Origin of the sequence: Mycobacterium kyorinense (assembly GCF_001672775.1) — a bacterium.
Lineage (GTDB): Bacteria > Actinomycetota > Actinomycetes > Mycobacteriales > Mycobacteriaceae > Mycobacterium > Mycobacterium kyorinense_A.
The window spans coordinates 1-56,082 of the sequence record NZ_LZKJ01000116.1; the positions used below are offsets into that span (position 1 = coordinate 1).

Consider the following 56,082-nt stretch of genomic DNA (forward strand, 5'->3'; position numbering starts at 1 on the left):
CACCAACTCACAGTGGGCTAACCTACCGCTTGTCACAGGAGTCACGGCGCGAGCCGGTGCTGGCGATGTGCCCGCCTTGCAGCGACAAACGGCGCCCGGGGCAGGTGAGCACGCAACCGATGGTTCACTTGCGACTCGGTAAGCTTCGTCCGCCACTTTGAGTCAGCGCGGAAGCGGCTGATCAGCATGCCCGACTGCGAGCGACAGCCGCCCGGTTGGGGCGGTTCGATCCGCTCAAACGCTGCACACGGGCCGGACAATCGATCCGCTGTCGCTGATAGCCGGGCACGGCCAAATCAACCCATTTGCGTGACACACGTGGCGGGTTAAAACAGCAGTGGCATAAGTGAACAAGTCATCAGCCGCGCACCGTGCAGCAGGCCGGTTTGTCGCTACGAGGCGGGCACATCGCCAGCACCGGCTCGCGCCGTGACTCCTGTGACAAGCGGTAGGTTAGCCCACTGTGAGTTGGTGGATCACCCAGGTCGAGCGGACGCTGACCGAAGAGGTGGCGGCGACGCCGGAGCAAGTCCGCGACTTCTATGTGGATCTGAACAACATCAGGACAGTGCACCCGCTGGTCGTTGCGGTACGCACCACACTGCATCGTGAAACCAATGACGGCTACGAGCAGATCTACCGGATAACCGACCGAATCCCGCTGGGGCGGTTGAATCTACGAGTCAGCTACTGGGCACGACTTCAAGTTCCCCGCCACGGCGACGTGATCACCCAAGCGCGGCAATTCCCGCAGGTTCGCCTGGACGGCCGGGTGTCCTTCGAGTCGACGGCTATCGGCACCCGCATCATCGAACGCCTCCACATCGCGGTTCCCCGTCCGCTGGCCGCCATCACCACGCGTGAAGCAGTCACGGCGCACATCGCGATGTTGGCGGGCATCCGCGACCACTTTCAGTCAATAGCCTGAAACGCCAACCGCAACTCGCGCTTCAGCACCTTGCCGTAACTGTTCTTCGGCAACTGTTCGACAATCACATAGCGTTTCGGACGTTTGAAGCGTGCGATGCGCTGCAACAGGTGCGCGTCGAGTTCGTCGGTACCCGCCGAGCCGACGACGAATGCGACCACAATCTCGCCCCACTCCGGGTCCGGCGCGCCGACGACGCAGGCCTCCGACACGGCCGGGTGCTCCAGAAGCGCCTCTTCCACCTCACGCGGATAGACGTTGCTGCCGCCACTGACCACGACATCCTTCGAGCGGTCACGCAGCGTCAGACAGCCCCGCTCATCGAAGGAACCCAAGTCACCGGTATGTAGCCAGCCGTTCTGCAGTGTGTCGCGAGTGGCCGCCGCGTCGTTCCAGTAGCCGACCATGACAACGTCGCCGCGGCAGACGATTTCACCGATCTCGCCGGTATCCGCCGGTGTGCCGTCGTCGCGCAGCACCGCGACATCCATGCCCGATCGCGGATAGCCGACCGAACCCAATACCGCATCGTCGGCGTTGGCGTAGTCAGCGCGGCGCAGGCCCGTGATGGTCATCGGGGACTCACCCTGGCCGTAGATCTGCGTGAAGATCGGCCCGAACGACGCCATCGCCTTCTTGATGCCGTCCACGTACATCGGGCCTCCGCCATAGATGACCGTCCGCAGCTGACTCGGACGTGGGCGGCCCGTGCCAGTCAACCGCTGCACCATGGTGGGCGCGAGAAACGCGCTGCAACCCGGATGGCGGTCACAGAGATCCAGGAACTCGTCGGGGTCGAAGCCGCCGCTTGCCGGCACTACTTGGCGGGCTCCGCGCAGAACGTAAGCCGGAATGTAAAGCCCAGAGCCATGTGACATCGGCGCTGCATGCACCAAACTGCAATCCTGGTCGGGGTTGTCGATGTCGGCCAGGTGGGCCAGGGTCATCGCGGTCAGGCTGCGATGAGTGAGCATCGCGCCCTTCGCCCGGCCGGTGGTGCCGCTGGTATAGAACAGCCAGGCCAACGTCGACGGGTCCGTGCACGGCGGTGCCACTGGCGGCGCCGCCAATCGATCTGAGTAACCTTGGGAGCCAATCGTTTCGATTCCAACATCCCTGCTCGGCGCCAGTTGGGCTGCGATAGTCGCCGACGCAAAGACCTGGCAGGCACCGCCGTCGTCGAGAATCTGCGCCATCTCTCTGGGGTGAAGCTTGTAGTTGATCGGGACGGCGACGCACTCGGCCGCCCAGATCGCGAATAGCAGTTCGACGATCTCCGGACGGTTCTCGCTGGCAATCGCAATCCTGGTGCCGGACGGGCAGTGTTCCCGCAGCGAACCCGCCAGCCGCAACGCGTGTTGGCGCAGTTCTCGCCAGCTGCAGACGCATTGTTCGCCGTGGTAGACCGCTCCGCGATCCGAAAAGCGCAGCGCGGCTTGGTCCAGCAGCGCGAACAGGTTCACCGAGCCGTCCACTGCGAGGTTAGTGCGACGTCCGACAGGTACTTGGTGGACGACCAGCCGCCGTCGACCACGATCGTCTGGCCGTTGATGAAACTGCCGCCGGGGGAGCACAGGAATGCGACAGCATTGGCGACGTCATCGACGGTGCCCAGCCGCTGATGCGGCGTCATCTCGAGGTTCATTCGGCGGAATCGCTCGTCCTGCAGTCGCTGTTCGGTCATCGGCGTCTGGATCACTCCGGGCGCCACGGCGTTGCACCGAATTCCCTGGGCCCCGTACTGGCAGGCGATGTGGGTGGTCAGCGCGGTGAGCCCACCTTTCGCTGCCGAGTACGGGCCGCCGCGAAGTCCGCCGACGACCGCGAACGTCGAGGTGATGTTGATGATGGCCGAGCCGGGTTGCATATGCGGCAGGACGTCGCGGGCTAATCGGAACGGTGCACGCAGCATTACGTTCAGGAAGTAGTCCAGTGTCGCGTCGTCGGTTTCGTGCAGCGGCGTGGGGCTGCCGACCCCGGCATTGTTGACCAGAAAGTCAATGTGCCCCCATCGGCCGACGGCGCTATCCACGATGCGGCGCGGTGCGGTGTCGTCGGTGAGGTCGACGGCAACGGTGGCGATCTGGTCCGGATTCCCGACGGCGGCGGCTAATTCCGCGAGCTTGTCGAGGCTTCGTCCCGTCGCCAGCACGGCCATACCCATTTCGGCGAGTTTGGTCGCACAGCCAAACCCGATACCGCCGGTCGCCCCGGTTACGATCGCCACCCGCATGTCACTGCTCCGTATTCATCAGCGCCGCCTTGATCTGATGCTTCAACACCTTGCCCGCGTCGTTTCGGGGTAACTGCGCCCAGATGACCACTTGCTCAGGCGCTTTGAACCTCGCCAGCCCGTGTTCTTGCAGGAAGTCGCGAAGCGCGGCGACGTCGGGTGCGGGCGCATCGGAGGGCACGATGACAGCGCAGGCGCGCTCACCGGTGCGATCGTCGGGTAGTCCCACGACGGCGACCTGGGCGATGCCGGGATGGGCGATCAGGACGTCCTCAATCTCCTTGGGGGCAATGTTTTCACCGTTGCGGATGATGATGTCCTTGGCGCGACCCGTCACCACCAGGTAGTCGTCGTCGACCCAGTGCCCGAGGTCTCCGGTGCGGAAGTAACCGTCGGCATCGAACGCCTCGGTCTCGTCTTCGGCATGCAGATAACCGATCAGCATTTGCGGCCCGCGTGCCCGGATCTCGCCCTCGCGGAGCGTGATCTCGGCGAAGCCGGCGCGGCCGTCGGTAACCGCGGCGTGTTGAGCGTCGAGCGGCGAGCCGACCGTGGCCACGGGGACCTCGGTTGAGCCGTACACCCGGGTGACGACCGCCCGCTCGAAATAGGCTGCGGCGTCTTTGATCAGCGGTGGCGACACCGATGCGCCACCGCAGACGAACAGTCTCAGATCCGGCAGACGCGTACCAGCGCGCTGTGCGGACCCGAGGATCTGCTCCAGAAACGGTGTGGCGCCGGCAATGTGGGTACAGCGCTCGGCCCGCATCAGCTGCACCGCGGCATCGGCGTCCCAGCGATCCATCAGTACCGCTGTGGTGCCCAGTATCAGCGGACATTCGAAGGCATAAATCGAGCCGCCGATGTGCGCGATCGGCGACGGCACCAAAAACGTGTCCCCAGAATGAACCTGCCAGTAGTCGCGGATCTGGCAGATCAACGCGTGCAGCGAGTTATGACTGTGCAGCACGCCTTTCGGACGACCCGCTGTGCCGGAGGTGTAAAGGACCATGCGTACGGCGTCCGGATTCAGGGCCGGCAACTCCGCCGGCGGAGTCTGATGGTCCAGCAACCACTCGAACCGGGTGTGAGCACCGTCGTTAGGCTCACGTACGGCGACCACTTCTGGGGGAGTACCCAATCGGTCGCTCACCCGGTTCAGCATCGACAGATAATCGTGGCGCGCGAACTCACCCGGCACGAAGACCATCCGGCTGCCGCAGTCCTCAAGGATGAAGTGCAACTCACGATCCCGCAGCGACGGCAGGATGGGGTTCACCACCATTCCGGCCATCGTCGCGGCCAGGTAGATGACCGTGGCCTCGTGCCAGTTGGGCAGCATGAACGACACCACGCTGCCGACCGGCATCCGCGCCAGCATGGCCTGCGCCAGCGCCGTCGATTGGATGTGAAGCGTCTGGCAGTCCAACCGAGTTGCACCGTCGATCACCGCAATTCGGTGCGGTGTGCGCTGTGCGGCCTCAGCCAGCGAATCAGCCAGTGTGCCGGAAATCCACCACCCGCGGGCATACGCGTCGGCGGCCCGTGCGTCGTCGCGGCGGATCGTTCGACCAGCGATCAATTCTGTGTTCACCAGACGAATCACCTTAGCCCCGGACACGCCGCATCGTCATCGAGTGACGAAAGCGCGCTGCGGGGTGGGTGTTGATGGTGACCTGGGCGACCTCGCCGTCGGAGGTGGTGTAGGTGCGGTGCACTTCGAGCCCTGGTGTTCCCGCGACGACGCTGAGCTCGTCCGCCAATGCCGGTGCGATGAGCACCGCGGCGATCTCTTGGCGAACCTCGACGATGCTCAAGCCGAAGAGATCTTCGATCAGCGGGAAGATCGGACCGGTATGGCGTTGCAAGAGTCTGCCCACTGCGGCGAACGCCCGGTTGATGTAGTACTCGGTCCGGCACACCGGAGATTCGGCGCCCTCCATCTGACGGAAGCCGTACACCGCCAGCCATTCTTCGCCGCCGACCAGCCCGGTGCGGCTTGCCAACTCGGCGTCGATCACCACCATCTTGGTCGAATCGATGGCGAATTGCGCACCCCTCGCAAACGCCAGCAGGTCGTTGATCGACACCACGTCTTGCATGTAGGAGTCGGAGGACGGCCGAGGGACGACGAGCGTGCCGGCTCGCGGCCGGGAGGCGACGAGGTTGTCGTCCCGCAGTCGTCTCAGGGCTTCGCGGATGGTGTACCGGCTGACCGAAAACCGTTCGCAGAGTTGGTGTTCGGTGGGAAGTTGCGATCCGACCGGATAGACCCCGTCGACGATCTCTTTGCGCAGGGCCCGCGCGACCTGCAGATAACGGTGGTCGGTTGGTTGTGCGTCAGCCATGGTGGCCCACTTGGCGCAGGGCGAGCACGCTGCCGTCGCCGTCGGCCGATAGATAGAGCGTGCCATCGGGTCCGGCGGCGATGCCGGCGAACGGACCCTGCGGGCCGGAGAACGGGGGCATGCCGCGCAGCGGTTTGGGCACCACGCCCGCGGGAGCACCGACCGGCAAGTCAGCGGCGATCGTGCGACGGCTGCGGTCCGCCAGATCGAACGCGATCAGCGCCTTGGCGCCGGCGTCGACGACATATAACTGCCGGTCGCGCACCAGGACGCCCTGAGGGCGCTGCAGGCCGTCCAGCACGGTTTCGGCGCGGGAGCCGTCGAGCCTGACCACTCGCCCGGCACCCGCTTCCGAGACGAGGTAACCGCCGTCGGGTGCGATCGCCACACCTATCGGGTCGTGCAGGCCGGAGCCGAGCATGCCGATCTGACTGTCGCGGATCGACAACACCCGTCCCGTCCCGAGTTCGGCGACGACAACGTCGTCGCCGGGGCCGACCGCCACGCCGTAGAGCTGATCGAATCCGTCGGCCAGCACTGCGGTTTCGCTGTCGGCCGGCCGATACCGCGCGACCTGTCCACCGGAGGTGGTGACCACGAACTCGCCCGGTCCGGTCGCCGTCACACCGCGCAGGAATCCGGGGTAGCCGGGAGTGAACAACATGCCGACGGTCCGCAGGGCGCCGTCACGCCCCAGCACATAGAAATACGTGCCGTCGGCAATGTAGAGCTCACCGTCAGCACCGACGGTCAGATCCAACGGCCAATTCAGCCCACCGGGCAACACGGTCTGCGTCTGGCCGCCGTCGAGGATTTCGGTGATCTCGCCGGTGAAGTTCGAAACGAACAGCCGGTCGCCCACGAACGTCAAATTGTCCAGGCCGGGGTTGAGCGTGGCCAGCACCGTGGAATCGCCGGTGCGCGGATCGATTCGCAGCACCTGGCCGCTGTGCACCTGAGTCGAGACGATCTGGCCCTGGCTGTCGAACTTGACCGCGTCCGGGACACCGAGACCCCCGGCGACGCGCTCGGGCTCCCCGCCGTCGGGGTCGATCCGCCAGATCTCGTTGGCGCCCATCACCGGGAAATACAGCAAGCCGTCCGGGCCCACCTCCATGGCATTGGGCGACGGCACATTCTCCAGCAGCACGCGTGGCGCACCGCCGTTGAGATCGAGTTCCAGCAACCGTCCCCCCTCGCGGCATTCGCCGATGAACAACCGGCCCTGATGGAACGTGATGCCGTTGGCCGAGGGGACGTCGTCGCGCAACACCCGGGCGCGGCCGTCGGCGCTGCGGGCGCTGACCCGCCCATCCATGACCTCGGTGGCGTAGAGATTGCCGCTTGGGTCGAAGGCCACGTCGTCGGGAGCAATGATGTCTCCGCCTTTGGCGCTGACGGTGTCCAGCTGCCCGGTCCCAATGTCGAGGGCGCTGATCTGGCTGCCGGTCACCTGAGCGATGTAGACCCGGCCGTCGGGGCCGGTGCGCAGGCCGTTGGCGCCGAACAGCCGACTCGGCGACGTGAGCCGGTCCAGCGTCCAGCCTTCGGCGAGGCCGGGCGCGGCCCCGACGGGATAGCGGCCGTCGTGCAGGGTCATCGGCGATGTTCTCCCGGTAGTCGGTGGCTGGAAGGCTAGCAACCGTCATTAGTCCATACAAGGGGCCGATTCGCTGAGAGTGGGCGCCGGTCGTGTTCGACCGCGGCGGGATTCGACCATCACCGACTGGGGACAAAACCGCATCCTTGACCCTGCAGCACCACTGATGAATCATGTTCTGCGTAACTTAGAATCGGATTCTCAGCGGTTAGCGGGAGAAGGCATCTTGTCCAGACAATTACGGCTCCACATCTTGCGAACCGGAGCGGGCTGACCATGGCCGTGAAGGTGTACGAGCGGATTCTCGACCTGTTCGAGGCAGAGGGCATCACGACGCTCTTCGGCATCCCGGATCCGAATTTCGTCCACTTGTTTCATGCCGCAGAAGAGCGCGGCTGGGACGTCGTGGCGCCCCATCACGAGGAGTGCGCCGGGTTCATGGCCGACGCGGTGTCGCGGATGACCGGAAAGCCCGGCTTGTGCATCGGCACGCTGGGGCCGGGTCTGGCCAATCTGGCCGGATCAATGATGTGCGCGAAGGTCGAGAATTCGCCGGTCATTTTCCTGGGCGGTCAGCGGGCCCGCATCACCGAGCAGAGGGTGCGACGCGGCCGGATCCAGTTCGTCTCGCAGATCCCACTGCTGGCGCCGTCGGTGAAGTACGCGGCCAGCATCGAATACGCCGACCAGACTGATGAGATTGTCCGCGAGGCGCTGCGCAGCGCGCAGACGGGGACGCCCGGCCCGGCCTACATCGAATACCCGGCGCACGTCATCCTCGAAGAACTTGACGTGCCGGCGGCGGTGCCGCCGCATGCGTACCGCCTGGTCAATCAGGGCGCCAGCGCGCAGATGGTCGACAAGGCGGTGGAGCTGATCAGAAAAGCCGATCAGCCGATTCTGTTGGTCGGCCACGCCGTGCAATGTGCCCGGGCTGGAGAATCGGTGGAGGCGCTCGCCAAACTCGTGAATTGCCCGGTGATTCAGACGTCCGGCGGCACCGCGTTCATCAAGGGCATCGAGGATCGCACGTTCCCTTACGGCTTCTCACCGTCGGCCGTCGAGGCGGTGGTGCAATCCGATCTGTGCATCGCCATCGGCACCGAGCTCGGTGAGCCGGTGCACTACGGCAAGGGCCGGCATTGGGCCGCCAACGACGGCAACCGCAAATGGATCAGCGTCGAACTCGATCCTCAAGCCATCGGCGTGAACCGGCGCATCGACGTCCCGTTGGTCGGCGACTTGCGGGCGATCGTGCCGCAGCTTGTCGAGGCGCTCAAGGATTCACCACGCAGCGCCTCACCCGAGCTCGGCGACTGGGTAGCGCGAGATGCGTCGCGCATCGCAGAGCTTGGGAAAACTGCCCCGTCCGGAACACCGCTGCACACCGCGCGTTTCGTGGTCGAAGCGACGAAAGTCTTTCCCCATGACGGCATCCTGGTCCGTGACGGCGGCGCCACGGTCATCTTCCAGTGGACCTACTCGCAGGCCAAGCCGCACGACGTCATCTGGAACCAGAACTTCGGGCACATCGGGACCGGTCTGCCATATGCCGTCGGGGCGTCGGTTGCCGACGGTAAAAAGCGCCCGGTCATGCTGCTCACCAGCGACTCGTCGTTCATGTTCCATATCTCGGAGCTGGAAACCGCTGCGCGCCTGGGGCTGCCGCTGGTCTGCGTGGTGGGCGTGGACCATCAGTGGGGTCTGGAGGTGGGCGTGTACAAGCGCACGTTCGGTCAGGGATCGCTCGAGACCGGCGTGCACTGGAGCAAGGATGTGCGCTTCGACAAGATCGCCGAGGGTTTCGGCTGTCACGGCGAATACATCGAACGCGGCGAGGACATCGGGCCGGCGATCGAACGCGCTTACGCCAGCGGCAAAGTCGGCGTCATCCACGTGCCGATCGACCCTAAGGTCAATTCCGAGGAGATGCCCAGCTACGACGAATTCCGGACCTGGTACGCCGAAGGAACCCAGTGATGCGTGAATACCTCAAGTTCTACATCGACGGCGGCTGGGTCGAGCCGGCCGACCCGCGGACCGTCGACGTCGAAAACCCGGCAACCGAACAGGTTTGCGGACGGGTAGCGCTTGGCTTAAGCGCTGATGTCGACCGGGCAGTCGCGGCGGCGCGGCGGGCTTTCGCCAGTTGGTCGGTAACCAGCAGAGAGGAACGGCTCGACGTTCTGGTTCGGATTCTCACCGAATACCAGCGGCGCACCGACGATCTCGCCGCGGCGATCACCGAAGAGATGGGCGCGCCCGCCGCGCTCGCCGTCGGCCCTCAGGTCGGGTTGGGACTCGGGCACCTGAACACCGCGATCGACGTGCTGACGTCCTACACCTTCGAAGAGCGGCGCGGTGCGACGCTGATCGTCAAGGAGCCGATCGGGGTTTGTGGCCTGATCACGCCGTGGAACTGGCCGATGAACCAGGTTGCCGTCAAAGTCTTTCCAGCGCTGGCGACCGGTTGCACGACAGTGCTCAAACCCTCGGAGTTGGCGCCGTTCTCGGCCCAGATCTTCGCTGAGATCCTGCATGCCGCAGGCGTTCCCGCCGGCGTGTTCAACCTGGTGCAAGGCGACGGCCCGGGCGTGGGTGTGACACTTGCCAGCCATCCCGACGTCGACATGGTGTCGTTCACCGGCTCCACGCGGGCCGGCATCGAAATCGCCCGCAACGCTGCGCCCACCGTCAAACGCGTCACCCAGGAGCTCGGCGGGAAAGGGCCCAACATCGTTCTCGACGACGCCGCCTTCGCCGACCACGTCAGCGCCGGGGTCACCAGCATGATGGGTAACTCCGGACAAACCTGCAGCGCGCCGTCGCGCATGCTGGTGCCCAACACCAGGATGGCCGAGGCCATCGATATCGCCAGGGAAGCCGCGTCGAAGCTCACCGTTGGTGACCCCGCCGGGGATGCCGCGTTGGGCCCGGTAGTTTCCGGGGCTCAGTACGAGAAGATCCAGGCGCTCATCCAGAAAGGCATCGACGAGGGCGCCACGCTGGTCACCGGCGGCACCGGGCGTCCCGACGGGCTGGAAAAGGGCTATTACGTCAAGCCGACGGTTTTCGCCGAGGTCGGCAACGACATGACGATCGCCCGCGAGGAGATTTTCGGGCCGGTGCTGTCGATTCTGGGTTATGACAGCGTGGACCAGGCCGTCGAGATCGCCAACGACACCGAGTACGGCCTCGCCGGCTACGTGGCCGCCGACGACGTCGAGAAGGCGCGGGCCATCGCGCGCCGACTCAAGTCGGGATGGGTGGTGATCAACGACGGATTCGATTTCCACGCGGGTTTCGGCGGCTACAAACGCAGCGGCAACGGACGCGAATGGGGCCAGTTCGGCTTCGACGAATACCTGGAAACCAAGGCGATTCTCGGCTATGCGCCGGAAACCGCCGGCTGAAAGCACGCCATGGGCAATCTGCTGAATCTCGCCGGAGGCATCGTCGTGGTGTCGGGCGCCGGCGGTGGTGGGATCGGCACCACCGTGACAGCCATGGCCGCCGAGGCGGGCGCCACCGTGGTCGCGGTGAGCCGATCGAAGCAGAACCTCGACCAGCACATCACGCCACTGGCACAGCAAGGTCTTTCGGTCGTGCCGATGGCCGCTGACGCGTCGACCGACGAGGGCATTGCCGCAGTCATCGACCAGGTGGGCACCCTCCCGGGCGAGCTGTATGGGCTTGTCAACGTTGCCGGTGGCGCCGCACCGTCGACGTGGATGCCGTCGACTCGGGTAAGCCGATCCGATTGGCGAGAGTTGTTTGCCGCCAACCTCGAAACCACGTTCTTCATGAGCCAGGCGGTGGCCGCGGAGCTCAAGCAACACGGCAGGCCCGGTTCCATCGTCTCGATCGCCTCGATCAGCGGCATGAACACCGCGCCGTTCCATATTGCCTATGGCACAGCCAAGGCCGCGGTGACAGCGATGACGCGCACCATGGCGGTCGAACTGGCAGCCGACGGCATCCGGGTCAACGCGGTGGCGCCGGGAGTCACCGAGACGGCGGCATCACGCACCTACGTCGACGAGGATCCAGATCGTGATCGCCGCGCGATTGCGATGGGGCGGCGCGGTCGGCCCGAGGAGCAGGCCGGCGCGATCTTGTTTCTGCTGTCCGACCTATCGAGCTACATCACCGGGCAGACACTGCTCGTCGACGGCGGCCTGAGCCTGCGATGGGGCCATCTCGACGCGGATAACACCTCCCTGTTCCTCAAAGACGAAGCGTTCCGCGCAGCGATACAGCGTTGGGACGACGCATGATACAGGTTCGAGAAGTGAGGACGCAGTGACGACCAACGGCGAAGAGCTCTCCGCGCCCGTGACGATCGGCGTGGACGCCTACATCTCGGAACAGTACGCGCGGGCCGAGCGCGACAAGCTGTGGCGGAAAGTGTGGCTGCAAGTCGGCCGGGTCGAGGAGCTGCCCGAGGTGGGTAGTTACCTCACCTACGAGATCCTCGACGATTCGATTCTCGTGGTGCGCACCGGGACAAGCGAGTTCAAAGCCCACCACAACGTCTGCATGCACCGCGGACGTCGGCTGATCGACACCCCGCCGGGCGCGAAGAACGGCTGCGGGCGTGCGCGAAAGTCATTCGTCTGCGGATTCCACGGCTGGACTTACGACTTGGACGGCGCCTGCACCTACATCCGCGAGCAACCCGACTGGCAGAACGCGCTGACCGCTGACAACACCCATCTGGCCGGTGTACGGGTCGACACCTGGGGCGGCTGGCTGTGGATCAACATGGATCCCGAATGCGAGTCGCTGATGGATTACCTGCATCCGGCCGCCAAAATCCTCGACCCGTTCGGGTTGGAGAACATGCGCTACAAGTGGCGCAAATGGCTGCAGTTCGACTGCAACTGGAAGGTCGCGATGGAGGCCTTCAACGAGACCTATCACGTCGCGACAACCCATCCGGAGTTCAACAAGTTCGGCGAATTCAAAGGGTGGGCCAAAGCGCAGGGCAAGCACAGCAACATCGGCTACGACGCTCCCGACGAGCTCGAGGCGACCAAATCCAAAGTTCGACTCGGCACCGGAGCCGACCCTCGCGTGTCGACCGCCGAGATGCAGCTCTACACACTGCAAGAAACCAATGCCACCACCACGCAGACGCTGGTGGATGCCGCGCTGCGGCTGGTCGACGAGCTGCCGGCCGGGACCCCGCCCGATCAGGTCCTCGAGCACTGGTTGTCCTCGGCGCGCCGAGACGACGCCGCCCGCGGTGTGGTGTGGCCGACGATCCCGCCCGACATCCTGGGACAGAGCGGAACCGCATGGCAGATCTTCCCGAACTTCCAGATCGGCCAGGGTCTGACCAGCGCACTGTGCTACAGCGCCCGCCCCGACCCGAGCTATGACCCCAACAAGTGCATCTTCGAAGTCGCGGTGTTCGAACTGTTCCCGAAGGGCCAAGAGCCGCAGACCGAGTGGGTCTACACCCCAGTCGGCGACCCGAATTGGCTCAGTGTGCTACCGCAGGACTTCTCCAACATGGCCGCAGTGCAGCAGGGCATGAAATCCCTTGGCTTCCCGGGCACCAAACCCAACCCGTATCGCGAACGCAGCACGGTCAATCTGCACTACCAGCTGTCGAAGTACATGGGCACCGGCGAACCCCGCGAACTGTGAGAGGAAGAACCCATCCGCATGACGACCAACGCCGCCGACTGCGCATCGACGCAAACCCCGGATGACATCGACATCCCCGCGCTGCGCGAAAAATACCGCCAGGAGCGCGAAAAGCGGCTGCGCGCGGAAGGTTCCAAGCAGTACATCGAGCTCGAAGACGACTTCGCCGGCTACTACGAAACCGACCCCTACACGCCGGTCACGCCCCGCGATCCGATCTGCGAGGACATCGACGTCGCGGTGTTGGGCGGCGGATTCGGCGGTTTGCTGTCGGCCGCCCATCTGAAGAAGGCCGGCGTCGACGACGTTCGCATCATCGAGCTCGGCGGCGACTTCGGCGGCGTCTGGTACTGGAACCGCTACCCGGGCATCCAGTGCGACAACGAATCCTACTGCTACATCCCCATGCTCGAAGAGCTCGACTTCATGCCCTCGAAGAAGTTCGCCGACGGCGCCGAGATCTACGAGCACTGCCGGCGCATCGGAAAGCACTTCGGCCTCTACGATTCCGCGATTTTCTCGACCCAGGTGCGCACGCTGCGCTGGGATGTGGAGCTCAAGCGCTGGCGGATCGGCACCAACCGTGACGACGACATCCGCGCGCGGTTCGTCGTGATGGCGTCCGGCCCGTTTCACCGGCCCAAGCTGCCCGGTATCCCCGGGATCAAGGACTTCACCGGGCATAGCTTCCATTCGTCGCGCTGGGACTACGGGTATACCGGCGGCGACACCACCGGTGGACTGGACAAGCTGGCCGACAAACGCGTCGCCGTCATCGGCACCGGCGCAACCGCGATTCAGATCGTGCCGTTCCTGGGCCGTCATGCCCAACAGCTGTACGTATTTCAGCGCACCCCCTCGTCGGTGGACGTGCGCAACAATGCGCCGACTGATCCCGAATGGGTGAAGTCTTTGCAGCCGGGCTGGCAAAAGGAACGCCAACGCAACTTCCATTCCTGGACATTCGAGGGGATGGCGCTGGGACAGCCCGATCTGGTCTGCGACTTTTGGACCGAGCTCGGTCGCAATACTGCGGCCCGGGTGCTGGCATTGGAAGATCCGGCGTTGATGACTCCGGAGCAGTTCATGGCGATCCGGGAGGAAGAAGACTACAAGGTCATGGAGCGGCTGCGCCGCCGCATCGACAGCATCGTCGAGGACCCGCAGACCGCCGAAGCGCTCAAGCCCTACTACCGGTTCCTGTGCAAGCGCCCGCTTTCCAACGACGAGTACCTGTCGACGTTCAACCGGCCCAATGTGACGCTGGTCGACGTGTCGTCGTCCAAAGGCGTGGAACGGATCACCCAGAACGGGCTGGTAGCCAATGGCGTTGAGTACGAAGTCGATTGCATCATCTACGCCAGCGGCTTCGAGATCACGACCGAGCTCAGCCGGCGCTATTCGATCGATGCGATCGAGGGCCGCGACGGGCTGTCGCTGTTCGACTACTGGGCCGACGGATACAAGACCCTGCACGGGATGACCAGCGCGGGCTTCCCCAACCAGTTCTTCACCGGCTTCACCCAGGTGGGCATCTCCGCCAACATCGCCGCCAATTACGAGCTACAGGGCGAGCACATCGCCTACCTCATCGCCGAAACTCTGGACCGCGGCGCCACGACGGTAGAGCCGAGCCCCGAAGCCCAGGACGACTGGGGCAAGACGATCCGCGAGACCGCCATCGACAATTCGGCGTTCGACGCCCAATGCACGCCCGGCTATTACAACAATGAAGGCGGGGGCGGGGGAGAAGGTATTCGCTCCCACCTCGGCGAGCCCTATGGACCAGGCTTCTACGCCTTCGGTGACCTGTTGGCGCAATGGCGCGGCAAGGGTGATCTGGACGGCCTCGTGCTGGGAACATGAATGGCTGAACTGAGATTCGACGATCGAGTAGCCGTCGTCACCGGCGCCGGCCGCGGATTGGGCCGCGCGTACGCCCTGCTGTTGGCGAGCAGGGGCGCCAAGGTCGTCGTCAACGACACCGGCAGTAGCTTGACCGGCGACGGCGTTGATCCTGGCCCCGCCGATGCGGTGATGAACGAAATCCGGGCGGCCGGCGGCGAAGCCGTGGCCTGCACCGAATCAGTGGCCACCGCCACCGGCGGCCAAGCCATCGTTAACGCGGCGCTGGATCACTATGGCGGTATCGACATTCTGATCCACAACGCGGGCACCGTTCGTCGCGCATCACTAGCCGAGATGACCTACCAGGACTTCGAGGCCGTGCTGGATGTCCACTTACGGGGCGCCTTTCATGTCGTGCGGCCCGCCTTTCCGCTCATGCGCGACGCGCACTACGGGCGCATCGTGTTGACGTCGTCGATCGGCGGGTTGTACGGCAACCACGGCGTGGCCAATTACGCCGTCGCCAAGGCCGGCATCATCGGCCTCTCCAACGTCGTCGCGCTCGAAGGCACTGCCGACAACGTGATCTGCAACGTCATCGTCCCCTCAGCGGTCACCAGAATGGCTGAGGGCCTGGATATTTCGTCCTACCCACCGATGGACCCCGAGTTGGTGGCACCAGTGGTGGGCTGGCTGGCGCACGAAGCGTGCTCGATCAGCGGGGAGATGCTGATCGCCATCGCGGGCCGGGTAGCCAAGGCCGTAATCGGCGAGAGTCCAGGGGTATACCGGCCGTCGTGGTCGATCGAGGACGTCGGCGAGCAGATGGGCGCCATCGGCGAGGCGGCCGCGTCGGTGACCTTTCCGGTCGTTCCGGACGGCCATGTCGATCACATTCGCTACAGCTTCGCGATGACCCGTCAGGCTCAAGGAGCGCATCATGGCTAGCGCCAACAATCGAACCGGTCCGCTGGCCGGGGTGCGAGTGGTCGACCTGACCGCGATGGTGATGGGACCGTATTGCACTCAGATCATGGCCGACATGGGTGCCGACGTGATCAAAGTCGAGCCACCAGAAGGGGATAACACCCGCTACATCTCGGTCGGACCCGAACCGTCGATGAGCGGTGTGTTCGTCAACGTGAACCGCGGAAAGCGCAGCGTCGTGCTCGACCTGCAGTCGCCGCCCGGCAAGTCGGCGCTGCGAGCGCTCACCGAGACCGCCGACGTGTTCGTTCACTCGATGCGGTCCAAAGCGATTGCCCGGCTCGGGTTCAGTTACGACGAGGTGGCCGCGATCAATCCCGGCATCGTCTACACCAACTGCTACGGGTACGGCCGCCGCGGGCCCGACCGGGATCTACCCGCTTATGACGACACCATCCAGGCGGCCTGCGGACTGCCGGCCGTCCAGGAACAGCTGACCGGTGAAGCCAGCTATGTCGGAACCATCATGGCGGACAAGGTCGCCGGACTGACGGCGCTCTACGCGACGATGATGGCGCTGTATCATCGTGAGCGCACCGGGCAAGGCCAAGAGGTCGAGATCGCCATGTTCGAGACGATGGCATCGTTCATGCTCGTCGAGCATGCCAACGGGGCCATGTTCGACCCGCCGCTGGGCCCGGCGGTCTACCCCCGCACGGTGGCGCCCAATCGCCGGCCGTACCGCACCAGCGACGGGTACATCGCGGCGCTGATCTACAACGACAAGCACTGGTCCGCGTTCATCAACGCGGTGCGACCGCCGTGGGCCGACTCCCAATTCGCCACGCTCGAGCGGCGGGCACGTCAGATCGACACCGTCTACGCGTTGGTGGCGGAAACACTTAAGGAGCGGACAACGGCCGAATGGTTGGAGCTGTTCGGCGAACTGGAGATACCGGCGGCGCCACTCAGTGCTCCGGCCGACCTGTTCGACAACCCCCACCTGACTGCGGCCGGGTTTTTCCAGACGGTGGAAACGCCGCATGGGCCGGTGCGGTTTCCCGGTGTGCCCACCTGGTTTTCGCGTACTCCGGGCCAGGTCACCGGCCCCGCCCCCCAACTCGGTGCCGACACCGCCGACGTGCTCGGCGAACTCGGCCTGGCTGCGGACGCGAAATAGCCTCCACCTCAGCGCCGACTGTGCGGTGTCATACGCGACTCGCCGCGATGGGCGTATGAATCCGCACACTCGCGCTGCCCTGAACGGGAGCTTCAGTTCACGCGTGTCACTCCCGTAACGCGCTGCCGCCCACACCTAAACTGACCGTGGTCTAGCAGGGAGGGCAGCGACGTATCGGCGGCAACGACGGCACCGACGAGGCAGGCAGTCGGCGCGCAAAAGGGGCCAGCATGGGACCGGCCGGGGAAAGCCCTGGGCCGGTTCGTTGTGCTGAGCGGCCCCGCTGGGTTGCCCCGATCCGGCGGGCCGCCCGGCTGGCGAGTACGCGGGCCAGCGATCGCGGGCGAGGCGATCAGCGCCGGCCGGGAATTCCCGCGCTGGACGGCCTGCGTGCGATAGCAGTCGCATTGGTGCTCGCCGACCATGGCGGCATTCCCGGATTGACCGGTGGATTCCTGGGCGTCGATATCTTTTTCGTGCTCAGCGGCTTTTTGATCACCTCGCTGCTGCTCGATGAACTCGGCCGGACCGGGCGGATCAGCCTGGGCGACTTTTGGATTCGGCGGGCGCGACGGCTGCTGCCCGCACTGGTGTTGATGGTGCTGACCGTGGCGGTCGCCCGGCAGCTCTTTCCACCCGAGTCAGTCACCGGGCTGCGCGACGAGGCTATCGCCGCATTCTTCTGGGCGGCGAACTGGATGTTCGTTGCGCAGCAGACCGACTATTTCACCCAGGGCGCGCCACCCTCGCCACTGCAACATGCCTGGTCTCTCGGCGTGGAGGAGCAGTACTACATCGTCTGGCCGCTGCTGCTGATTGGGGTGGCCGTGGTGTTGGCGGCGCGGGCACGCCGCCGAGGCAGGCTGGCCACCGTGGGCGGCGTTCGACTGGCCGTTGTCCTGCTCGCCACCGCCGGTGCATTGGCCTCTGCCGCCCTGGCCATCCTGCTCGCGTCGGATGCGTCACGTGACCGGGTCTATTTCGGCACCGACACTCGGGCGCAGGCGCTGCTCACCGGCGCGGCCGCGTCGGCGCTTCTGGTGGGTGATTGGTCGTCGCTGAACCGCGGCTGGTCGCTGATCCGGACCCGGTGGGGCAAGTGGGCCGCCCGACTGTTACCGGTGATCGGCCTTGCCGCGTTGGGGCTAGCCGTCCACTACGCAACCGGCAGCGCCCACGAGTTCCGCAACGGTCTGCTGGTCGCGGTGGCAGTGGCCGCCGTCCTGGTCGTCGCGCCGGTGGCATTGGATCAGCGCGGGCCCGTCGCGACCGTGCTGTCCTGGCGTCCCCTCGTCGGGCTTGGCACCATCTCCTACGGCGTTTATCTGTGGCATTGGCCGATCTTTCTGGTGCTCAACGGTGAGCGGACCGGCTGGTCCGGGCCAGGGCTGTTCGCCGTGCGGTGCGCCGCCACGGTGGCACTGTCAGTGGTGTCCTGGTGGCTGATCGAACAACCGATCCGCAACTGGCGGCCGCTGCGGGTGCCGCTGCTGCCGCTGGCCGGGGCTACCGCCACCACCGCCGCCGCGGTGACAATGCTGGTCGTTCCGGTCGGTGTCAAAGCGGGCGGGGTTTCTGAGACCGGCCTGCCGCCCGGCATTTCGTCCGTCGCAGTCGTGTCACCGTCCCCACCGGGCGGCACTCGGCCCGCGCGGGCAGTAGCGCAGCGAGACCCGCACCGGCCGTTTACCGTGTCGGTGTTCGGCGACTCGATCGGCTGGACGTTGATGCACTACCTTCCCCAGACTCCAGGCTTCGATTTCATCGACCACACCGTCATCGGCTGCAGCATGGTGCGCGGCGGCCCCTACCGGTATCTCGAACAGACCCTCGATCAAAAAAGCGAATGCGAATCGTGGCCGAGCAGATGGGCCGCTCAGATCGCCGAGGACCGGCCGGATGCCATCCTGCTGGTCGTCGGGCGCTGGGAGACAGTGGATCGGGTGAACGAGGGCCGTTGGACCCATATCGGTGACCCGGCATTCGACGCCTATATCGCCGGCGAGTTGGATCGGGCGATCGGCATCCTCAGCTCCACCGATGCGCCGCTGACGGTGGCTAACCTGCCCTACAGCCGGCAGGGTGAAAAGCGGGACGGGAGCTTGCATCCAGAGGATCAGCCTGAGCGGGTGGACCAATGGAACGCATTGCTGCGCCGCACTATTGGGCAGCGCGCCGGTGTCGGAATCCTCGACCTGAACAAGAAACTGTGCCCCGAAGGCGTCTATACCGCCAAAGTCGACGGGATCCCCGTGCGTAGCGACGGCGTGCACCTGACCGCCGAGGGAGTCGAGTGGCTGATCCCATGGCTCGAGGAATCGCTGCGGTAGGCGTATTCCGTTAAGTACGGCAGCTGATCTCCATGCTGTCGGACTCGCGGGCCAGGAAGTTGACGCTGACGTAGCCGTGGTCCGGGTCGCGCACGTAATCCAGGTACGGCTGGGTATCAGCCATGTCGGTATTGTCCGCGACGAGAAGGCTTCCCGGCGACAGCTGCGGTTCCAGCAGCTTGACCACCGGCAGGTAGAGCTCCTTCCACCCGTCGAGCAGCACGAAATCGACCGCACCGTCAAGGCTCTTCAGTGTCTCGAGCGCGTCGCCGTCCAAAACGGTGATCAGCTCGTCCAACTCGGTTTCGGCGAATGTGCGTTTGGCCGCCGCGATCTTGCTGGCGCTGAGTTCGGTCGTGATGACTCGGCCGACGCCGTTGTCACGCACCGCCGCCGCCAGGTGAATCGCCGAAATACCGAACGACATCCCGAATTCGACGACGGTCGCCGGCCGCGCCGCCCGCACCAGTGCATACAGCAGCCGCCCTGCCTCCGGTGTCACCGGAATGTAGAACTCGCTCATCGCGTCGGCGCGTTCCTGAGCGCCGGCGGACTGCCCGAAGTCGCCGCTGCGTTCCCGCAACTTGGGCAGCTGATCGCTGGCAGCTGTGTACATCCTGTCAAGGGCAGCCGCGACTCCGGGATTTTGCAGGGTAGTAGCCATGGCCACGAGCGTAGGCGACACCTTTTCCGCCCTCCGTTTGACGGGCACCGGAGTTGGTGCCACCATGGAACGGCAGCATCTCGGTAGGTGAGGCGTCTGCACGGATACAGGCCACTGACCCCGAACGTCGAGAGACGCCCCGGGTCAGGACAGCTCTTCCCGGCTTAAGGGTTGAGCCCAAGTGGCTTCCGGATCGTGATCCGGATACGCCGTGCAGTGCCGAAGCTCCGACGAGAGGGATGCGCGTCGGCGGGTTTTCCGCTGGACGTTCTTTCCTCGCTGTGCGTGCACTGAAGTGACACCCGCGTGTGTCCTGGCCGTGAGGAGGTGAGGGCGAGATGAGTCCCAGCGATAGTCCTTATCCGCATTCGATATCCGTTTCGTCCCGACCCGCTCGCGGCATTCCTGCAGCCTGAGCTTCCCCTTCACGGGTGTGCTCCTGGCCGCCGGACGGCCTGAGGGCCGGCTGGGCTACCGGCAGGAGATTGATCATGGCATTTGTTGTTACGCACCGTATTTCGCCGATGCTGCACGCTGGCCGTCGGGTGACGGCTCGGTGGCGGGCACGCCGCAACCTGACTCCGCAGGAGCGGGCGAACCTGTACGTATCGCGGATGGCTCCAGCCGTCATCACGGCCTCGCTGGGCGGACATCCGTCCCACGGCAACGCCTGCTGACACGACGAGATGCACTGACTGCGGCGGCAATTGACGCCGCCGGGTCAGCGCGTTGCCTGCACTGAGCATATTCGGTTCTGCCAGAAAGTGAGACGCCGATGACGTCATCCTCCACTGAGCTACGCCGCGACGCCGACGCCGCGGTAGCCGTCGAGACCGCGGCGCTGGATTCGGCGCATGTCGGCGACATCGTTGGCGCGTTCGGTCGGATCGCCCGCCACGACAACGGGATTCGGCGCAGTCGCTGGCAGCGGCTGCGAACGCTGATGGTCATCAGCGGGCCCGGGTTGATCGTGATGGTCGGCGACAACGATGCCGGCGGCGTCGCGACGTACGCGCAGGCCGGGCAGAACTACGGGATGGGCCTGCTGTGGACTCTGGTACTGCTGATCCCGGTGCTCTACGTGAACCAGGAGATGGTGCTGCGACTCGGCGCGGTCACCGGAGTCGGCCATGCCCGGCTGATTTTCGAACGGTTCGGCAAGTTCTGGGGCGCGTTCAGCGTCGGTGACTTGTTGTTGCTCAACGCGTTGACGATCGTCACCGAATTCATCGGTGTCGCATTGGCTCTCGGGTTTCTGGGCTGCCCGAAGGCCGTGGCGATTCCGGCCGCCGCAGTGCTGCTGTTCGCCGTGGTGGCCGGCGGCTCGTTTCGGCGGTGGGAGCGGTTGATGTTCGTGCTGATCGCCGTGAACGTGGTGATCATCCCGATGGCGCTGATGGTGCATCCCACGCTGGATGTCACGGCCCGCGGACTGGTGCCGCAGTTTCCCGGCGGCATGGACTCCACGGTGTTACTGCTGATCGTCGCGATCGTGGGCACCACGGTGGCGCCGTGGCAGCTGTTCTTCCAGCAGTCCAATGTCGTCGACAAACGCATCACGCCACGCTGGATCCATTACGGCCGGGCGGATCTGATCCTGGGCATTGTCGTGGTGATGGCCGGCGCGGTAACGCTGATGGCTGCCACCGCATTCGGCTTCGCCGGGACCAAGCACTTCGGGCACTTCACCGACGCGGGCGCGGTTGCGTCCGGTCTGTCACACCACGTCGGCGGCACGGTCGGGGTGCTGTTTGCGATCGTGTTGCTGGACGCGTCGCTGATCGGCGCCAATGCAATTGGGCTCTCCACGACTTACGCGATCGGCGACACGCTGGGCAAGCGGCACTCACTGCACTGGAAGATCTCCGAGGCGCCGCTGTTCTACGGCGGATATGCGGCCATCCTGGCGATTTCGGCTGCCGTCGCGTTCAGTCCCGACCATATCCTCGGTCTGATCACCCAGGGGGTGCAGGCGCTCGCCGGCGTCCTGCTGCCGTCGGCGACCGTGTTTCTGGTCCTGCTGTGCAATGACCGGCCGGTGCTCGGCCCGTGGGTTAACAGCGTGCGGCAGAACATCTTCGCGTGGACGACGGTGTGGTCATTGGTGCTGCTGTCGCTGGCATTGACGGCCTCGACGCTCTTCCCGGGCCTGCCCACCGCTGTGCTGAAGGCCGGGCTGCTCGTCGGCGCGGTAGCCGGGGTTTTCGGCGGCGCGGCGGTGATCGCCCTGGCCCGCCGGTTCGCCGATCGATGCGCCGCGGAATCGGTCGCATCCGCGTTCGGCGGGCTGAGCACCGACGAAGTCGAAGAACTCGACGACATCGGTGCGCTGACGCGTGCCGAAAGGAAGGCCGTCCATCGTCAGTACCGCGCCAACTGGCGCACACCGGCATTGACGACGCTGCCGCGTCCGGTCATGTCGCCGGCCAGGAGGGCGGGGTTGTTCACGCTGCGGGCCTACCTGGTAGTCGCGGCGGCGTTGGTCGTCGTCAAAATCGCTGAGGCGGGACTCGGCTGAACATCACGGGCATTGACTGTGAAGTGACGGCGAATCAGCCGCCGGAATCCCGCCAACGATTCACACTCACCGCTCGGGGCGCGGCGTTGCCACCGAACCCGATAGCGGGCAGTGCTCAGGCGACGACTTCGATCGGGTCACCGATGTGCACGGTGTCGAAATACCAGGCGGCATTGTCCGGGCTGAGGTTGATGCAGCCGTGACTGACGTTGGCGTAGCCCTGTGAATCCACCGACCACGGCGCCGAATGCACGTAGACCCCGCTCCAGGTCACGCGCACCGCGTAGGAGGCGGTGATCTTGTAGCCGTCCGGCGAATTCAAGGGAATGCCGATAGTGCGGGAATCCATCACGACGGTGCGCTCTTTCCCTAGCGCGCTGAACGAGCCGATCGGTGTCGGGCGGCTGGGTTTGCCCATCGACGCCGGCATCGTGCGCAGCACCTCGCCGTCGACGCTCACCGTGAACGTGTGCGCAGAAATCGAGGCGACGGCCAGTACTTCCGAGCCGGTCTCGAAGCCAGTCGACAGGCCATGCACGTCGACCGCCACATGGCTGTGCGACGGCCAGTAACTGTCGGGAACGAACTGCACGACGTTGTCGTCCACCCATTCGAACCGCCCGCTGGCCGGGCTTGGCGAACTGACTTTGATCGTTCGTTCCATGGCGGCGCGGTCAGTGACCGGTCCGGTGAACGTGACGACGATCGGATGAGCCACGCCCACCGTCTGGCCGTTGGCCGGCAGGATCGACGCGACGCCGACGGATGCGGTCGGCGGGGCAATCGCGGCCATACTCGGGCCAGCTGACCCTGCCACCCCCAGCGCGGCTACCGCCACCGTGACCAACACATATCGAACCGCTTTACGCACGGTCTTCACCCTCCGAGATGGTGCGATCGACCGCACCGCATTCTGTTTTCATACATCTACCCGTCCAGGGTACCCAGCAAACCCGGTACAAGGCCGACATCAGCCGTTATGCAGGTCCGACCGTCGCATGGGTCAACCGTGCGCAAGGCCAAGACGGCTTGCAGAGTTGACATCGAGCCCGTCGGAATAGTCGCTGGCGGCACGCCTTGTGTTACACCCAAGGTTATGAGCGATCCGTACACGTGCCCGAAACCGGGCTCGGCGGCGCTGGTGCTGATCGACGTACAGCGTGACACCTACGCCGACGGCGGGCAGCTGCGCGTCGACGGAACACGGGAGGCGCTCCCGGCAATGGCGCGGCTGGCTGCGGCGTTTCGCCAGCGCGGGCTTCCGATCGTTCATGTGGTCCGGCTCTATCGGCCAGACGGCTCCAACGTTGACCTTGCGCGGCGGCGATTGGTCGAACAAGGCGCTCAACTCCTGGCGCCCGGCAGCGCGGGCTCGCAGATTGCACCGGAGATGTTACCCAACGCCGTCGAGTTGGACCACCAACTGTTGCTGGGCGGCGGCCTCCAAGAGCTGGGCACCCATGAACACGTGATGTACAAACCGCGGTGGGGCGCTTTCTACCAAACCAAGCTCGAACAACATCTGCGTGACAGTAGCTGCGACACAGTGGTTTTCGCGGGCTGTAATTTTCCGAATTGCCCGAGAGCCGCCATCTACCAGGCATCCGAACGCGATTTCAGGGTCATGCTGGTGAGCGACGCAATGTCTGGGCTTTACGACCGGGCCGTCGAGGAGTGCCGTCGAATTGCCGTCGATGTTCGAGATTCGTCGGCGACGTTGGCCTGGCTCGACCGGGAGCTGCCGTGACGCTCGACAAGCTGGTCGGTGCAGCCGCCGAGGCGGTCGCCGACATTCCCGATGGCGCGAGCCTGGCCGTCGGTGGTTTCGGGTTAGCCGGTATCCCATGGTTTCTCATCGAGGCACTGCTGAGCCAGGGCGCCGCAGACCTGACGATCGTGTCCAACAATTGCGGTGTCGACGGGGCCGGCCTGGGGCTGCTGTTGGACGCACACCGGATCAGTCGGGTGATTGCGTCGTATGTGGGCGAGAACAAGGAATTCGCCCGCCAGTATTTGGCCGGCGAACTCACCGTCGAGCTCACCCCGCAGGGCACCCTCGCCGAGCGGTTGCGCGCCGGGGGCAGCGGCATCGGCGCCTTCTACACCCCCACCGGGGTCGGCACCCCGGTCGCCGACGGCGGGCTGCCGTGGCGCTATCACGCCGACGGCACCGTCGCATTGGCCTCGCCGCCGAAGGAAGTCCGCAGCTTCGGCGGCCAGCAGATGGTGCTCGAAGAGGCGATTGTCACCGATTACGCGCTCATCCGCGCCGCAGTTGCCGACAAGGCCGGCAACTGCCGGTTCCATGCGGCAGCCCGCAACTTCAACCCGCCGGTCGCGATGGCGGGCCGTATCACTGCCGTTGAGGCCGAGCGGATTGTCGAGGTCGGCGAGCTGGGTCCCGACGATGTGCACTTGCCCGGCATCTTCGTACACCGGGTTGTCGCGCTGACGCCAGAACAGGCTGCGCGCAAAGACATTGAAAAACGCACTGTCCGGCCGGCGAGACGGCAGTGAGCTGGACCCGCGACCACATGGCCGCCCGCGCCGCACGCGAGCTGCGCGACGGCGAGTACGTCAACCTCGGCATCGGTTTGCCGACGCTGGTCGCCGACCACATTCCCGACGGCGCTGGCGTCACCGTGCACGCCGAGAACGGCATCCTCGGCGTCGGCCCATTTCCCGTCGAAAATGACGTTGACCCGGATTTGATCAACGCAGGCAAACAGACCGTCTCGGTTCTTCCTGGTGCGTCGTTCTTCGATTCCGCAACCAGTTTCGCGATGATCCGCGGCGGCCACGTCGACGTCGCCGTGCTGGGCGCCATGCAGGTCGCGATGAACGGCGATCTGGCCAACTGGACAGTCCCCGGGTCAATGGTGAAGGGGATGGGTGGTGCGATGGACCTGGTCGCCGGCGCGGGTCGGGTCATCGTCCTCACCGACCACGTCACCAAAACCGGTGCCCCCAAACTGGTTTCCGCCTGTCAGCTGCCACTGACTGGGCGTGGTGTGGTCAGCCGGATCATCACAGACCTCGCCGTGCTCGACGTGTCGGGCACCGGCTTCGCGGTGGTTGAACTGGCGCCGGGTGTCGAGATCGGCGACGTCGTCGCCAAGACGGCCGCACCGGTGTTCTAGCCGGCGGCCTTCACGCGGGTAGCCCGGGTAGCCGCTGACTCCGGCATCGGTTCGTAGCGGGCGAAGGATCGGGTGAAGGAGGCAGCGCCGTGCGACAGCGAGCGCAGGTCGATGGCATAGCGGGTCAACTCGACTTGGGGCACTTCGGCTTTCACCACCGTGCGGTCGTTGCCGGCGGTATCGGTACCCAGAACGCGACCGCGTCGTCCCGACAAATCGCCCATCACCGCGCCGACGAGATCGTCGGGTACGAGCACCGAGATCTCGTCGATCGGCTCGAGCAGAGTCACTTTGGTTGCCGCGGCGGCTTCCTTAAGTCCCAGTGCACCGGCCATCTGGAACGCGAAATCCGACGAGTCGACGCTGTGCGCCTTGCCGTCAAGCAGGGTCACCCGGATGTCCACCACCGGGTAGCCGGCATGCACCCCTTTTTCCATCTGAGCGCGGATCCCCTTCTCCACGCTTGGGATGAACTGGCGCGGCACTGCGCCGCCGACCACTTTGTCGACGAACTCGAAGCCCGAGCCCTCCGGTAGAGGCTCGACCTCGACGTCGCAGACGGCATACTGGCCGTGGCCGCCAGACTGCTTGACGTGCCGCCCATGGCCTTTTGCCTTGCCCGCGAAGGTTTCCCGCAACGGCACCCGCAACTCCACGGTGTCGACCGTGACGCCGTAGCGGTTGGCCAGCCCGTCGAGCACGACGCCGGCGTGTGCCTCGCCCATGCACCACAGCACGACCTGGTGAGTCTCGGGATTCTGCTCGATGCGCAGCGTCGGATCCTCGGCGGCCAGTCGGCCCAGGCCAACCGAGAGCTTGTCCTCATCCGTCTTGGCGTGTGCCTGGATCGCGATCGGCAGCAGTGATTCGGGCATGGTCCACGGTTTGAGCACCAGCGGTTCGGCTTTGTCGGAGAGGGTGTCGCCAGTCTCTGCCCGGCTGAGCCGGCCGATCGCGCACATGTCACCGGCCAGCACGACGGATGCGGGCCGCTGCTGTTTGCCGAGCGGGAACGACAGCGTGCCGATCCGCTCATCCTCGTCGTGGTCGAGGTGGCTGTTCTCGTCACCGAAAAACGATGCAAAATGGCCCGACACGTGAACCGTCGTGTCGGGCCTGATGGTCCCGGAGAACACCCGGACCAAACTCACCCTGCCGACGTAGGGGTCCGACGTCGTCTTCACCACCTCAGCGAGCAGCGGCGCGTCGGCATCGCAGGTCAACGTGGCGTGGGCGGCGCCCTGCGGGGTAAACACCTCCGGCAGCGGGTGTTCCAGCGGCGACGGGAATCCGCGGGTGGCGATCTCGAGTAACTCCAGCGTGCCGACGCAGGTTGCGCTGCATACCGGGATCACCGGGAAGAACGAACCGCGCGCCACCGCCTTTTCCAGGTCGTCGATGAGCACCGACTCGTCGATGGCCTCCCCGCCCAGATAGCGCTCCATCAACGATTCGTCTTCGGACTCCTCGATGATTCCCTCGATCAGGGCACCCCGGTGCTCTTCGATCTGGTCGGCGTACGAGGGATCCGGCGGGTGGGTGGTCCGCTTGCTGCCCTCATACTCGTAGTGGGTCTGCGACAGCAGGCCGATAAGACCGCTGCCGGCCGGCAGATACAGCGGTAAAACCTTGTCGCCGAACGCCTCTTGAGCAGCCGACAGCGCATTTTGGTAATTGGCGCGGACATGGTCGAGCTTGGTGATGACCACCGCCCGCGGCATACCGACCTGACTGCACTCCTGCCACAGCGACTTGGTCGGTTCGTCGAGAGCCTCGTTGGCGGCGATCACGAACAACGCGCAGTCCGCGGCGCGCAGACCGGCCCGCAGCTCGCCGACGAAGTCGGCGTAGCCGGGGGTGTCGATGAGGTTGACCTTGATGCGGTCGTGTTCCAGCGAGGCCAGGGCAAGCCCCACCGAGCGCTGCTGGCGGATCTCGGCCTCGTCGTAGTCGCACACCGTGGTGCCGTCGGCGACGGTTCCGGGTCGCGCCAGCACACCGGACGCGACGAGGAGGGATTCGACGAGGGTGGTCTTGCCGCCGCCGGACGGACCGACCAGCACCACGTTACGTACGGCGGCCGGACTGTCCGCGGTGGGCGCAGATCCAGCTCCTTGGGAAGTATTCGCCTTGTCTGCCATGACGGGTTCTCCTCATACGCCGCGCCTCGGGCCTACTAGGTCACCATTCTCTTTGCGCCCCCGCAGCACAAGAGGAGAATTCAGGCGTGCCAGCTGCTCCAGCGGCTCACCGCAACCGCGATTACCGGGCCGTTCAACGGAACCGATTGATACTGGGCGTATTTGGCGCGCAGCAGGTGGTAGCCCCGCTGTCGCGTCTCGTCGTCGCGATGAATCGCCGCGATTCCGTCGATGCGCACCCACCACAGCTGAGCCCAGTCGTCGGTGTAGTGGTCGGCGAGCATACTCACGTGCGGGCTGTGCTCGATGTTGGCCAGCCGGCGCAACCGAGTCGTGCTCTTCGGCTTCGCGTCGATGGCGGTGTAGACGACGTCGTCGCGCACCGCGAACACCACCGGCACCAGATGCGGCCTCCCGTCGGGCCCGACGGTGGCCAGCCGGGCCACCGGCGCGCCCGCGAAGCTGGCTTTGGGGTCGAAGTCGACCACCAAGCCAGCCTAGAGGTGGGCCTGACCGCTCACCAGCAAACCGCCGCGTTCGCCGTCGCCGGCCTGGGCCGTTTGCCCGGAAGGCGCCGTGGTTACTCCCTATCGCGTGTCTTGGTCCCGGATGCGGGCTACGGTGAAGTGGACTAGTTCGCGCCGTCGAAACCCGACGCTCGGATAATTCGTGATGGGTTTCACCCTTGCAGGAGGTATCGGGATGAGCGGATCGCACCGCCGAACGCCCTGGTGGCGGTCGTGGTTACTCGAGGTGGCGGCGGTGGTGGGACTCGTCGTGGCGTTGGCAGGTCCGGTGGCGCCGGCCTACGCCACGCCGTTGGCCCCGCCCGGTCCGTCGGCTCCGCCGGCCGACCCGCTGGCCACGGTCTCGCAGGTGGGTCCACAGATCGTCGACATCGACACGAAGCTGGGTTACCAGAGCGCCGTCGGCGCCGGGACCGGCATCGTGATCGATCCCAGCGGTGTGGTGTTGACCAACAATCACGTCATCGCGGGTGCGACCGACATCAGCGCCAGAGCCATCGGCAACGGCCAGACGTACCCGGTCGAGGTGATCGGCTATGACCGCACACAGGACATCGCGGTATTGCAACTCGGTGGCGCGGCCGGATTACCGGTCGCCAACATCGGTGATTCGTCGGCGGTTAAAGTCGGCGATCCGGTCGTCGCGCTCGGCAACGCCGGTGGCGTCGGGGGAACGCCGAGCGCGGTGTCCGGCAAAGTCGTCGCGCTGAACCAAACGGTGTCGGCGTCCGACTCGTTGACCGGTAGCTCCGAGACGCTCAACGGTTTGATTCACGTCGACGCCCCGATCCGTCCCGGCGACTCCGGGGGCCCCACGGTCAACGCCAGCAACCAGGTGGTCGGCATCAACACCGCCGCCTCCGACAACTACAAACTTGGTGGCGGTCAGGGCTTCGTGATTCCGATCAACCAGGCGATGGCTGTTGCCGGCCAGATCCGCTCGGGCGCTGCGTCGCCGACCGTGCACATCGGCCCAACAGGTTTCATGGGTGTCGGGGTCAACGACTCCAGCGGCGGCGCGGGCGCGGCGGTGCTGCGGGTGGTGTCGAATGGTCCTGCCGCCCAAGCCGGGATCACCCAGGGTGACGTGATCACGTCGATCGACGGCGCCCCGGTCAACTCGGCGACCGCGTTGACGAATCTGCTCGACCAGCGTCATCCCGGCGACACCATCAGTGTGGGTTTGCAGAATGGTGGCACTCAGCGCACGACCAACGTCACGCTGGGAGAAGGGCCGCCCGGCTGATATCCGTGCAGCTGACGCATCGTCGGCGGAGCTCAAACATGGGGCGCTGCAGATGATTCCGTGCGTCCGACGGAGGGGTACGCATAACACTGTGGATTTGACGAACGAGGCACCAGAGCACGATCCGTCCGAGGGCAGCCACGTCGAGGCGGGCGTCGTCGAGCATCCCAGTGCTGACGACTTCGCCGACGCCCGGGTGATGCCCGCTGACCCAACGTGGTTCAAGCATGCAGTGTTCTATGAGGTGTTGGTGCGGGCGTTTTACGACGCCAACGCCGACGGCTGCGGCGACCTGCGGGGCCTCATCGACCGGCTGGACTACCTGCAATGGCTCGGCGTCGACTGTATCTGGCTGCCACCGTTTTACGACTCCCCGTTGCGCGACGGCGGATACGATATCCGGGACTTCTACAAAGTGCTTCCGGAGTTCGGCACGGTCGACGATGTGGTGACGCTCGTCGATGCCGCGCACCGACGGGGTATCCGGATCATCACCGACCTGGTGATGAATCACACCTCCGACTCGCACCCCTGGTTTCAGGAGTCCCGTCGCGACCCCGACGGACCGTACGGCGACTACTACGTCTGGAACGACACCAGCGACAAATACTCCGATGCCCGGATCATCTTCGTCGACACCGAAGAGTCCAATTGGACGTTCGATCCGGTACGGCGCCAGTTCTATTGGCATCGATTCTTCTCTCACCAGCCGGATCTGAACTATGACAACCCGGCCGTGCAAGAGGCGATGATCGACGTGCTGCGGTTCTGGCTGGACCTCGGTATCGACGGGTTCCGGATGGACGCCGTGCCGTACCTGTTCGAGCGGGAAGGCACCAACTGCGAGAACCTGCCCGAAACCCACGCGTTTCTCAAACGCGTCCGCAAAGTGGTCGACGACGAATTTCCCGGCCGGGTGCTGCTGGCCGAGGCCAATCAGTGGCCCAGTGACGTCGTCGAATACTTCGGCGACGCCGGCACCGGTGGCGACGAATGCCACATGGCGTTCCACTTCCCGCTGATGCCGCGCATCTTCATGGCGGTCCGGCGCGAATCGCGGTTTCCCATTTCGGAGATCCTGGCGCAGACGCCGCAAATCCCCGACATGGCGCAGTGGGGGATCTTCCTGCGCAACCACGACGAGTTGACGCTGGAGATGGTCACCGACGAAGAGCGTGACTACATGTACTCCGAATACGCCAAGGATCCGCGGATGAAGGCCAATGTCGGCATCCGCCGCCGCTTGGCGCCGCTGCTGGACAAGGACCGCAACCAGATCGAATTGTTCACCGCGTTGCTGCTGTCGCTACCCGGCTCACCGGTGCTCTATTACGGCGATGAGATCGGCATGGGGGACGTCATCTGGCTGGGCGACCGCGACGCGGTGCGCACCCCGATGCAGTGGACACCGGACCGCAACGCCGGCTTCTCCGCCGCCAACCCGGGTCGGCTGTATCTGCCGCCCATCCAGGACCCGGTTTACGGATACCAAGCCGTCAACGTCGAGGCACAGCGGGACACCTCGACGTCTTTGCTCAACTGGACTCGCACCATGTTGGCGGTGCGGCGGCGGCACAAGGCTTTCGCCGTCGGGACTTTCAACGAGTTGGGCGGGTCCAACCCCTCGGTGCTGGCATATGTGCGCGAAGCCGACGACGATGTCGTGTTGTGCGTGAACAACTTGTCGCGATTCCCGCAGCCCATCGAGTTGAACCTGCAGCACTGGGCTTCCTACACGCCGGTTGAACTGACCGGGCAAGTGGATTTCCCGCCCATCGGTCAGTTGCCCTATCTGCTGACGTTGCCGGGTCACGGGTTCTATTGGTTCCAGCTGTCGGAGTCAGAGGAGACGCCATGAATTTGCCGTTCGCGGAATGGCTTCCCCAACAGCGCTGGTATGCCGGACGTCGACGCGAGATCGCCGCCGCTGAGCCCAGCCGGATCGTCGGCCTGCGCGAAGACCTGGACCTGGTACTCGTCGACGTCACCTACACCGACGGTTCATCGGAGTGCTACCAGGTGATCGTCAATTGGGGTAGCGGACCGGTTGCCGAATACAGCGCGATCGCCACGATCGGCACGGACGACGATCGCACCGCCTACGACGCGCTCTACGATCCGGACGCGGGCCGATTTCTGTTGTCGCTGTTCGACTCGTCGGCCACGCGCGGCGAGGTGACCTTCGCCAAGGAGCCCGACGTCAAGCTGCCCCTCGAGGCGTGGCCGCGGGTGGCAGACGCTGAGCAGAGCAACACCAGCGTGATCTTCGAGCAGGACGCCATCTTGAAGGTGTTCCGCCGGGTCAGCAGCGGCATCAACCCCGACATCGAGTTGAACCGGGTATTGGGCCGGGCCGGTAATCCGCATGTGGCCCGCCTGCTGGGTTCCTACGAAACGGAGTCGGAGGGCCAACCTTGCCCGCTGGGCATGCTGACCGCCTATGCGGCCAACTCCGCGGAAGGTTGGGCGATGGCCACCGCCAGCGTGCGTGACCTGTTTGCCGAAGGCGACCTGTACGCCCACGAAGTCGGCGGCGACTTCGCCGGCGAGTCCTACCGCCTCGGGGAGGCCGTCGCCTCGGTGCACGCCACGCTGGCCGAGCAACTCGGCACCTCGCATGCTCCGTTCCCGCTGGACACGGTGCTGGAGCGGCTGGCGGCGACGGCCGCGACGGTGCCGGAGCTACAGCAGCACGCCGCCTCGATCGAACAGCAGTTCCGCGAGCTCGCCGGGGAAACCATCGACGTGCAACGCATTCACGGCGACTTGCATCTGGGTCAGGTGCTGCGCACCCCGGAGTCGTGGCTGCTGATCGACTTCGAGGGCGAGCCGGGCCAGCCGCTGCAAGAGCGACGGGCGCCCGACTCTCCGCTGCGCGACGTCGCCGGTGTGCTGCGGTCATACGAGTACGCCGCCTGCGGCCCGTTGGTTGACCAGGCCGACGACAAGCAGCTCGCCGCCCGCTCCCGCGAATGGGTGGAGCGCAATCGCAGCGCATTCTGCGACGGCTACGCGGCCGCGTCCGGCGTCGACCCGCGCGCGTCGGCAGCGCTGCTGGCGGCCTATGAGCTGGACAAGGCGGTCTATGAGACGGGTTATGAATCCCGGCACCGGCCCGGCTGGCTACCCATTCCGCTGCGCTCGATCGCCCGGCTCACCGCTGCCTGACGCGGCGACCGCAAACTCGGCGGAGCCGAGTGCAGCGGGCGACCGCAAAACCGAAGTGCTCGCGCTGCGAGTGGTTCACTTTTCTGGAAAACTCTCCATCGTGATGGTGGCTCTTCGTCGGATGTACGACAGCGAAGCCAAATTGTCGTGGGTATTGGCCGCGCTGGCCGGACTATTGGGAGCCACGGCCTTCTCCCATTCCGCCGGATACTTCGTCACGTTCATGACGGGGAACGCCCAGCGCGCGGTGATGGGGTACTTCGCGGAAGAACAGTGGGCAGCGTCATCGCCGTGGCTGGCGGTATCGGCAACGCTGCTGATGGTCGCCTTTGTCGCCGGGGTGATGAGCGCGTCGTTCTGCCGGCGCTACATCTGGCCGAGACGGCCACACGGCGCCACCTTGCTGACCACCCTGGCCCTCGTGCTCGCTACCGTGCTCGACCTCATCTTGTTGGGCGGCCCGGAGCTTCCGTTGCCCTTCCCGCCGATCCTGTTGGTGACCTTCGGTGTCGGTGCGTTGAACACCACCTTCGTCAACGAAGACGGCGAAACGTCGATCGGGTTGAGTTATATGACGGGGACGCTCGTCAAGCTGGGCCAAGGAATCGAACGACACTTCCACGGGGGACAGCTCACCGACTGGCTGGGGTATTTTCTGCTCTTTGCCAGCTTCATCGTCGGCGCCGCGGTGGGCGGGTTTATCAGCCTGGTCGCCGGCGGTACGTACATGCTGGGGATCGCCAGTGTGGTGTGTGCGCTGGCCACCGGCTATACGTTTTTCTATGCGGGCCGTCGTGCCCTGTGGACGTAAAATCGCGAAATCGCCGCCGGCAGTGCACATTCAGGTGCGGCGTGGGGTGACCAGTCGCCCGCCTGTGACCAGGGATGCGGATTGCTTGAGCCGTTGCGCCCGGACGCTGATGTCGTAGCCGTCGACATTGGCGATGGCCGAGAGGTTTTCGGTCAAGTAACGGTAGAGATCGTCGGCGTCGCGGCAGATCACCACGGCCATCAGGTTATTGCGGCCACTGACGGCAGCGACGAAAGCGACCTCGTCATGAGCTGCGATCTGTTCGCCCACACGCTGGATGTGTCGTGGTGCAATTGTGAGCCACAACATCGCATTGAGGTGAAAACCGAGTCGCTCGCCCAGCACGTCGACGTCATAGACCAAGGTGCCCGAGGCTTCCAGCGCCGCAACGCGCCGAGCTACCCGTGCCATCGACCATCCGGTCCGGTCGGCCAAGAGTGCCTGAGTGGCGCGGCCGTCGTCGGCGAGTGCGTCCAGGAGCGGACGGTCCTGCGCGGTAGGGGTGATCAGCTGCTCTGGTACTGCCGGAGTGATCGGCTCGCCCAGGATCTGCCGCGCCTGCTCGCTGCTCAGCTTGTGGCCGTAGCCGGTCCATTGGGCGGTCGCCGGTTGACCGAATGCGTGCAGCACAAGGTCGACGCTGACGTCGATCACGGACGCGGTTCGTGGAAGTTGTTGCAGCAGCGGGCTTTCCCGACTCTCGCCGACCGGCGCGCGGATGACGCACACCAGCTCGGTCCAGCCCGAGAGGAGATTGGCATGGGTGACCTCTGGGCGTCGCGCCAGCGCGTCGCCCAACTGGGATATGCGGTCGGGTTTGGCGCGGATGCGGGCTATCCACTGTGCTTCGCCGTAGACGCGGGGATTCACCAGTCCGACGACGCGCACCACGCCGGCGCGGCGCAACCGCTGGTAGCGGCGGGCGACGGTTTGCTCGGATGCCCCGACGACCCCGGCGATACGCCGAAAAGACACCCGCGGCGATAACTCCAACGCATGGAGGATTTGCACGTCTAGAGCGTCTGGCATGCGTAAAGTATGCGAGATTTCCTAGTCCCGAGAGGATTTATCTCGATTTCGAACACGCACATAGGCATTGCGGAGCAATCGCTGCAAGTCTGGGCTGGGGTCGTCGAGCGACAGGCCAGCGTGAAAACGAAAGGACTGCTATGCAAATCGGAATCGGCTTGCCGAACCATGTCGCGGCCGTGCGCGGCTCGGTGATCTCCGAATGGGCGCACCGCGCCGAGCAACGCGGATTCGACAGTGTGGCCAGCATCGACCGCGTGGTTTATCCCAGCCTCGACTCGATCGTCGCCCTGTCCGCTGCGGCCGGCGCGACCCGCGACATCGGCCTGGTCACCAACGTCCTGCTGGCCCCGCTGTATCCCGCCGCATGGTTGGCGAAGCAGCTGGCCAGTTTGGCCGACATCGCCGGGAACCGGCTCACGCTGGGTCTAGGGGTGGGCCGTCGCACCGACGACTACACCGCCACTGGGGCGGACTTCCATCACCGCGGGCGGGTTTTGGATCGGACCGTGGAGTTGATGCTTCGCGCCTGGCGAGCCGACGTCGTCACCGGTGACGTCCCACTGTGCCCAGCGGCTGTGCGGATTCCGGTGTTGTTCGGCGGGGGATCGCCAGCGACTCTGCGACGGGTGGCCACGGCGGGGGATGGCTGGGCCGCCGGCGCGGTCCGTGACTATGCGAATCAGTCGTCATTCGCCGACGAGGTGCGCGGCGCCTGGCGGGATGCGGGTCGCGCGGGTAGGCCGTGGCTGAATGCCAGTGTGAATTTCGCGTTCGGCGACGCGGCGACGGTGGAAGCCGCGCACGCTAATCTGCGCAGCTACTACGGCTTCGTGCCCGAGTATGCCGAGCTCAATGTTGCGGACATGCTGACCACGCCGCAAGACGCGGTGAGCACTGTGCGCGCTTACCGCGACCTCGGCTTCGACGGGCTGCTGTTTCACCCGAGCGTCGCCTCGCTCGACCAGCTCGAGCGCCTCGCCGACGCGGTGCTGTGACCGCCGGAAATAGATCGGCAGCAGCGCCGGGGGTGCGCTGCTGCCGATCGTTAGGCGGTTGTGTCAGGCCGGGTTTGGCGCCCCGTTCAACACCGCCTGGATGTCGGGCTTCATGGCCACCAGTTGGCTGTTCCAGTAGCCCCAGTCGTGTGTTCCGTTGGTCGGGAAGTTGAACACACCGTTTCTGCCGCCCGCCGCGGTGTAGTTGTCGCGGAAGGCTTCGTTGGTGCGCAGCGTGAAGCTCTCCAGGAACTTGGCCGGCATGCTGTCGCCGCCCATTTCGTTCGGCGTGCCGTTACCGCAGTAGACCCAGACGCGGGTGTTGTTGGCGACCAACCGCGGAATCTGGACCATCGGGTCGTTGCGCTTCCAGGCCGGATCGCTCGACGGGCCCCACATGCTGTTGGCGTTGTAGCCACCCGAGTCGTTCATCGCCAGCCCGATCAGCGTCGGCCACCAGCCCTCGGACGGGTTCAAGAAGCCCGACAGCGACGCCGCATACGGGAACTGCTGGGGGTAGTAGGCCGCCAGGATCAGCGCCGAACCGCCCGACATCGACAACCCGACGGCGGCGTTGCCTGTCGGCGAAACACCCTTGTTGGCTTGCAGCCACTGCGGCATCTCGCGGGTCAGGAACGTCTCCCATTTGTAGGTGTAGTTCTGCCCGTTGCCCTGCGACGGCTGATACCAGTCGGTGTAGAAGCTGGACGTTCCGCCGACCGGCATGATCACCGAAAGACCTGACTGGTAGTACTCCTCGAACGCCGGAGTGTTGATGTCCCAGCCGTTGTAGTCGTCCTGGGCGCGCAAACCGTCGAGCAGGTAGACCGCGTGGGGTCCGCCGTCCTGGAATTGCACCTTGATGTTGCGGCCCATCGACGGCGAGGGGACCTGCAAGTACTCGACCGGCAGGCCCGGCTTGGAGAACGCCCCCGCGGTCGCCGAGCCGCCCACGGCGCCGACCAGGCCGGGCAGCATAGCTGCCCCGATGGCCGCGATCGTCAGCCGACGCGGTAAACGTGTTGCCGCGTCACGCAACTTCTCAACGAACTTCATAGCTCCTACCTATCCCAACTTTTATCTGCCGCAATATGCGGTCGAATAGCTGTCCGTCGCAGTCAAACACAGCTATGCGGTGTGTCTCGTTTGTCGCCACGGGGTGTGATGTCGCGGTTAACTAACGATTGAGCGTCGGCGCGGACTCGAAGATAACGATTGCATTGCGGCGCCAGCGGTGGTCGCAATTCGGGCTGGTGACAAGCTCTTTCAGTGGGCAGCGGGTCGAGCTACTTACCCACCGGGTGTAAGACCACATTCGTCAATACGCCGTTGCCTGCGGTAGCAGTCATGTAGGTGCATGTCGGTTGACGGCGCCGATCCGTCGACGAACCTGGATTCAACAGTCGCAGACCGGTTTTCGTCATGGTATTCCACGGGATATGGCTGTGGCCGAACACCAGCACGTCGGTGTCCGGATACATTCGCGACATCCGCGCCTCCCGGCCGGCCGCGGGGCCGGTCTCATGGACCACGGTGAACCGCACGCCGCCCAGCACCACGTCGGCACGTTCGGGTAACCGCGCGCGTAGTGCGGGCCCGTCGTTGTTGCCCCAGCAGCCCACCAGGCGCGTGGCGCTGGCTTCTAACTTTTCCAAGAGGTCAACTGCCACCCAATCGCCGGCGTGCAGCACGACGTCGGCGGCGCTGACCTCTTCCCATATCCGTGCCGGCAAATCGCGGGCGCGCAACGGGACATGTGTGTCGGCGAGCAGCAGTAGCTTAGTTGTCGTCGCTGCGGGCCTCCGCTCCAGTTTCGCCGACGTCGAGGGCGTCGTCGGGGTCTGTCCGCCCGACGTAGGTGCCATCGTCTTCGTCGTCGCCGGCGCGTGAGCGAGCTTCATGCTCCTCAGGCTCCACGTCCGATTCGTTCTTATGGCCCTTTGAGTCGGCCATGTCGTCGTCCTTCCGGTGCCCCTGCCACTAGTCAATTGCGTGACTACCCGCGTCGGAATCCGGCCGAAACCCCCAGAGCATGGGGATGAGAGTATGAGGAGCAGCCGAAGCAGAGGAGACCACCGCATGCGCACCTTTGAGTCAGTCGCCGACCTCGCCGCCGCACAGGGGCAAAGTATCGGGCAAAGCGAGTGGGTAACGATCACGCAAGAGGACGTCAACCTGTTCGCCGATGCGACCGGGGACCACCAGTGGATTCACGTCGATCCGGACAGAGCGGCCAGCGGGCCGTTCGGCAAGACGATCGCCCACGGCTTCATGACGCTGGCGTTGCTCCCCCGGCTCCAACACCAGATCTACACGGTCAACGGCATCAAGCTCGCCGTGAACTACGGCCTGAACAAGGTACGGTTCCCCGCGCCGGTGCCGGTCGGGTCAAAGGTTCGCGCCCAGAGCACGTTGGTCGGTGTCGAAGACCTTGGCAACGGTGCGGTGCAGGCGACGATGTCGACCACCGTCGAGATCGAGGGGTCCGAGAAGCCGGCGTGCGTGGCGGAAAGCATCGTCCGCTACATCTCGTAGGGCACGCCATGGACGCTGAACTGGCATCCTGGCTAGCCGCCGGGCAGCACTTCGACTACCTCGGCTTTGACATCTTCTACCGCATGGAGGGCAGTGGGCCCGTACTGCTGCTGATCCACGGTTACCCGTTCAATTCCTTTGACTGGGCGCCGATCTGGCCCACGCTGACACAACGTTTCACGGTCATCGCACCGGACATGATGGGCATGGGCTTCTCGGCAAAGCCCGTCGCATATGAATACTCGGTGCACGACCACGCAGACATGCATGAGGCGCTGCTGGACCATCTGGGAATCGGCAACGCACACATCCTGGCGCACGACATCGGGGACTCGGTGGGCCAGGAACTGTTGGCGCGTCACGAGTTTGGCCAGCCCGCCTACGGCCAGTTGGGCATCGACTCGATCACCTGGCTCAACGGCGGCATGTTTGTCGAGACCTACACGCCGCGGGCGGCGCAGAAGCTGATGTCCCGGACTCCGTTGGGTGACATCGTCAGTCATGTGCAGAACAGCCGGTTGTCCCGTCGGCTACTGGAGCCGACGCTGCGCGAAATGTTCGGCCCTCACACCAAGCCGACACCGCACATGATGGACGTGTTCAACCAGATCTTGGATTACAACGACGGCCGCCGCGTGCTGCACAAGGTCGGCCGCTTCATCAACGATCGCTATACGCATCGAAACAGGTGGGTGCGTGCCATGCGCCAGACCGCGGTTCCGATGCGGCTGATCGACGGGCCGGTCGACCCCAACTCCGGCGCGCACATGGCACGCCGCTACGAAGAGGTGATACCGCATCCCGATGTGGTGATGCTCGCCGACGACATCGGGCATTGGCCGCAACTCGAAGCCCCCGATGCCGTGCTGACGCACTTCCTGGCCCACATCGACGGCGTCACCACCGGCGGACTCTAGAACTCGGCGACCGCGTGCTCGAGACGTTGAGCCAGTCGGGCCTCCGCTTCGGCTCGTCGGGTAGGCAGATGCTGGGACGGGAAAGGCGTTGACACCGGCTGATATTCGCGCAGTGTGCGACGGGCGACCGTCATCTTGTGCAGTTCGGTGGCGCCGTCGGCGATACCCAGTGACTCCGCGGCCACCATCATCTTGACGAACGGCATCTCGTTGGAGACACCCAGCGCGCCGTGCAGGTGCATGGCGCGTTGCACGACGTCGTGCAGAACCTGGGGCATGGCGACCTTCACCGCCGCAATGTCGCGGCGCACTTTCTGGTAGTCATGGTTCTTGTCGATCAGCCACGCGGTGCGCAGCACCAGCAGCCGGAATTGCTCGATCTGAATCCAGCTGTCGGCGATCTTTTCCTGCGTCATCTGCAGATCGCCCAGCCTGCCCAGCCGGGTTTGGCGTGACACCGCTCGCTCGCACATCATGTCGAATGCGCGCCGCGCCAGGGCAATCGTGCGCATCGCGTGATGAATCCGGCCGCCCCCGAGCCGGGTCTGCGCGATCGCGAACGCCTGGCCTTCGCCGCCGAGCACGTGGTCGGCGGGCACCCGGACGTCGGTGTAGCGGACATAACCGTGACTGCCGTGCGACTCTGTGCCGACACCCACATTGCGGACGATCTCAAGCCCGGGCGTCTCGGCCGGAACGATGAACAGCGACATCTTGTCGCGGGTGCGGGCGTCGGGATTGGTGACCGCCATGACGATGAAGAACGTGGCGTGTTTGGCGTTGCTGGAGAACCACTTCTCCCCGTTGATCACCCAGGAGTCGCCGTCACGCTCGGCGCGGGTGACGAACATCCCCGGGTCGGACCCGCCGTGCGGTTCGGTCATCGAATAGCACGAGCTGATTTCGCCGTCGAGCAGCGGCTGCAGGTAACGCGCTTTCTGCTCCGCGGTGCCGAAAAGCGCGATGATTTCGGCGTTGCCGGAGTCGGGTGCCTGACAGCCGAACACCGACGGCGCCCAGCGGGACCGGCCGAGGATTTCGTTGAGCAGCGCGAGTTTGACTTGCCCGTAGCCTTGGCCGCCGAGTTCGGGTTTCAGATGCGCGGCCCACAGCCCCTGGTCTTTCACCTGCTGCTGCAGCGGCCGCAGGATTGCCATGGTCTCGGGGTTTTTCTTGTCGTACGGATCGAGTGCCACCAAATCGAGCGGCTCGAGTTCGTCGACCATGAATTCTTCGACCCAGTCCAGCTTTTGCTGGTATTCGGGGTCGGTTTCAAAGTCCCACATCGTCGGCCTTTCTGAGAGAGTCAGGTGCGGCGGGTGTAGCGGTCCCGCAACTTGGCCAGCGTTGCTTCGATACCGGCGGCGTTACGTTTGGCCAAGCCGGTGCGCTCGTAGAAGTGCAGCCGGTCCTTCACCGGCCCGGTGTCGCGGTAGTCGAACGTCTCGGTCACCCGGGTGATCGTTGGCGAGATCGCGGCGAACTCCCAACGCCAGTGATGCCCTGCCGGATGCGACCACTCGACAAGGCGGTCCCGCTCGACCGCGGTCACGGTGCTGGTGAGCCGGTAGCGCAGTCCCCACAACCGCATCTTGGTGGAGAATCGCGCGCCGGGCGCCAGCTGACGGGGACCGCTAACGCCGGCACCGACGGTTCCTGAGCCGTCCAACTCCTGGTGTCGCCGCGGATCGGCAACCAGCGCGAACAATTCCGCCGCGGGGGCGTGAACCTCGACAGTGCGGCTGACCTGATCGGGTCCGGTATCAACAGGAGTGATGGTCATGATTGCTGCCGTCCTGACGATACATCCAACCGGTGGCCCGCCGCTAACCTGGTCCGGTGACGATCCAGGCACGCCCCGCAGCCAAAGCCGATATCCCCGCACTGGCACAGACTCTGGGCCGCGCCTTCTACGACGATCCGGTCGCGACGTGGATCATGCCCGATGACAAATCGCGGGCGGCGCGACTGCACGGGTTTTTCGCCACGATGACCCGACACCATCACCTCACCGGCGGTGGAGTCGAGGTCGCTTGCGACGGGCCTGATATCGGCGCGGCTGCGCTGTGGGATCCGCCCAACCGGTGGAAGCACTCGGTTGGTGAGCAACTGGCCATGTTGCCGTCGCTGGTTCGCGGTTTCGGTTTGCGGTTGACGGTTGGCCGCAGGCTCGCCGAACTCCTGGACGCGATGAAGCACCATCATCCTGAAGAGCCGCACTGGTATCTGGCCACCATCGGCAGCGACACCACGGTGCGCGGTCGCGGGTTCGGCCAGACCCTGATGCGCTCGCGGCTCGATCGCTGCGATGCCGAGCACTGTCCGGCATATCTGGAATCCAGCAAACCCGACAACGTGCCGTACTACGAGCGTTTCGGCTTCACCGTCACCGGTGAGATCGTGCTGGGCAACGGCGGGCCGACGTTGTGGCCGATGTGGCGGACGCCGCAGTAGGCGGGCCTCGCCGCCGAATTGGTGAAGGCCGTTTAGAGCGTGGAGTCCACGGGCAACCGTTGGCCATGCCTACCGACCAAGCCGGCGACCTCGTCGACCCATCGGATTTCCCAGAAGAAGGCGGGCCGGGCGACACGCTGAACCCGAGCGAATCGACCGACTCCGACGAAGTTCGCAACGACGACGGCGACATCGTCGTCGACCCGCCAGAGCACTGGAGCGAGGCCGACAAGTTCGGGATGACCGAACGCGAGGAGGAAGAGGGCGAATCCCTCGACAGGAAGCTCGCCGCCGAAGAACCCGACGTGGCTGCCCACGGCGTCATCGATGACCAAGGTCCCCGCCGCGCCCACCGCGGCCAGATCGATGGCACACCGGAGGACGGCGACTCGCTCTACGACGTCGTCGACGAGTAAGCGGTGTCCTGCAGCGTCACCCGAAATTGCATCGCCCGATAAGGCCAGCCGGCGGCGGTATTCCACTGCGACACCACTAAACCCACGCCGCGGGCAACATCCAACTGGGAACCGGGCAAGACGTAACCGCCGTACAACTGCGCAACGCGGTCGCGGTCGTGATCCTCGGAGTCCCACGCAGACCCGATGACCGGCAGCTGCAGCGGTGAATTGCCCACCGCGGTGGGCGAGTCGAGCACCCGGTAGCCCAGCGCGTACTTCGAGGACAGAAAACCACCAAGGATCCAGCGACCGGGGGCCAGCCGTCGCAACGACAGCTCACCCCAGGTTTCGCCGGCGGGGGTGATCGGAGTCGGCTTGTTGCCCCACGACCAGCGCCCCGCGCGGTAGCCCCACGAGACGTACTTCGACCGCCTGCCGATGTGGTCGGGGCGAACCCGTCGCACGATGATGCCTTTGTCGCGCTGAAATCCGGTCGAGGCGACATACACCCAGCCGTCGTCGGGATCGTAGTCCCACGACCAGCACTGGGCGTGACCGTGATGCAGGTCGGCGGGGAATCGGGCACCGAGGCGACGCCACGAGATTGCGTTGTCATCCGACTCCCAGATTTCGGTCCAGGCGACGTTGCCCAAACCGCGGTTGACGATTGCGTGCAAATACAGCGCATCGCCGACCCGCAGCAGATCCGACGGGATCACCGTGCTGATACCCCGGCGTAGCCCGGCACCGTCGCGGTGCGCGTAGTGCCACAACTGCCGGGCGTAATCTGGATCGTCGCCGCCGGCGCGGTGGTATCGGATTCGGTGAAAAGCGTCCCCGGTGCCGATCAGGATCACCGGTGATCGCCAATCGCCGAGGCCAACTTGGTTGCCGGAGAAGGTATCTCCGAACACCGACACCAGTGTGCCGTCGGGCGCGAGCACCGATGCGCCCAGATCCGCGCAGGTGACTCCCCATCGTTCGGTCAGACCCGGACCAGTGAGGTCGGCCAGCTTGCCGCCTGCCGGCGCCCTGCTCGCCTTCATCCGAATTCAGGGCTGGCTACGCCAGCCCGCGACACCCACCGCGATCATCCGCAGCTGCTTGACCGCGGTGCGGCGGATCTCGTCAATAGCCTCGGCGCCCTGGGCGTCCTCGATGGCCTCGGCGATCACGATCATCGAGTTGACGAACAGGGTGGCCAGCACATTGAGGTCTTCGGTGCTCCACGTGTTCGGCCCGTTGAAGCGGGCGAGGTCGGTGGCCAGTTCCGAGGTGAGCAGCCGAAGTTCGGTGCGAATCGCATAACGCAACACGGTGACGCCGCTGGAGCGCTCCCGGTAGATGAACCGCCAATGCTCACGCTTTTCGGTGATGCTGGCGATCACGATCTCCACCGACGACTCGATCACCCGATTGGGGTCGAGTTTGCCGGCGCGGGCGCCACGCAGCATGTCGCGCAGGGTTCGAAACGACTCGTCGATCAGCACCAGGCCCAGGGCTTCCATCGACTCGAAGTGGCGGTAGAACGCCGCCGGCACGATCCCGGCCTCCCGGGTCACCTCGCGCAGGCTCAGGCTGCCGAAACCACGGTCGCTGAGCAGTTTGAGGGCCGAGGCGATGATGGCGCGGCGGGTCGCCTCCTTGCGCTCTTCACGGGAGGGACTGTCGCGGGTACGGCCCCGGCCCGACCGGTGTGGTCGCGAACTGGGCGTACGGTCGTTCACCATGTGAACCCTACCACAATACTGCTGAGACGCTTGACGACCTGCGCGATCCGATCGCACGGTGTACATATGTTCACTCAAACTTTGTCGAAGCGGGTCCTAGGTTCCAGCCTGGCCGACCTGCTCGCCGGTCCGCACGGCGTCGACCGGTACACCGAGATCCTGACCCCGACCTGGACGCGGGGGGAGGCCCGCGCCAAGGTGATCGACGTGCGGCGGACCACTCCGCGCAGCGTCACCCTCGTCCTGGCGCCCAACCCGGCGTTCGACGCTATTGGTGGCGCTCGCCGGGCCGGCCAGTACGTCAACGTCGCCATCGAGGTCAACGGCCGTCGACATGTCCGTTGCTACTCCCCGGCCAATGCCGAGGGCATGTCGCATCTCGAGCTGACGATCGGTCATCACGACGGCGGGGTGGTTTCGTCCTACCTGTACAAGCACGCCCGCCCCGGCATGGTGGTTGGCCTGGACGGTGTGGGCGGCGACTTCGTGCTCCCCACACCGCGGCCGCGGCGGATCCTGTTCGTCTCCGGCGGCAGCGGCATCACGCCCGTGATGGCCATGCTGCGCACCCTGGTCGCTGAAGGGCACGACGGGGAGATCACGTTCGTCCATTACGCGCGTACCCCTGCCGATGCCTGCTACCGCGACGAGCTCGCCGCGATGCCGGGGGTGCGAGTGCTGCACGGCTACACTCGATCGGGCGCCGGCGAGCTGGACGGCCGGTTCGGGCCGCAACACCTGACGGCCGCGATGCCCGACGCCGATGCGGTATTCGTGTGCGGCCCAATAGCATTGATCTCCGCAGTCCGCGAACACTGCACCAACGTGCACGCGGAAAGCTTCGTGCCGCCCACAATCGACGTGCCCGCGAAGCCGTCAGGCGGACGGGTTTCCTTCGCCGACAGCGGAATTGATGTGGTCGACGACGGCCGCCCGCTGCTGGAGCAAGCCGAATCGGCCGGGCTCAGCCCGCAAAGCGGATGCCGGATGGGCATCTGCCACACCTGCACCCGCCGCAAGACCTGCGGTGTGGTGCGCAACCTGACCACTGGTGCGGTCTCGACCGCCCCCGACGAGGACGTGCAGATCTGTGTATCCGTCCCGCTCGGCGACGTCGATATCGCGCTCTAAGCGTCGGAAGGAGCAGTCATGTCACAGCCCAAGATCACCCTGACCCCCGAGCAGGCCGAGGAATTCGGCCGTGAGCTCGACGCAATCAAAGAGCGCGTGATGGCCGACCTCGGCCAACGCGATGCCGACTACATCCGCCGTGTCATCAAAGCGCAGCGCACCCTCGAGGTCGGTGGACGCGCGCTGCTGTTCGCCGGGATCCTGCCGCCGGCCTGGCTGGCGGGCACCGCGATGCTCGCGGTGTCGAAAATCCTCGACAACATGGAAATCGGCCACAACGTGATGCACGGTCAGTACGACTGGATGCGCGATCCCGCGATCTCCGGGCAGGCTTTCGAATGGGACACCGCCTGCCCAGCTGATCAGTGGCGGCACTCGCACAACTACATGCACCACACCTACACCAACATCGTGGATATGGATCGCGACATCGGCTACGGGATCTTGCGGATGAGCGAGGACCAGCCCTGGCAGCCGTACTTCCTCGGCAACCCGCTCTACGCGTTCCTGCTGATGGTGCTGTTCCAGTACGGCGTCGCGCTACACGAACTGGAAACCGAGCGCATCCGCGCCGGCGAGATCAGTTTGGCCGACAAACGTGAAATCCTGCAGGGCATTTGGCGCAAGACGCGCCGTCAGATGCTGAAGGACTATGTCGCCTTCCCGCTGTTGGCCGGGCCGTTCGCTCCGTTCGTGTTCGCAGGCAACCTGTCGGCCAACCTGATCCGCAACGTGTGGTCCTACATGATCATCTTCTGCGGTCATTTCCCGGACGGCACACAGGAATTCTCCATCGAGGAGACGCAGAACGAGTCGCGCGGCATGTGGTACTTCCGGCAGGTCCTGGGTTCGGCAAACCTGACCGGCGGCAAGCTTTTCCACCTGTTGTCCGGCAACCTGTCGCATCAGATCGAGCACCACCTCTTCCCGGACATGCCGGCGCGGCGCTACGCGGAGATCGCGCCCCAGGTGCGAGAGATCTGCCAGCGCTACGGCATCCCCTACAACGCGGGCTCGCTGCCGCGGCAATTCGCCACCGTGGTGCGCAAGATCGTCAAGTTGGCTGTGCCGCCGAAGAAGCGCGACGTTGAGGCCACGCCGGAGGCCGTCGCCGCCTAACGTTGAAATTGCGCTCAGGGTTGTGGTTTTCGAAAAAATCACGACCCCACGCGCAATCTCGACGCCTGATACGCTGCCAACCCATGGTGACTATGCCCGCACTCGACGGCGTCGAGCACCGGTTTGTCGACCTGGCCGACGGCGTCACCATCCATGTCGCCGACGCCGGCCCGGCCGACGGGCCGCCGGTGATGCTGGTCCACGGCTTTCCGCAGAACTGGTGGGAGTGGCACGCGATGATCGGGCCGTTGGCCGCGGACGGTTATCGGGTGTTGTGCCCGGATCTGCGCGGTGCGGGCTGGAGTTCGGCGCCGCGTTCGCGCTACTACAAAAGCGAAATGGCCGACGACCTGGCCGCCGTGCTGGACCGCCTGGGCGTCGGGCCGGTCAAACTGGTCGCCCACGACTGGGGTGGGCCGGTCGCGTTCATCATGATGCTGCGCCACCCGGAGAAGGTGTCCGGCTTCTTCGGACTCAACACCTCGGCGCCCTGGGTGACTCGCGACCTCACGACAATTGCGGACATCTGGCGGTTCTGGTACCAGATCCCGATCGCGCTGCCGCTCATCGGCCCGCGGGTGCTCGGCAGCTCGAAGGGGCGCTACCTGCGGACAATGCTCGGGTGGGGCGGATCCGCAGTACCCAAAGACGATGTCCGCATGTACGTCGAATGCATGCGGGAACCGGGGCATGCGGTTGCGGGATCACGGTGGTATCGCACATTCCAGACCACCGAAATGCTGCGCTGGCTGCGGGGCGAATTCGACGACACCCGCGTCGACGTCCCGATCCGCTGGCTGCACGGCACCGGCGACCCGGTGCTTACAACGAAGCTGCTTCGCGGCTATGCCGATCGCGCAAGCGATTTCGAGGTCGAGTTGGTCGACGGTGTCGGCCACTGGATCGTCGAGCAGCGCCCCGACCTGGTGTTGGACCGGCTGCGCAAATTTCTCAAAATGTGAGCCCGGGTACTGCTCAATCGACGCCGATCGTCACCTCGGTCGCCTTGATGAACACCGTCGCCGGCTGACCGGCCTTGAGGCCGAGATTGACCGCGGCGTCTTTGGTGATCGAGGAGGTAACGACCTGATCGCCTCCATCGAGCCGAACTTTCACGGTCGCCATCACGCTGCCGAGGTCGACGTCGTCGATCGTTCCCGTGAGCTGATTTCTGGTCGATAGCCGCATCGCAAACCTCCCATTCGTCGGTGATCTCCGAGGAAGCCTAAGCGGGCGCATCGGCCGGCGTTAGCGTTTCAGCGGCGCGCACCCAGCAGGGCCACCGATGCGTCCACGGCGGGTGCAACGATCTCGCGCACATCCGTGCCGTCTTCAACAGCAAGCGCAGTCAGTTCCCGTAGGCCGCCCAACAGGATTACCGCCATCGACGGTGTCAGCGGCGACAGATCGGAGCGGCGGAATCCGGCGCTGCCGCTGAGGTCGACCAGCAGAGTGGTCAACAGCGCCAGCCCGCGCCGCTGGACTGGCCGGGCAATCGCGCCCAGCGACGGGAATTCCCGAATCCAACTCAACGTGAGCGCAGGACGTGACTCGATGTGGCTGACGTAGGCCTCAACCGCCTGCCGGATCTGGTCGCGCCAGTCGGCGTCCGGATCGACGGCCGCCCGGATATCGTCGCCGAGCTTCTGGTTGTCTGCCTCCAACAACTCGAGGAAACACTGTTCCTTACTGGGGAATTGGTCATAGAAGGTGCGCTTCGACGTGCGGGCATGCCGGACGATGTCGGCAACGGTGGTGGCCCGGTAGCCGCGCTCACTGATCGAGGCGGCAAGACCATCGAGGAGCCGACGCCGAAACGGGTCGATTTCGAGGGACGCCGCGTCGTGGACCGCTGCTGTCACGACCGCACCTCCTCTCGACGAGACCTTGCCAGCCGTTGGTACCACACGGTACCGTACCGGAGTACACCCGCGGTACCCCCGAGTACCACGCCGACGTTGGGAGTGCACCACTGATGAGCTCCGCGCAGACCGAAGCGACCGCCGCCCAGCGGACGGTCAAAATCCCGCCGGGGCCACGCATTCCAAAGACGTTGCAGGGCACGGCGTTTGTGATCTCGCGGCGACGGACCATCCAGCAGACGGCGCGCCGTTACGGCGACATCTTCACGATGAACGTCCCGGTGTACGGCCGAACGGTGGTGGTGGCCAACCCGCAGCTGGCCAAGCAGGTCTTCACCACCAATCCGGACGATCTCGGCAATATCCAACCCAACCTGAGCCGGTTCTTCGGCCCGGGTTCGGTGTTCGCGCTCGATGGTGATGACCACCGCTTGCGGCGTCGGCTGCTGGCGCCGCCGTTTCACGGCAAGAGCATCAAGAACTACGAGAGCATCATCGAAGAGGAGACGTTGCGCGAGACGGCCGACTGGCCCGAGGGCACGACGTTTCCCACCCTGCCGTCGATGATGCGCATCACGCTCAACGCCATCCTGCGCGCGGTCTTCGGCGCCGAGGGCGCCGAGCTCGACACGTTGCGGCGGATCTTTCCGCCGTGGATCACCTTGGGGTCGCGACTGGCGACCCTGCCCCAACCCTCTCGGACCTACGGGCGCTACAGCCCGTGGGGGCGGCTGGCGGAATATCGGCGCCAATACGAGGACGTCATCGACAAGCTGATCGCCGACGAGCGTGCCGATCCGAACTTCGAGGATCGGACCGACGTGTTGGCGTTGATGTTGCGCAGCACCTACGAAGACGGTTCAGCCATGTCGCGCAGTGATATCGGCGACGAGCTGCTGACCCTGCTGTCTGCCGGACATGAAACTACCGCGTCGACGCTGGGCTGGGCATTCGAGCGACTGAGCCGGCATCCCGAGGTGCTGACAGCGTTGGTGACAGAGGCCGAGGGTGACGACAACGAACTGCGTCAGGCGACGATCCTCGAAGTGCAACGCAACCGGACGGTCATCGATCTGGCCGGCCGACACGTCTACGCGCCGGCGTACGAGCTTGGCGAGTGGGTCATTCCGCGCGGTTCGTCGATTCTGGTCAGCATCGTCCAGCTGCACACCAACCCTGACATCTTCCCCGACCCGGAGCGCTTCGATCCGCATCGGTTCATCGACAGCAAGCCGTCCAGCTTCGCCTGGATTCCGTTCGGCGGGGGCGCGCGGCGCTGCGTGGGCGCCGTGTTCGCCAACATGGAGATGGATGTGGTGCTGCGAACCGTGTTGCGGCACTTCACGATCGCGACTACCGATGCGCCGGACGAACCGTGGCACTCCCGCGGTGTTGCCTTTACGCCGAAGCACGGCGGACGCGTGGTGGTGCATCGCCGTCAGCACTGATTAGGCTGTGCGGCCATGACCAGTGACGCCGGTGAAGTTGTGGACATGATGAATAGCGCGATGGCATCCACCATTCCGATCGCGCACAAAATGGGCGTGCAGGTTGTCGATGTCCGGCGGGGTTTCGCGGCCACCACAGTCCCCGCCGAGGGCAACGGAAACCATTTCGGCGTCATGTACGCCGGCGTGCTGTTCACCGTGGCCGAGGTCCTCGGCGGGATCATCCCGCTCAGCACGTTCGATACCAACAAGTACTTCCCGCTGGTCAAGAGCATCGAGATTCAGTTTGTCGCGATGGCCAAGTCCGCAGTACGGGCCGAAGCGACGCTCGACGACGAGACGATCGCGCGCGTCGAAGCCGAAGCCGCCGAGCACGGCAAGGCCGATTTCACCCTCGACGCAGTTGTGACCGATGTCGACGGTCAGACCGTCGCCACCACCCGCGGCGTCTACCAGCTACGGGCGCACCGCAAGTAGCCGCCGCGCTCCGCGAGATCGCTGTGAGGGTTGTGATTCCGCAAAAATCACAGCCCTAGCCGCAATCTCGCGGTAGTCCTGGCGTGCTAGTCGACGCTGGCGCGTCGGGGTAGCCGCCAGTCGGCGCGCGGGAAGTGGCAGGTGTAGCCGCCCGGGAAGCGTTCCAGATAGTCCTGGTGCTCCGGCTCGGCCTCCCAAAAATCCCCCGCCGGGCTGACCTCGGTCACCACCTTGCCCGGCCACAGACCCGACGCCTCGACGTCGGCGATGGTCTCCTCGGCGATCCGCTTCTGTTCCTCGTCGAGGTAGAAGATCGCCGAACGGTAGCTGGTGCCGACGTCGTTGCCCTGCCGATTCTTGGTGGTGGGGTCGTGGATCTGAAAGAAATACTCCAGCAGCGTGCGGTAGTCCGTGCGCGCCGGGTCGTAGTCGATTTCGATGGCCTCGGCGTGGCCGGGGTGATTGCGGTAGGTGGCGTTGGTGTTCTGGCCGCCGGTGTAGCCCACCCGGGTCGAAACCACGCCGGGTTGCTTGCGGATCAAATCCTGCATGCCCCAAAAGCAGCCGCCGGCCAGGATCGCTCGGTTAGTCGTCGTCATGGTTGCCCTCCTGATTCGAGCATAGGAACCGCTCGACAAACATCAATAGAACGTGTTCTAGTTTTGGCGTGACAACCCGCATCTTCACTCGCGACGAACTCGTCGCCGCCTTCGAAACGTTCGAGCAGACGGTCAAGCGTGCCGCCGAGACGAAGGACTGGGACGCATGGGTGGAGCATTACACACCCGACGTCGACTACATCGAGCACGCGGCCGGAACGATGAAAGGCCGTGACGAGGTGCGTGGCTGGATCCGTAAGACGATGACGACGTTCCCGGGCAGCCACATGACCGCCTTCCCGTCGTTGTGGTCGGTCATCGACGAGCCGACCGGTCGGATCATCTGCGAGCTGGACAACCCGATGGCCGACCCCGGTGACGGCACGATCATCAGCGCCACCAACATCTCGATCATCACCTACGCCGGAGACGGGCAGTGGCGCCGACAAGAAGACATCTACAACCCGCTGCGTTTTGCCCAAGCGGCGCTGAAGTGGTGCAAGAAGGCGCAGGAGCTCGGCACGCTCGACGACGACGCGGCCCGCTGGATGCGCCAGTACGGAGGACAAGCATGACCGCACCGCCGAAACTCGTCATCGGGGCCAACGGCTTTCTGGGCTCACATGTCACCCGCCAACTCGTCGCCGACGGCGCCGACGTGCGAGCGATGGTGCGGCCGACGGCCAACACCCGCGCCATCGACGACCTGGCCGTCACCCGCTTCCACGGTGACGTGTTCGACACCGCCACGCTGCGCGAAGCGATGGACGGCTGCGATGTCGTCTACTACTGCGTCGTCGATACTCGTGCCTGGCTGCGCGACCCGTCGCCGCTGTTCCACACCAATGTCGAGGGACTGCGCAATGTGCTGGAGGTGGCGAAGGATGCCAACCTGCGGCGGTTCGTCTTCACCAGCAGCTATGCGACGGTCGGTCGGCGACGCGGCCGCGTAGCCACCGAAGAGGACCAGATCAATCGGCGCGGTCTCACCCCGTATGTCCAATCCCGGGTCCAGGCCGAGGATTTGGTGCTGCGCTATGCATCCGAGGCCGGCCTGCCCGCCGTCGCGATGTGTGTCTCGACGACCTACGGCAGCGGTGACTGGGGACGCACCCCGCACGGCGCCTTCATCGCGGGAGCGGTGTTCGGCAAGCTCCCGTTTTTGATGAACGGCATTCAACTGGAAGTCGTCGGCGTCGACGATGCCGCCAGGGCCTTGATTCTGGCCGCTGACCGCGGACGCAACGGACAGCGGTACCTGATCTCCGAACGGATGATCGCGTTGAAGGAAGTCGTGCGCATCGCGGCCGACGAAGCCGGGGTGGCGCCGCCGCAGCGCTCGATCTCGGTGCCGGTGCTCTACGCGCTGGGCGCGATGGGCAGCCTGAAAGCCCGGCTCACGGGGAAAGACGCCGAGCTCAGCTTGGCGTCGGTGCGGATGATGCGCGCCGAAGCCGACGTCGACCACAGCAAGGCGGTCCGCGAACTTGGTTGGCAGCCAAGGCCAGTCGAGGAATCCATCCGCGAGGCAGCCCGGTTCTGGGTGGAGCTGCGAAACGCCAGAGGCAAGAGCACCACTGCGGGCTGAACACCGCGCCGACCGCTGTTCAAAACCGCCACGGCGCCCGCTGCGCGGCTAGCGTCGAATGCGTGACCACCGAGAAAGTTCACGCGGACCTGAGCGGCTCCCCGCAGACCATGCTCGCGACCCTGTACGCCAAGGCGCTGGACGCCGACTTCGACACTCCGATCCTGGGGGATCGCTACGCCAAGGCCGTCGTCGACCGCATCGACTACGACTGGAAGAAGACCACGATCACCGCGCGCCGGGCCCCGTCGGTGACGACCCGCTCGGCGCATTTCGACAACTGGACGCGTCAATTTCTGGACGCACATCGGCGGGCAGCAGTGCTGCACGTCGGCTGCGGTTTGGACAGTCGGTTCTGGCGGATGCGGCCCGGCTCCGAGGTCGACTGGTATGACATCGACTATCCCGACGTGACCCGGCTCCGCACCCAGCTCTACCCGTCCGCCGATCACTACCACGTCGTCGCCGCCTCGGTCACAGATCCGGCCTGGTTGCCCGACATTCCGAACGACCGGCCCACCCTGATGATCGGCGAGGGGCTGACCATGTATCTGACCGAGCGCGACGGCGTCGCGTTGTTGCGTCGGGTGGTCGAGCGGTTCGACCGCGGCGAGCTGCAGTTCGACGGGTTCAACTGGCTCGGCATCAAGTCGCAGGTGCTTAATACCGTCGTGCGCCGCTCGGGATCGACATTGTCCTGGGCGATCAATGGACCCGACGACATCGTCGAGGCCGTGCCCGGGGTACGGCTGTTGGCCTGGCAGCGGTGGTTTGAGTCGTACACGTTCGCACAGCTGCCGCGCTCATCCCAGTTGATGGGCAACGCCATGGCATTGATTCCGGCGGTTGCGAACATGGCGCAGTATCACCGGTATGCATTCGGAAGCGCCTGACCGCGGGGAATCTTCTCCGCTAGCGGGTGTTGCAACTCCTATCCACACCTGAGGAGATGTCACCATGAGCCACCGGCCTGTCTTGGAACCCAGCACCGGGCACCCGATCACGATTACGCCGACCCAAGGCCGGGTCCGGGTCCGGGTCAACGGCGAGATCGTTGCGGACACCCGCGCCGCGCTTGGGTTGCGAGAAGCCACTATCCCTGTGGTGCAATACATTCCGTTCGACGACGTGGTGCAGGGGCTACTGACCCGGACCGACACCACCACCTACTGCCCGTTCAAAGGCGAAGCCAACTACTACAGCGTGACGACCGCCGCCGGCGACACCGTCTACGACGCGATCTGGACCTACGAGCAGCCCCACCCCGCCGTCGCAGCGATCGCCGGGCATGTCGCGTTCTACCCCGACAAGGCCGACATCAGCGTCGAAGCCGACTGAGGCCCGCTAGGGGGCGGCGGCGTCGAACACTTGCGCCGCCAACCGGGTGTCGCTGTATTCGCGCAATGACGTGATCAGGCCATCGCGGGTTTCGACGATGAAGACGTACGGGCTGTCGTAGCGCCTTCCGTCCGCAGTGACGCCCTCGCCTTGGGCTTCGACCACCACGCTTTCGCCGTCGTTGACGCATTGGATGAGCTCGAGGTCGATCTCGACCTGGCGTTTGCGCCGCTCGAGCTCCTGCCGCAGCGCCGCTTTGTCGATCGATTGGCGGGTGATGATGCTCCAGTAGGTGAAATCGTCGCTCAGCAACGCGAAGCATTCCTCGACGTCTGCACCATCGCAGAGGCACTGCAAGAACATCCACGCCAGTTCGGCCTGGGGATCGTCGAACGGGGTGGTCACAATCGCCATCCTGTCGCGGAAGACGGGTGAGGGTCAATCGTCGGCGGCTGAACCTATGATCCGGGAAGTGAAATCCGCTCGCACCGTCCAATTCCCGGGTGTGGTCAGCCCCGGGATCACGCTGGCGCCGCTGCGCCGCGGTCCGGGCGACCCGTGCTATCAGGTTTCCGACGACGGTGCGATCTGGCGGACCAGCCTGCTGTCCAGCGGGCCCGTCACCGCACGAATCAGCCGGGCCGCGTCGAATGCCGTCGAGGGCACGGCATGGGGAAGCGGCGCTGCGGAGTTCCTCGAGGGGTTGCCCGCCCTGCTGGGCGCCGACGATGACGCGTCGGATTTCCTACCGCGTGACCCGACGGTGGCCGCGGCGCACCGCCGGATTCCGCACCTGCGGCTGGGCCGCACCGGGCAGGTGCTCGAAGCGCTCATCCCGGCCGTCCTCGAGCAGCGGGTCCCCGGTGCTGACGCCTTCCGGTCCTGGCGCGTGTTGGTGACCAAGTTCGGGACACCGCCGCCGGGGCCGGCGCCGAAAGGCATGCGGGTGCCGCCGTCCGCCGAAGCGTGGCGGCGCATCCCGTCGTGGGAGTTTCATCGCGCCAATGTCGATCCCGGGCGGGCCCGCACCGTCGTCGGCTGTGCGCGACGAGCGGCGTCGCTGGAACGGCTGGTGTCACGACCGGCAACCGAGGCGCGCGAAGCGCTGACGTCGTTGCCGGGGGTCGGCATCTGGACGGCGGCCGAGACGGCGCAGCGCGCGTTCGGCGACCCCGATGCGCTCTCGGTGGGTGACTATCACGTTCCCAAGATGATCGGCTGGACGCTGCTGGGGCGCCCAGTCGCCGACGACGTGATGGTCGAGTTGCTGGAACCGATGCGGCCCCATCGGCACCGGGTGGTCCGCCTGCTGTATGCCAGCGGATTGGCGTATGAGCCGCGACGCGGATCGCGGCTTCCCGTGCAGAACATCCGCTCGCTTTAGTCGCCTGACCAGTCGAATCGGGCGATTGTGCGTCCCGGCGCGGCCATGCGGGGGGTTACCCGCGGCGGGCATCGGGTATTGGGGGACGGAAGTGACCGTGTCCGAACGACCTAAGGGAGCAATCGATGACGCAGTTCACTGTGCCGGGCCTGACCGACAAGCAGGGCGCTCAGGTCGCCGAGCTGCTGCAGCGGCAGCTGAGCACCTACAACGATCTTCACCTGACCCTGAAGCACGTCCACTGGAACGTCGTTGGGCCCAACTTCATCGGCGTGCACGAAATGATCGATCCGCAAGTGGAATTGGTGCGCGGTTACGCCGACGAGGTTGCCGAGCGCATCGCTGCCCTGGGCGGGTCGCCGCAGGGCACGCCCGGTGCCGTCATTCGCGATCGCAGCTGGGACGACTATTCGGTCGGCCGCGACACCGTGCAAGCGCATCTGGCCGCGCTCGACGTGGTCTACACCGGCGTGATCGAAGATGTTCGGCGAGCGATCGATGACACCGAGGAACTGGACAAGGTCACCCAGGACATCCTGATCGACCACGCCGCCGAGCTGGAGAAGTTCCAGTGGTTTGTGCGGGCGCACCTGGAGAACTCCGGCGGCAAACTCGCCCACGAGGGCTCACCCACCGAACGGGGCGCGGCCAGCGCGGCTCGTAAGAAGGCGTAACCGGCGGAATAATCGGACCGCAGTCCGGTTATAGCGGGTAGCTCTACCAAGGAGGTACCGTTGCCCGCCATCACCGCCGACACCTTGACCCTGCCGCGAGTGTCCGCCGCGGCCGCCGCCGACACCGAACGGCCGGTCCGGTCGATCACCACCGGCCCGCGCGGCTACGAAGGTGAGGGATTTCCCGTCGTCAGGGCGTTCGCCGGGGTCAGCACAGCGGCGCTGGATCCGTTTGTGCACATGGACCAGATGGGCGCCGTCGAATACCTGCCCGGCGAACCCAGAGGAACCGACTGGCATCCGCACCGCGGCTTCGAAACGGTCACCTACATGATCGATGGCCGGTTCGCCCACCAGGATTCGCACTGCGGCGGTGGGCTGATTGGTGACGGCGCCACCCAATGGATGACGGCGGGTTCGGGCATCCTGCACATCGAGACACCGCCGGCCGAACTGGTCGAAAGCGGAGGGGTGTTCCACGGCATCCAGCTGTGGGTGAATCTGCCGAAAGTGCATAAGTTCGCCGCACCCCGGTACCAGTCCATCGAGGGCGACGACGTCACACTGCTGGCATCCGAGGACGGCGGTGCGCTGATCCGCATCATCGCCGGCGATATCGACGGCCACCGCGGTCCTGGTCGCACGTATACCCCGATTACGTTGGCGCACGCCACTATCGAGCCTGGCGCCCGGCTGAACATCCCGTGGAAGCGAGACTTCAACGCACTGGTCTATGTGCTGTCCGGTCGGGGATCTGTGGGACCGGTGGGACACCCGATCCGGCATGGCCAATTGGCGGTCATGGGACCCGGAGATCGGCTGACCGTCGCCGCCGCCGATTCCCAGGACGCGCCCGCCCCGGCGTTGGAGGTGCTGGTGCTAGGTGGCCGCCCGATTCGAGAGGCAGTGATGCACTACGGGCCGTTCGTGATGAGCACCAAGACGGAGTTGATCGAGGCGATCGAGGACTTTCAGGCGGGCAAGTTCGGCAGCGTTCCGCCCGGCGCGCTGATGCCGCACGGGCCCCGGCGCCCCCGGCTCGGCTAACTCCGGCCGACCCCGACCACGATGACGGGCAGCCTGTAGCTGGCAAACTGATCGGCGTCGGCGGACGCCGATCGCCAACCGCACCGCCCA

At 65.3% G+C, this 56,082-nt stretch carries 56 protein-coding genes and 1 riboswitch; of the genes, 35 read left to right on the forward strand and 21 right to left on the reverse strand.

Annotated elements, in window-relative coordinates:
• Positions 1 to 463: 463 nt before the first annotated feature.
• Positions 464 to 928, forward strand: coding sequence for a polyketide cyclase / dehydrase and lipid transport (locus A5707_RS12160; RefSeq protein ID WP_065014720.1), 465 nt, complete (start codon positions 464 to 466; stop codon positions 926 to 928).
• On the opposite strand, the gene A5707_RS12165 is transcribed toward A5707_RS12160, so the two are convergent.
• From A5707_RS12165 to A5707_RS12185, 5 genes are read right to left on the reverse strand one after another with little or no spacing between them, the layout of a single operon-like run.
• A complete protein-coding gene (locus A5707_RS12165; RefSeq protein WP_065014721.1) occupies positions 913 to 2,403 on the reverse strand; it encodes an AMP-binding protein in 1,491 nt (496 codons plus the stop codon). The two genes, A5707_RS12160 and A5707_RS12165, sit on opposite strands and share 16 nt — an antisense overlap.
• Complete coding sequence (locus tag A5707_RS12170; RefSeq protein WP_065014722.1) at positions 2,388 to 3,161, reverse strand: SDR family NAD(P)-dependent oxidoreductase; 774 nt, start codon at positions 3,159 to 3,161, stop codon at positions 2,388 to 2,390. The genes A5707_RS12165 and A5707_RS12170 overlap by 16 nt, the downstream gene beginning before the upstream one ends.
• Before the next feature lies 1 nt (position 3,162).
• The gene (locus A5707_RS12175) at positions 3,163 to 4,725 is read right to left on the reverse strand and encodes an AMP-binding protein (protein WP_156657864.1); all 1,563 of its coding nucleotides are present in this window, start codon (positions 4,723 to 4,725) and stop codon (positions 3,163 to 3,165) included.
• A 43-nt stretch (positions 4,726 to 4,768) separates the two neighbouring features.
• Positions 4,769 to 5,509 (reverse strand): GntR family transcriptional regulator, encoded by a 741-nt coding sequence (locus tag A5707_RS12180; RefSeq protein WP_065014723.1) that lies wholly within the window; start codon positions 5,507 to 5,509, stop codon positions 4,769 to 4,771.
• The gene (locus A5707_RS12185; protein WP_065014724.1) at positions 5,502 to 7,109 is read right to left on the reverse strand and encodes an SMP-30/gluconolactonase/LRE family protein; all 1,608 of its coding nucleotides are present in this window, start codon (positions 7,107 to 7,109) and stop codon (positions 5,502 to 5,504) included. Before A5707_RS12185 ends, A5707_RS12180 begins: the two co-directional genes overlap by 8 nt.
• Positions 7,110 to 7,385: 276 nt before the next feature.
• Between A5707_RS12185 and A5707_RS12190 the strand changes: the two genes are divergently transcribed.
• From A5707_RS12190 to A5707_RS12225, 8 genes are all read left to right on the forward strand, one after another.
• A complete protein-coding gene (locus A5707_RS12190; protein ID WP_065014725.1) occupies positions 7,386 to 9,089 on the forward strand; it encodes a thiamine pyrophosphate-binding protein in 1,704 nt (567 codons plus the stop codon).
• On the forward strand, positions 9,089 to 10,522 hold the full coding sequence (locus A5707_RS12195) for an aldehyde dehydrogenase family protein (RefSeq protein ID WP_065014832.1): 1,434 nt from the start codon (positions 9,089 to 9,091) through the stop codon (positions 10,520 to 10,522). The genes A5707_RS12190 and A5707_RS12195 overlap by 1 nt, the downstream gene beginning before the upstream one ends.
• 9 nt (positions 10,523 to 10,531) lie before the next feature.
• Positions 10,532 to 11,386 carry an SDR family NAD(P)-dependent oxidoreductase gene (locus A5707_RS12200; protein ID WP_065014726.1) on the forward strand — a complete coding sequence of 285 codons (855 nt, stop codon included), beginning with the start codon at positions 10,532 to 10,534 and terminating at the stop codon, positions 11,384 to 11,386.
• A 25-nt stretch (positions 11,387 to 11,411) separates the two neighbouring features.
• Positions 11,412 to 12,764, forward strand: a complete 1,353-nt coding sequence (locus A5707_RS12205; protein ID WP_065014727.1) for an aromatic ring-hydroxylating oxygenase subunit alpha — start codon at positions 11,412 to 11,414, stop codon at positions 12,762 to 12,764.
• A gap of 18 nt (positions 12,765 to 12,782) precedes the next feature.
• On the forward strand, positions 12,783 to 14,630 hold the full coding sequence (locus A5707_RS12210; protein WP_065014728.1) for a flavin-containing monooxygenase: 1,848 nt from the start codon (positions 12,783 to 12,785) through the stop codon (positions 14,628 to 14,630).
• Positions 14,631 to 15,560 carry an SDR family NAD(P)-dependent oxidoreductase gene (locus A5707_RS12215; protein ID WP_065014729.1) on the forward strand — a complete coding sequence of 310 codons (930 nt, stop codon included), beginning with the start codon at positions 14,631 to 14,633 and terminating at the stop codon, positions 15,558 to 15,560. It abuts the gene before it with no gap.
• Positions 15,553 to 16,719 carry a CaiB/BaiF CoA transferase family protein gene (locus A5707_RS12220; protein ID WP_065014730.1) on the forward strand — a complete coding sequence of 389 codons (1,167 nt, stop codon included), beginning with the start codon at positions 15,553 to 15,555 and terminating at the stop codon, positions 16,717 to 16,719. The genes A5707_RS12215 and A5707_RS12220 overlap by 8 nt, the downstream gene beginning before the upstream one ends.
• A 296-nt stretch (positions 16,720 to 17,015) precedes the next feature.
• Positions 17,016 to 19,049 (forward strand): acyltransferase family protein, encoded by a 2,034-nt coding sequence (locus A5707_RS12225; protein WP_065014833.1) that lies wholly within the window; start codon positions 17,016 to 17,018, stop codon positions 19,047 to 19,049.
• Between the two features lie 10 nt (positions 19,050 to 19,059).
• On the opposite strand, the gene A5707_RS12230 is transcribed toward A5707_RS12225, so the two are convergent.
• Positions 19,060 to 19,713: an O-methyltransferase gene (locus tag A5707_RS12230; protein ID WP_065014731.1), complete on the reverse strand. Its 654-nt coding sequence runs from the start codon at positions 19,711 to 19,713 to the stop codon at positions 19,060 to 19,062.
• 72 nt (positions 19,714 to 19,785) lie between these two features.
• Positions 19,786 to 19,959: riboswitch (M-box (ykoK) riboswitch) on the forward strand.
• Positions 19,960 to 20,204: 245 nt separating this feature from the next.
• On the opposite strand from A5707_RS12230, the gene A5707_RS23830 reads away from it, so the two are divergent.
• Complete coding sequence (locus A5707_RS23830) at positions 20,205 to 20,390, forward strand: hypothetical protein (protein WP_156657846.1); 186 nt, start codon at positions 20,205 to 20,207, stop codon at positions 20,388 to 20,390.
• A 98-nt stretch (positions 20,391 to 20,488) separates the two neighbouring features.
• On the forward strand, positions 20,489 to 22,231 hold the full coding sequence (locus A5707_RS12235) for an NRAMP family divalent metal transporter (protein ID WP_065014732.1): 1,743 nt from the start codon (positions 20,489 to 20,491) through the stop codon (positions 22,229 to 22,231).
• A 115-nt stretch (positions 22,232 to 22,346) separates the two neighbouring features.
• On the opposite strand, the gene A5707_RS12240 is transcribed toward A5707_RS12235, so the two are convergent.
• On the reverse strand, positions 22,347 to 23,102 hold the full coding sequence (locus A5707_RS12240; RefSeq protein ID WP_065014834.1) for a L,D-transpeptidase: 756 nt from the start codon (positions 23,100 to 23,102) through the stop codon (positions 22,347 to 22,349).
• 225 nt (positions 23,103 to 23,327) lie between these two features.
• On the opposite strand from A5707_RS12240, the gene A5707_RS12245 reads away from it, so the two are divergent.
• The 3 genes from A5707_RS12245 to A5707_RS12255 are packed head-to-tail and all read left to right on the forward strand — an operon-like array spanning position 23,328 to position 25,371.
• Entirely contained in the window at positions 23,328 to 23,978 is a 651-nt protein-coding gene (locus tag A5707_RS12245; protein ID WP_065014733.1) for a cysteine hydrolase family protein, read from the forward strand.
• Positions 23,975 to 24,748: a CoA transferase subunit A gene (locus A5707_RS12250; RefSeq protein ID WP_065014734.1), complete on the forward strand. Its 774-nt coding sequence runs from the start codon at positions 23,975 to 23,977 to the stop codon at positions 24,746 to 24,748. The genes A5707_RS12245 and A5707_RS12250 overlap by 4 nt, the downstream gene beginning before the upstream one ends.
• Positions 24,745 to 25,371 carry a 3-oxoacid CoA-transferase subunit B gene (locus tag A5707_RS12255; protein ID WP_065014735.1) on the forward strand — a complete coding sequence of 209 codons (627 nt, stop codon included), beginning with the start codon at positions 24,745 to 24,747 and terminating at the stop codon, positions 25,369 to 25,371. The genes A5707_RS12250 and A5707_RS12255 overlap by 4 nt, the downstream gene beginning before the upstream one ends.
• Here the strand turns inward: A5707_RS12255 and A5707_RS12260 are convergent.
• Together A5707_RS12260 and A5707_RS12265 are read right to left on the reverse strand one after the other, a co-directional pair.
• On the reverse strand, positions 25,368 to 27,512 hold the full coding sequence (locus A5707_RS12260) for an elongation factor G-like protein EF-G2 (protein WP_065014736.1): 2,145 nt from the start codon (positions 27,510 to 27,512) through the stop codon (positions 25,368 to 25,370). The genes A5707_RS12255 and A5707_RS12260 overlap by 4 nt on opposite strands.
• A gap of 80 nt (positions 27,513 to 27,592) precedes the next feature.
• A complete protein-coding gene (locus A5707_RS12265) occupies positions 27,593 to 28,000 on the reverse strand; it encodes a TIGR03668 family PPOX class F420-dependent oxidoreductase (protein WP_065014737.1) in 408 nt (135 codons plus the stop codon).
• A gap of 214 nt (positions 28,001 to 28,214) precedes the next feature.
• On the opposite strand from A5707_RS12265, the gene A5707_RS12270 reads away from it, so the two are divergent.
• The 4 genes from A5707_RS12270 (at position 28,215) to A5707_RS12285 (ending at position 33,264) form a co-directional block, all read left to right on the forward strand.
• Positions 28,215 to 29,285, forward strand: coding sequence for a S1C family serine protease (locus A5707_RS12270; RefSeq protein ID WP_065014738.1), 1,071 nt, complete (start codon positions 28,215 to 28,217; stop codon positions 29,283 to 29,285).
• A gap of 52 nt (positions 29,286 to 29,337) precedes the next feature.
• Complete coding sequence (treS, locus tag A5707_RS12275; protein ID WP_419866423.1) at positions 29,338 to 31,143, forward strand: maltose alpha-D-glucosyltransferase; 1,806 nt, start codon at positions 29,338 to 29,340, stop codon at positions 31,141 to 31,143.
• Positions 31,140 to 32,453, forward strand: a complete 1,314-nt coding sequence (locus A5707_RS12280; protein ID WP_065014740.1) for a maltokinase N-terminal cap-like domain-containing protein — start codon at positions 31,140 to 31,142, stop codon at positions 32,451 to 32,453. The genes treS and A5707_RS12280 overlap by 4 nt, the downstream gene beginning before the upstream one ends.
• Before the next feature lie 103 nt (positions 32,454 to 32,556).
• Positions 32,557 to 33,264 carry a DUF1275 family protein gene (locus A5707_RS12285; protein ID WP_065014835.1) on the forward strand — a complete coding sequence of 236 codons (708 nt, stop codon included), beginning with the start codon at positions 32,557 to 32,559 and terminating at the stop codon, positions 33,262 to 33,264.
• Between the two features lie 30 nt (positions 33,265 to 33,294).
• Here the strand turns inward: A5707_RS12285 and A5707_RS12290 are convergent, their stop codons facing one another.
• On the reverse strand, positions 33,295 to 34,293 hold the full coding sequence (locus A5707_RS12290; protein WP_065014741.1) for an Lrp/AsnC family transcriptional regulator: 999 nt from the start codon (positions 34,291 to 34,293) through the stop codon (positions 33,295 to 33,297).
• A 140-nt stretch (positions 34,294 to 34,433) separates the two neighbouring features.
• Here A5707_RS12290 and A5707_RS12295 point away from each other — a divergent pair, with 140 nt between their 5' ends.
• Positions 34,434 to 35,291 (forward strand): LLM class flavin-dependent oxidoreductase, encoded by an 858-nt coding sequence (locus A5707_RS12295; protein WP_065014742.1) that lies wholly within the window; start codon positions 34,434 to 34,436, stop codon positions 35,289 to 35,291.
• 63 nt (positions 35,292 to 35,354) lie between these two features.
• On the opposite strand, the gene ag85C is transcribed toward A5707_RS12295, so the two are convergent.
• The 3 genes from ag85C to A5707_RS24155 form a co-directional block, all read right to left on the reverse strand.
• Positions 35,355 to 36,347: a diacylglycerol acyltransferase/mycolyltransferase Ag85C gene (gene ag85C, locus A5707_RS12300; protein ID WP_065014743.1), complete on the reverse strand. Its 993-nt coding sequence runs from the start codon at positions 36,345 to 36,347 to the stop codon at positions 35,355 to 35,357.
• Positions 36,348 to 36,577: 230 nt separating this feature from the next.
• Entirely contained in the window at positions 36,578 to 37,102 is a 525-nt protein-coding gene (locus A5707_RS12305) for a metallophosphoesterase family protein (RefSeq protein WP_065014836.1), read from the reverse strand.
• A complete protein-coding gene (locus A5707_RS24155) occupies positions 37,071 to 37,244 on the reverse strand; it encodes a hypothetical protein (RefSeq protein ID WP_197495319.1) in 174 nt (57 codons plus the stop codon). Before A5707_RS24155 ends, A5707_RS12305 begins: the two co-directional genes overlap by 32 nt.
• Positions 37,245 to 37,370: 126 nt before the next feature.
• On the opposite strand from A5707_RS24155, the gene A5707_RS12310 reads away from it, so the two are divergent.
• Entirely contained in the window at positions 37,371 to 37,826 is a 456-nt protein-coding gene (locus tag A5707_RS12310; RefSeq protein WP_065014744.1) for a MaoC family dehydratase, read from the forward strand.
• An 8-nt stretch (positions 37,827 to 37,834) separates the two neighbouring features.
• The gene (locus tag A5707_RS12315) at positions 37,835 to 38,743 is read left to right on the forward strand and encodes an alpha/beta fold hydrolase (RefSeq protein ID WP_065014745.1); all 909 of its coding nucleotides are present in this window, start codon (positions 37,835 to 37,837) and stop codon (positions 38,741 to 38,743) included.
• Here the strand turns inward: A5707_RS12315 and A5707_RS12320 are convergent.
• A complete protein-coding gene (locus A5707_RS12320; RefSeq protein ID WP_065014746.1) occupies positions 38,740 to 40,029 on the reverse strand; it encodes an acyl-CoA dehydrogenase family protein in 1,290 nt (429 codons plus the stop codon). The two genes, A5707_RS12315 and A5707_RS12320, sit on opposite strands and share 4 nt — an antisense overlap.
• A gap of 20 nt (positions 40,030 to 40,049) precedes the next feature.
• Positions 40,050 to 40,526, reverse strand: a complete 477-nt coding sequence (locus tag A5707_RS12325) for an SRPBCC family protein (RefSeq protein WP_065014747.1) — start codon at positions 40,524 to 40,526, stop codon at positions 40,050 to 40,052.
• A gap of 56 nt (positions 40,527 to 40,582) precedes the next feature.
• Here A5707_RS12325 and A5707_RS12330 point away from each other — a divergent pair, with 56 nt between their 5' ends.
• Entirely contained in the window at positions 40,583 to 41,197 is a 615-nt protein-coding gene (locus A5707_RS12330; RefSeq protein WP_065014748.1) for a GNAT family N-acetyltransferase, read from the forward strand.
• Positions 41,198 to 41,262: 65 nt separating this feature from the next.
• A complete protein-coding gene (locus A5707_RS12335; protein ID WP_065014749.1) occupies positions 41,263 to 41,613 on the forward strand; it encodes a hypothetical protein in 351 nt (116 codons plus the stop codon).
• Here A5707_RS12335 and A5707_RS12340 read toward each other — a convergent pair.
• Together A5707_RS12340 and A5707_RS12345 are read right to left on the reverse strand one after the other, a co-directional pair.
• Complete coding sequence (locus tag A5707_RS12340; protein WP_065014750.1) at positions 41,592 to 42,641, reverse strand: DUF4185 domain-containing protein; 1,050 nt, start codon at positions 42,639 to 42,641, stop codon at positions 41,592 to 41,594. The two genes, A5707_RS12335 and A5707_RS12340, sit on opposite strands and share 22 nt — an antisense overlap.
• A 6-nt stretch (positions 42,642 to 42,647) precedes the next feature.
• On the reverse strand, positions 42,648 to 43,322 hold the full coding sequence (locus A5707_RS12345; protein ID WP_065014837.1) for a TetR family transcriptional regulator: 675 nt from the start codon (positions 43,320 to 43,322) through the stop codon (positions 42,648 to 42,650).
• Between the two features lie 69 nt (positions 43,323 to 43,391).
• Here A5707_RS12345 and A5707_RS12350 point away from each other — a divergent pair, with 69 nt between their 5' ends.
• The 3 genes from A5707_RS12350 (at position 43,392) to A5707_RS12360 (ending at position 46,537) form a co-directional block, all read left to right on the forward strand.
• Positions 43,392 to 44,456: a ferredoxin reductase gene (locus A5707_RS12350; protein ID WP_065014751.1), complete on the forward strand. Its 1,065-nt coding sequence runs from the start codon at positions 43,392 to 43,394 to the stop codon at positions 44,454 to 44,456.
• An 18-nt stretch (positions 44,457 to 44,474) separates the two neighbouring features.
• On the forward strand, positions 44,475 to 45,575 hold the full coding sequence (locus A5707_RS12355; protein ID WP_065014752.1) for a fatty acid desaturase family protein: 1,101 nt from the start codon (positions 44,475 to 44,477) through the stop codon (positions 45,573 to 45,575).
• An 83-nt stretch (positions 45,576 to 45,658) separates the two neighbouring features.
• Positions 45,659 to 46,537: an alpha/beta fold hydrolase gene (locus tag A5707_RS12360; protein WP_065014753.1), complete on the forward strand. Its 879-nt coding sequence runs from the start codon at positions 45,659 to 45,661 to the stop codon at positions 46,535 to 46,537.
• Between the two features lie 13 nt (positions 46,538 to 46,550).
• Here the strand turns inward: A5707_RS12360 and A5707_RS12365 are convergent, their stop codons facing one another.
• Both A5707_RS12365 and A5707_RS12370 read right to left on the reverse strand, forming a co-directional pair.
• On the reverse strand, positions 46,551 to 46,763 hold the full coding sequence (locus tag A5707_RS12365) for a TOBE domain-containing protein (RefSeq protein ID WP_065014754.1): 213 nt from the start codon (positions 46,761 to 46,763) through the stop codon (positions 46,551 to 46,553).
• A gap of 68 nt (positions 46,764 to 46,831) precedes the next feature.
• Positions 46,832 to 47,437 carry a TetR/AcrR family transcriptional regulator gene (locus A5707_RS12370; protein WP_065014755.1) on the reverse strand — a complete coding sequence of 202 codons (606 nt, stop codon included), beginning with the start codon at positions 47,435 to 47,437 and terminating at the stop codon, positions 46,832 to 46,834.
• A 113-nt stretch (positions 47,438 to 47,550) separates the two neighbouring features.
• On the opposite strand from A5707_RS12370, the gene A5707_RS12375 reads away from it, so the two are divergent.
• A complete protein-coding gene (locus A5707_RS12375; protein WP_065014756.1) occupies positions 47,551 to 48,885 on the forward strand; it encodes a cytochrome P450 in 1,335 nt (444 codons plus the stop codon).
• 15 nt (positions 48,886 to 48,900) lie between these two features.
• Positions 48,901 to 49,362, forward strand: a complete 462-nt coding sequence (locus tag A5707_RS12380) for a PaaI family thioesterase (RefSeq protein WP_065014757.1) — start codon at positions 48,901 to 48,903, stop codon at positions 49,360 to 49,362.
• Positions 49,363 to 49,448: 86 nt separating this feature from the next.
• Here A5707_RS12380 and msrA read toward each other — a convergent pair whose 3' ends face one another.
• On the reverse strand, positions 49,449 to 49,961 hold the full coding sequence (msrA, locus tag A5707_RS12385) for a peptide-methionine (S)-S-oxide reductase MsrA (protein WP_065014758.1): 513 nt from the start codon (positions 49,959 to 49,961) through the stop codon (positions 49,449 to 49,451).
• A 68-nt stretch (positions 49,962 to 50,029) separates the two neighbouring features.
• Here msrA and A5707_RS12390 point away from each other — a divergent pair, with 68 nt between their 5' ends.
• From A5707_RS12390 to A5707_RS12405, 4 genes are all read left to right on the forward strand, one after another.
• The gene (locus A5707_RS12390) at positions 50,030 to 50,536 is read left to right on the forward strand and encodes a nuclear transport factor 2 family protein (protein WP_065014759.1); all 507 of its coding nucleotides are present in this window, start codon (positions 50,030 to 50,032) and stop codon (positions 50,534 to 50,536) included.
• The gene (locus A5707_RS12395; RefSeq protein ID WP_065014760.1) at positions 50,533 to 51,549 is read left to right on the forward strand and encodes an NAD-dependent epimerase/dehydratase family protein; all 1,017 of its coding nucleotides are present in this window, start codon (positions 50,533 to 50,535) and stop codon (positions 51,547 to 51,549) included. The genes A5707_RS12390 and A5707_RS12395 overlap by 4 nt, the downstream gene beginning before the upstream one ends.
• A 110-nt stretch (positions 51,550 to 51,659) precedes the next feature.
• Positions 51,660 to 52,442: a class I SAM-dependent methyltransferase gene (locus tag A5707_RS12400; protein ID WP_065014838.1), complete on the forward strand. Its 783-nt coding sequence runs from the start codon at positions 51,660 to 51,662 to the stop codon at positions 52,440 to 52,442.
• A 64-nt stretch (positions 52,443 to 52,506) separates the two neighbouring features.
• Positions 52,507 to 52,887: a DUF427 domain-containing protein gene (locus A5707_RS12405; protein ID WP_065014761.1), complete on the forward strand. Its 381-nt coding sequence runs from the start codon at positions 52,507 to 52,509 to the stop codon at positions 52,885 to 52,887.
• Between the two features lie 6 nt (positions 52,888 to 52,893).
• Here A5707_RS12405 and A5707_RS12410 read toward each other — a convergent pair whose 3' ends face one another.
• Positions 52,894 to 53,301, reverse strand: coding sequence for a nuclear transport factor 2 family protein (locus A5707_RS12410; protein ID WP_156657848.1), 408 nt, complete (start codon positions 53,299 to 53,301; stop codon positions 52,894 to 52,896).
• A 46-nt stretch (positions 53,302 to 53,347) separates the two neighbouring features.
• On the opposite strand from A5707_RS12410, the gene A5707_RS12415 reads away from it, so the two are divergent.
• The 3 genes from A5707_RS12415 to A5707_RS12425 all read left to right on the forward strand — a co-directional run bounded on the left by A5707_RS12415 (position 53,348) and on the right by A5707_RS12425 (position 55,992).
• Positions 53,348 to 54,271, forward strand: coding sequence for a DNA-3-methyladenine glycosylase family protein (locus tag A5707_RS12415; protein ID WP_156657851.1), 924 nt, complete (start codon positions 53,348 to 53,350; stop codon positions 54,269 to 54,271).
• 125 nt (positions 54,272 to 54,396) lie between these two features.
• The gene (gene dps / locus A5707_RS12420; protein ID WP_065014762.1) at positions 54,397 to 54,945 is read left to right on the forward strand and encodes a DNA starvation/stationary phase protection protein Dps; all 549 of its coding nucleotides are present in this window, start codon (positions 54,397 to 54,399) and stop codon (positions 54,943 to 54,945) included.
• Positions 54,946 to 55,005: 60 nt separating this feature from the next.
• Positions 55,006 to 55,992 carry a pirin family protein gene (locus tag A5707_RS12425; RefSeq protein ID WP_065014763.1) on the forward strand — a complete coding sequence of 329 codons (987 nt, stop codon included), beginning with the start codon at positions 55,006 to 55,008 and terminating at the stop codon, positions 55,990 to 55,992.
• Positions 55,993 to 56,082 lie beyond the last annotated feature (90 nt).

What these genes read in the sequence shown, in the direction of transcription:
- A5707_RS12170 (WP_065014722.1), bottom strand. Translation starts at nt 3,161, where the DNA reads ATGCGGGTGGCGATCGTAACCGGGGCGACCGGCGGTATCGGGTTTGGC.
- A5707_RS12180 (WP_065014723.1), bottom strand. Translation starts at nt 5,509, where the DNA reads ATGGCTGACGCACAACCAACCGACCACCGTTATCTGCAGGTCGCGCGG.
- A5707_RS12185 (WP_065014724.1), bottom strand. Translation starts at nt 7,109, where the DNA reads ATGACCCTGCACGACGGCCGCTATCCCGTCGGGGCCGCGCCCGGCCTC.
- A5707_RS12190 (WP_065014725.1), top strand. Translation starts at nt 7,386, where the DNA reads ATGGCCGTGAAGGTGTACGAGCGGATTCTCGACCTGTTCGAGGCAGAG.
- A5707_RS12195 (WP_065014832.1), top strand. Translation starts at nt 9,089, where the DNA reads ATGCGTGAATACCTCAAGTTCTACATCGACGGCGGCTGGGTCGAGCCG.
- A5707_RS12200 (WP_065014726.1), top strand. Translation starts at nt 10,532, where the DNA reads ATGGGCAATCTGCTGAATCTCGCCGGAGGCATCGTCGTGGTGTCGGGC.
- A5707_RS12210 (WP_065014728.1), top strand. Translation starts at nt 12,783, where the DNA reads ATGACGACCAACGCCGCCGACTGCGCATCGACGCAAACCCCGGATGAC.
- A5707_RS12215 (WP_065014729.1), top strand. Translation starts at nt 14,631, where the DNA reads ATGGCTGAACTGAGATTCGACGATCGAGTAGCCGTCGTCACCGGCGCC.
- A5707_RS12220 (WP_065014730.1), top strand. Translation starts at nt 15,553, where the DNA reads ATGGCTAGCGCCAACAATCGAACCGGTCCGCTGGCCGGGGTGCGAGTG.
- A5707_RS12230 (WP_065014731.1), bottom strand. Translation starts at nt 19,713, where the DNA reads ATGGCTACTACCCTGCAAAATCCCGGAGTCGCGGCTGCCCTTGACAGG.
- A5707_RS23830 (WP_156657846.1), top strand. Translation starts at nt 20,205, where the DNA reads ATGGCATTTGTTGTTACGCACCGTATTTCGCCGATGCTGCACGCTGGC.
- A5707_RS12235 (WP_065014732.1), top strand. Translation starts at nt 20,489, where the DNA reads ATGACGTCATCCTCCACTGAGCTACGCCGCGACGCCGACGCCGCGGTA.
- A5707_RS12245 (WP_065014733.1), top strand. Translation starts at nt 23,328, where the DNA reads ATGAGCGATCCGTACACGTGCCCGAAACCGGGCTCGGCGGCGCTGGTG.
- A5707_RS12260 (WP_065014736.1), bottom strand. Translation starts at nt 27,512, where the DNA reads ATGGCAGACAAGGCGAATACTTCCCAAGGAGCTGGATCTGCGCCCACC.
- A5707_RS12270 (WP_065014738.1), top strand. Translation starts at nt 28,215, where the DNA reads ATGAGCGGATCGCACCGCCGAACGCCCTGGTGGCGGTCGTGGTTACTC.
- treS (WP_419866423.1), top strand. Translation starts at nt 29,338, where the DNA reads ATGATTCCGTGCGTCCGACGGAGGGGTACGCATAACACTGTGGATTTG.
- A5707_RS12280 (WP_065014740.1), top strand. Translation starts at nt 31,140, where the DNA reads ATGAATTTGCCGTTCGCGGAATGGCTTCCCCAACAGCGCTGGTATGCC.
- A5707_RS12285 (WP_065014835.1), top strand. Translation starts at nt 32,557, where the DNA reads ATGGTGGCTCTTCGTCGGATGTACGACAGCGAAGCCAAATTGTCGTGG.
- A5707_RS12290 (WP_065014741.1), bottom strand. Translation starts at nt 34,293, where the DNA reads ATGCCAGACGCTCTAGACGTGCAAATCCTCCATGCGTTGGAGTTATCG.
- A5707_RS12295 (WP_065014742.1), top strand. Translation starts at nt 34,434, where the DNA reads ATGCAAATCGGAATCGGCTTGCCGAACCATGTCGCGGCCGTGCGCGGC.
- ag85C (WP_065014743.1), bottom strand. Translation starts at nt 36,347, where the DNA reads ATGAAGTTCGTTGAGAAGTTGCGTGACGCGGCAACACGTTTACCGCGT.
- A5707_RS24155 (WP_197495319.1), bottom strand. Translation starts at nt 37,244, where the DNA reads ATGGCCGACTCAAAGGGCCATAAGAACGAATCGGACGTGGAGCCTGAG.
- A5707_RS12310 (WP_065014744.1), top strand. Translation starts at nt 37,371, where the DNA reads ATGCGCACCTTTGAGTCAGTCGCCGACCTCGCCGCCGCACAGGGGCAA.
- A5707_RS12315 (WP_065014745.1), top strand. Translation starts at nt 37,835, where the DNA reads ATGGACGCTGAACTGGCATCCTGGCTAGCCGCCGGGCAGCACTTCGAC.
- A5707_RS12320 (WP_065014746.1), bottom strand. Translation starts at nt 40,029, where the DNA reads ATGTGGGACTTTGAAACCGACCCCGAATACCAGCAAAAGCTGGACTGG.
- A5707_RS12325 (WP_065014747.1), bottom strand. Translation starts at nt 40,526, where the DNA reads ATGACCATCACTCCTGTTGATACCGGACCCGATCAGGTCAGCCGCACT.
- A5707_RS12335 (WP_065014749.1), top strand. Translation starts at nt 41,263, where the DNA reads ATGCCTACCGACCAAGCCGGCGACCTCGTCGACCCATCGGATTTCCCA.
- A5707_RS12340 (WP_065014750.1), bottom strand. Translation starts at nt 42,641, where the DNA reads ATGAAGGCGAGCAGGGCGCCGGCAGGCGGCAAGCTGGCCGACCTCACT.
- A5707_RS12350 (WP_065014751.1), top strand. Translation starts at nt 43,392, where the DNA reads ATGTTCACTCAAACTTTGTCGAAGCGGGTCCTAGGTTCCAGCCTGGCC.
- A5707_RS12355 (WP_065014752.1), top strand. Translation starts at nt 44,475, where the DNA reads ATGTCACAGCCCAAGATCACCCTGACCCCCGAGCAGGCCGAGGAATTC.
- A5707_RS12360 (WP_065014753.1), top strand. Translation starts at nt 45,659, where the DNA reads ATGGTGACTATGCCCGCACTCGACGGCGTCGAGCACCGGTTTGTCGAC.
- A5707_RS12365 (WP_065014754.1), bottom strand. Translation starts at nt 46,763, where the DNA reads ATGCGGCTATCGACCAGAAATCAGCTCACGGGAACGATCGACGACGTC.
- A5707_RS12375 (WP_065014756.1), top strand. Translation starts at nt 47,551, where the DNA reads ATGAGCTCCGCGCAGACCGAAGCGACCGCCGCCCAGCGGACGGTCAAA.
- A5707_RS12380 (WP_065014757.1), top strand. Translation starts at nt 48,901, where the DNA reads ATGACCAGTGACGCCGGTGAAGTTGTGGACATGATGAATAGCGCGATG.
- msrA (WP_065014758.1), bottom strand. Translation starts at nt 49,961, where the DNA reads ATGACGACGACTAACCGAGCGATCCTGGCCGGCGGCTGCTTTTGGGGC.
- A5707_RS12395 (WP_065014760.1), top strand. Translation starts at nt 50,533, where the DNA reads ATGACCGCACCGCCGAAACTCGTCATCGGGGCCAACGGCTTTCTGGGC.
- A5707_RS12400 (WP_065014838.1), top strand. Translation starts at nt 51,660, where the DNA reads ATGCTCGCGACCCTGTACGCCAAGGCGCTGGACGCCGACTTCGACACT.
- A5707_RS12405 (WP_065014761.1), top strand. Translation starts at nt 52,507, where the DNA reads ATGAGCCACCGGCCTGTCTTGGAACCCAGCACCGGGCACCCGATCACG.
- A5707_RS12410 (WP_156657848.1), bottom strand. Translation starts at nt 53,301, where the DNA reads ATGGCGATTGTGACCACCCCGTTCGACGATCCCCAGGCCGAACTGGCG.
- A5707_RS12415 (WP_156657851.1), top strand. Translation starts at nt 53,348, where the DNA reads ATGATCCGGGAAGTGAAATCCGCTCGCACCGTCCAATTCCCGGGTGTG.
- dps (WP_065014762.1), top strand. Translation starts at nt 54,397, where the DNA reads ATGACGCAGTTCACTGTGCCGGGCCTGACCGACAAGCAGGGCGCTCAG.